The 57,671-nt window shown below is 49.3% G+C and carries 57 protein-coding genes and 2 pseudogenes (2 of these 59 only partly in view); 16 read left to right on the top strand and 43 right to left on the bottom strand.

What is annotated here, in order from left to right:
• Nucleotides 1–1,103, top strand: the 3' portion of a protein-coding gene (gene glgD / locus FGS84_RS01205; RefSeq protein WP_138305917.1) for a glucose-1-phosphate adenylyltransferase subunit GlgD. It extends 43 nt beyond the left edge of the window; the window shows 1,103 of its 1,146 coding nt (coding positions 44–1,146); its start codon lies beyond the left edge, outside the window; its stop codon occupies nt 1,101–1,103.
• Nucleotides 1,104–1,188: 85 nt separating this feature from the next.
• On the opposite strand, the gene FGS84_RS31340 is transcribed toward glgD, so the two are convergent.
• The 7 genes from FGS84_RS31340 to FGS84_RS01165 form a co-directional block, all read right to left on the bottom strand.
• On the bottom strand, nt 1,189–2,724 hold the full coding sequence (locus FGS84_RS31340) for a Cof-type HAD-IIB family hydrolase (RefSeq protein WP_243129800.1): 1,536 nt from the start codon (nt 2,722–2,724) through the stop codon (nt 1,189–1,191).
• A gap of 44 nt (nt 2,725–2,768) precedes the next feature.
• Nucleotides 2,769–3,467 (bottom strand): metallophosphoesterase, encoded by a 699-nt coding sequence (locus FGS84_RS01190; RefSeq protein ID WP_138305916.1) that lies wholly within the window; start codon nt 3,465–3,467, stop codon nt 2,769–2,771.
• Between the two features lie 68 nt (nt 3,468–3,535).
• Nucleotides 3,536–4,207, bottom strand: a complete 672-nt coding sequence (locus FGS84_RS01185) for a Crp/Fnr family transcriptional regulator (protein ID WP_138305915.1) — start codon at nt 4,205–4,207, stop codon at nt 3,536–3,538.
• Between the two features lie 63 nt (nt 4,208–4,270).
• The gene (locus FGS84_RS01180; protein WP_138305914.1) at nt 4,271–6,079 is read right to left on the bottom strand and encodes an aryl-sulfate sulfotransferase; all 1,809 of its coding nucleotides are present in this window, start codon (nt 6,077–6,079) and stop codon (nt 4,271–4,273) included.
• Nucleotides 6,080–6,132: 53 nt separating this feature from the next.
• On the bottom strand, nt 6,133–7,305 hold the full coding sequence (locus FGS84_RS01175; protein ID WP_138305913.1) for an FAD-dependent oxidoreductase: 1,173 nt from the start codon (nt 7,303–7,305) through the stop codon (nt 6,133–6,135).
• A gap of 97 nt (nt 7,306–7,402) precedes the next feature.
• A complete protein-coding gene (locus tag FGS84_RS01170; protein ID WP_138305912.1) occupies nt 7,403–7,846 on the bottom strand; it encodes a threonine/serine exporter family protein in 444 nt (147 codons plus the stop codon).
• Complete coding sequence (locus tag FGS84_RS01165) at nt 7,843–8,700, bottom strand: threonine/serine exporter family protein (protein ID WP_138305911.1); 858 nt, start codon at nt 8,698–8,700, stop codon at nt 7,843–7,845. Before FGS84_RS01165 ends, FGS84_RS01170 begins: the two co-directional genes overlap by 4 nt.
• A 231-nt stretch (nt 8,701–8,931) precedes the next feature.
• Between FGS84_RS01165 and FGS84_RS01160 the strand changes: the two genes are divergently transcribed.
• On the top strand, nt 8,932–9,279 hold the full coding sequence (locus tag FGS84_RS01160) for a hypothetical protein (protein ID WP_138305910.1): 348 nt from the start codon (nt 8,932–8,934) through the stop codon (nt 9,277–9,279).
• Between the two features lie 37 nt (nt 9,280–9,316).
• Here the strand turns inward: FGS84_RS01160 and FGS84_RS01155 are convergent, their stop codons facing one another.
• The 3 genes from FGS84_RS01155 to FGS84_RS01145 form a co-directional block, all read right to left on the bottom strand.
• Entirely contained in the window at nt 9,317–9,715 is a 399-nt protein-coding gene (locus FGS84_RS01155) for a DUF2500 domain-containing protein (RefSeq protein WP_138305909.1), read from the bottom strand.
• 133 nt (nt 9,716–9,848) lie between these two features.
• The gene (locus tag FGS84_RS01150) at nt 9,849–12,443 is read right to left on the bottom strand and encodes an EAL domain-containing protein (RefSeq protein WP_138305908.1); all 2,595 of its coding nucleotides are present in this window, start codon (nt 12,441–12,443) and stop codon (nt 9,849–9,851) included.
• Between the two features lie 14 nt (nt 12,444–12,457).
• Nucleotides 12,458–14,041 (bottom strand): diguanylate cyclase, encoded by a 1,584-nt coding sequence (locus tag FGS84_RS01145; RefSeq protein ID WP_138305907.1) that lies wholly within the window; start codon nt 14,039–14,041, stop codon nt 12,458–12,460.
• 263 nt (nt 14,042–14,304) lie between these two features.
• Here FGS84_RS01145 and FGS84_RS01140 point away from each other — a divergent pair, with 263 nt between their 5' ends.
• The 3 genes from FGS84_RS01140 (at nt 14,305) to FGS84_RS01130 (ending at nt 17,215) form a co-directional block, all read left to right on the top strand.
• Nucleotides 14,305–15,078, top strand: a complete 774-nt coding sequence (locus FGS84_RS01140; protein WP_138305906.1) for an acyl-CoA dehydratase activase — start codon at nt 14,305–14,307, stop codon at nt 15,076–15,078.
• A gap of 1 nt (nt 15,079) precedes the next feature.
• A complete protein-coding gene (locus FGS84_RS01135) occupies nt 15,080–16,228 on the top strand; it encodes a double-cubane-cluster-containing anaerobic reductase (RefSeq protein ID WP_138305905.1) in 1,149 nt (382 codons plus the stop codon).
• A 207-nt stretch (nt 16,229–16,435) separates the two neighbouring features.
• A complete protein-coding gene (locus tag FGS84_RS01130; RefSeq protein WP_138305904.1) occupies nt 16,436–17,215 on the top strand; it encodes a nitroreductase family protein in 780 nt (259 codons plus the stop codon).
• Nucleotides 17,216–17,230: 15 nt separating this feature from the next.
• Here the strand turns inward: FGS84_RS01130 and FGS84_RS01125 are convergent, their stop codons facing one another.
• From FGS84_RS01125 to FGS84_RS01115, 3 genes are all read right to left on the bottom strand, one after another.
• A complete protein-coding gene (locus FGS84_RS01125) occupies nt 17,231–18,043 on the bottom strand; it encodes a sugar phosphate isomerase/epimerase family protein (protein ID WP_138305903.1) in 813 nt (270 codons plus the stop codon).
• Nucleotides 18,044–18,190: 147 nt separating this feature from the next.
• Nucleotides 18,191–19,342, bottom strand: a complete 1,152-nt coding sequence (locus FGS84_RS01120) for a metallophosphoesterase (RefSeq protein ID WP_138305902.1) — start codon at nt 19,340–19,342, stop codon at nt 18,191–18,193.
• A 19-nt stretch (nt 19,343–19,361) separates the two neighbouring features.
• Nucleotides 19,362–20,267 carry a LysR family transcriptional regulator gene (locus FGS84_RS01115; RefSeq protein WP_138305901.1) on the bottom strand — a complete coding sequence of 302 codons (906 nt, stop codon included), beginning with the start codon at nt 20,265–20,267 and terminating at the stop codon, nt 19,362–19,364.
• Nucleotides 20,268–20,388: 121 nt separating this feature from the next.
• Here FGS84_RS01115 and FGS84_RS01110 point away from each other — a divergent pair, with 121 nt between their 5' ends.
• The gene (locus tag FGS84_RS01110; RefSeq protein ID WP_138305900.1) at nt 20,389–20,979 is read left to right on the top strand and encodes a LysE family transporter; all 591 of its coding nucleotides are present in this window, start codon (nt 20,389–20,391) and stop codon (nt 20,977–20,979) included.
• 169 nt (nt 20,980–21,148) lie between these two features.
• Here the strand turns inward: FGS84_RS01110 and FGS84_RS01105 are convergent, their stop codons facing one another.
• The gene (locus FGS84_RS01105) at nt 21,149–22,057 is read right to left on the bottom strand and encodes an AraC family transcriptional regulator (protein WP_138305899.1); all 909 of its coding nucleotides are present in this window, start codon (nt 22,055–22,057) and stop codon (nt 21,149–21,151) included.
• Nucleotides 22,058–22,184: 127 nt separating this feature from the next.
• On the opposite strand from FGS84_RS01105, the gene FGS84_RS01100 reads away from it, so the two are divergent.
• Nucleotides 22,185–22,613: a VOC family protein gene (locus FGS84_RS01100; protein ID WP_243129798.1), complete on the top strand. Its 429-nt coding sequence runs from the start codon at nt 22,185–22,187 to the stop codon at nt 22,611–22,613.
• Nucleotides 22,614–22,697: 84 nt separating this feature from the next.
• Here FGS84_RS01100 and FGS84_RS31930 read toward each other — a convergent pair whose 3' ends face one another.
• From FGS84_RS31930 to dapA, 22 genes and pseudogenes are all read right to left on the bottom strand, one after another.
• Nucleotides 22,698–22,904: a hypothetical protein gene (locus FGS84_RS31930; protein ID WP_347563757.1), complete on the bottom strand. Its 207-nt coding sequence runs from the start codon at nt 22,902–22,904 to the stop codon at nt 22,698–22,700.
• An 11-nt stretch (nt 22,905–22,915) separates the two neighbouring features.
• Nucleotides 22,916–23,791, bottom strand: coding sequence for a D-serine ammonia-lyase (gene dsdA / locus FGS84_RS01095; RefSeq protein ID WP_347563756.1), 876 nt, complete (start codon nt 23,789–23,791; stop codon nt 22,916–22,918).
• A gap of 52 nt (nt 23,792–23,843) precedes the next feature.
• A complete protein-coding gene (locus FGS84_RS01090) occupies nt 23,844–24,056 on the bottom strand; it encodes an alanine:cation symporter family protein (RefSeq protein ID WP_240305526.1) in 213 nt (70 codons plus the stop codon).
• Nucleotides 24,057–24,111: 55 nt separating this feature from the next.
• A pseudogene (locus FGS84_RS01085) lies at nt 24,112–24,648 on the bottom strand (MATE family efflux transporter); the annotation flags it as partial.
• 83 nt (nt 24,649–24,731) lie between these two features.
• Nucleotides 24,732–26,060: a lactate racemase domain-containing protein gene (locus FGS84_RS01080; RefSeq protein ID WP_138305898.1), complete on the bottom strand. Its 1,329-nt coding sequence runs from the start codon at nt 26,058–26,060 to the stop codon at nt 24,732–24,734.
• 132 nt (nt 26,061–26,192) lie between these two features.
• The gene (locus FGS84_RS01075) at nt 26,193–27,587 is read right to left on the bottom strand and encodes an FAD-linked oxidase C-terminal domain-containing protein (RefSeq protein WP_138306227.1); all 1,395 of its coding nucleotides are present in this window, start codon (nt 27,585–27,587) and stop codon (nt 26,193–26,195) included.
• Complete coding sequence (locus FGS84_RS01070) at nt 27,587–28,783, bottom strand: electron transfer flavoprotein subunit alpha/FixB family protein (RefSeq protein WP_138305897.1); 1,197 nt, start codon at nt 28,781–28,783, stop codon at nt 27,587–27,589. The genes FGS84_RS01075 and FGS84_RS01070 overlap by 1 nt, the downstream gene beginning before the upstream one ends.
• Nucleotides 28,784–28,807: 24 nt before the next feature.
• Entirely contained in the window at nt 28,808–29,596 is a 789-nt protein-coding gene (locus tag FGS84_RS01065) for an electron transfer flavoprotein subunit beta/FixA family protein (protein WP_138305896.1), read from the bottom strand.
• Between the two features lie 9 nt (nt 29,597–29,605).
• Nucleotides 29,606–30,073, bottom strand: a complete 468-nt coding sequence (locus tag FGS84_RS01060) for a hypothetical protein (RefSeq protein ID WP_138305895.1) — start codon at nt 30,071–30,073, stop codon at nt 29,606–29,608.
• Between the two features lie 13 nt (nt 30,074–30,086).
• Nucleotides 30,087–30,809: an FCD domain-containing protein gene (locus FGS84_RS01055; RefSeq protein ID WP_171042515.1), complete on the bottom strand. Its 723-nt coding sequence runs from the start codon at nt 30,807–30,809 to the stop codon at nt 30,087–30,089.
• Complete coding sequence (locus FGS84_RS01050) at nt 30,806–31,411, bottom strand: membrane protein (protein ID WP_227146174.1); 606 nt, start codon at nt 31,409–31,411, stop codon at nt 30,806–30,808. Before FGS84_RS01050 ends, FGS84_RS01055 begins: the two co-directional genes overlap by 4 nt.
• A 29-nt stretch (nt 31,412–31,440) precedes the next feature.
• Entirely contained in the window at nt 31,441–32,544 is a 1,104-nt protein-coding gene (locus tag FGS84_RS01045; RefSeq protein ID WP_138305892.1) for an iron-containing alcohol dehydrogenase family protein, read from the bottom strand.
• A gap of 18 nt (nt 32,545–32,562) precedes the next feature.
• Nucleotides 32,563–34,173: an FGGY-family carbohydrate kinase gene (locus FGS84_RS01040; protein ID WP_347563755.1), complete on the bottom strand. Its 1,611-nt coding sequence runs from the start codon at nt 34,171–34,173 to the stop codon at nt 32,563–32,565.
• Nucleotide 34,174: 1 nt separating this feature from the next.
• Entirely contained in the window at nt 34,175–35,971 is a 1,797-nt protein-coding gene (locus FGS84_RS01035) for an L-fucose isomerase (RefSeq protein ID WP_138305890.1), read from the bottom strand.
• Nucleotides 35,972–35,984: 13 nt separating this feature from the next.
• Nucleotides 35,985–36,935, bottom strand: coding sequence for a phosphoglycerate dehydrogenase (locus tag FGS84_RS01030; RefSeq protein ID WP_138305889.1), 951 nt, complete (start codon nt 36,933–36,935; stop codon nt 35,985–35,987).
• A complete protein-coding gene (locus FGS84_RS01025) occupies nt 36,932–37,726 on the bottom strand; it encodes an SDR family NAD(P)-dependent oxidoreductase (protein WP_171042514.1) in 795 nt (264 codons plus the stop codon). Before FGS84_RS01025 ends, FGS84_RS01030 begins: the two co-directional genes overlap by 4 nt.
• Nucleotides 37,727–37,737: 11 nt before the next feature.
• Entirely contained in the window at nt 37,738–38,448 is a 711-nt protein-coding gene (locus FGS84_RS01020) for an ABC transporter ATP-binding protein (protein ID WP_138305887.1), read from the bottom strand.
• Nucleotides 38,435–39,256: an ABC transporter ATP-binding protein gene (locus tag FGS84_RS01015; RefSeq protein ID WP_347563754.1), complete on the bottom strand. Its 822-nt coding sequence runs from the start codon at nt 39,254–39,256 to the stop codon at nt 38,435–38,437. Before FGS84_RS01015 ends, FGS84_RS01020 begins: the two co-directional genes overlap by 14 nt.
• On the bottom strand, nt 39,257–40,216 hold the full coding sequence (locus FGS84_RS01010; RefSeq protein WP_243129797.1) for a branched-chain amino acid ABC transporter permease: 960 nt from the start codon (nt 40,214–40,216) through the stop codon (nt 39,257–39,259). It lies immediately after the preceding gene.
• A gap of 29 nt (nt 40,217–40,245) precedes the next feature.
• Entirely contained in the window at nt 40,246–41,121 is an 876-nt protein-coding gene (locus FGS84_RS01005; protein WP_138305885.1) for a branched-chain amino acid ABC transporter permease, read from the bottom strand.
• Nucleotides 41,122–41,193: 72 nt separating this feature from the next.
• Nucleotides 41,194–42,435 (bottom strand): ABC transporter substrate-binding protein, encoded by a 1,242-nt coding sequence (locus tag FGS84_RS01000; protein ID WP_138305884.1) that lies wholly within the window; start codon nt 42,433–42,435, stop codon nt 41,194–41,196.
• Between the two features lie 32 nt (nt 42,436–42,467).
• Nucleotides 42,468–43,403, bottom strand: a complete 936-nt coding sequence (dapA, locus tag FGS84_RS00995) for a 4-hydroxy-tetrahydrodipicolinate synthase (RefSeq protein WP_138305883.1) — start codon at nt 43,401–43,403, stop codon at nt 42,468–42,470.
• Nucleotides 43,404–43,698: 295 nt separating this feature from the next.
• Between dapA and FGS84_RS00990 the strand changes: the two genes are divergently transcribed.
• On the top strand, nt 43,699–44,598 hold the full coding sequence (locus FGS84_RS00990; protein WP_138305882.1) for a dihydrodipicolinate synthase family protein: 900 nt from the start codon (nt 43,699–43,701) through the stop codon (nt 44,596–44,598).
• Nucleotides 44,599–44,711: 113 nt separating this feature from the next.
• Nucleotides 44,712–45,425 carry an FCD domain-containing protein gene (locus FGS84_RS00985; protein ID WP_138305881.1) on the top strand — a complete coding sequence of 238 codons (714 nt, stop codon included), beginning with the start codon at nt 44,712–44,714 and terminating at the stop codon, nt 45,423–45,425.
• Between the two features lie 200 nt (nt 45,426–45,625).
• Here the strand turns inward: FGS84_RS00985 and FGS84_RS00980 are convergent, their stop codons facing one another.
• Nucleotides 45,626–45,811 (bottom strand): hypothetical protein, encoded by a 186-nt coding sequence (locus FGS84_RS00980; RefSeq protein WP_138305880.1) that lies wholly within the window; start codon nt 45,809–45,811, stop codon nt 45,626–45,628.
• A gap of 194 nt (nt 45,812–46,005) precedes the next feature.
• Between FGS84_RS00980 and FGS84_RS00975 the strand changes: the two genes are divergently transcribed.
• Nucleotides 46,006–46,347, top strand: coding sequence for a sporulation initiation factor Spo0A C-terminal domain-containing protein (locus tag FGS84_RS00975; protein ID WP_138305879.1), 342 nt, complete (start codon nt 46,006–46,008; stop codon nt 46,345–46,347).
• Between the two features lie 36 nt (nt 46,348–46,383).
• Here the strand turns inward: FGS84_RS00975 and FGS84_RS31925 are convergent, their stop codons facing one another.
• Together FGS84_RS31925 and FGS84_RS00970 are read right to left on the bottom strand one after the other, a co-directional pair.
• A complete protein-coding gene (locus FGS84_RS31925; protein ID WP_347563753.1) occupies nt 46,384–46,545 on the bottom strand; it encodes a hypothetical protein in 162 nt (53 codons plus the stop codon).
• Between the two features lie 6 nt (nt 46,546–46,551).
• Complete coding sequence (locus tag FGS84_RS00970) at nt 46,552–47,106, bottom strand: hypothetical protein (RefSeq protein ID WP_347563752.1); 555 nt, start codon at nt 47,104–47,106, stop codon at nt 46,552–46,554.
• 39 nt (nt 47,107–47,145) lie between these two features.
• Here FGS84_RS00970 and FGS84_RS31335 point away from each other — a divergent pair.
• The 6 genes and pseudogenes from FGS84_RS31335 to yedF all read left to right on the top strand — a co-directional run.
• Nucleotides 47,146–47,208, top strand: a pseudogene (locus FGS84_RS31335) (hypothetical protein); the annotation flags it as partial.
• 33 nt (nt 47,209–47,241) lie between these two features.
• Complete coding sequence (locus tag FGS84_RS00965) at nt 47,242–47,955, top strand: GIY-YIG nuclease family protein (RefSeq protein ID WP_243129830.1); 714 nt, start codon at nt 47,242–47,244, stop codon at nt 47,953–47,955.
• Between the two features lie 670 nt (nt 47,956–48,625).
• Complete coding sequence (locus FGS84_RS31330; RefSeq protein WP_347563751.1) at nt 48,626–49,624, top strand: tyrosine-type recombinase/integrase; 999 nt, start codon at nt 48,626–48,628, stop codon at nt 49,622–49,624.
• Between the two features lie 422 nt (nt 49,625–50,046).
• Nucleotides 50,047–51,768 carry a Na/Pi cotransporter family protein gene (locus tag FGS84_RS00950; protein ID WP_138305876.1) on the top strand — a complete coding sequence of 574 codons (1,722 nt, stop codon included), beginning with the start codon at nt 50,047–50,049 and terminating at the stop codon, nt 51,766–51,768.
• Nucleotides 51,769–52,078: 310 nt separating this feature from the next.
• On the top strand, nt 52,079–53,203 hold the full coding sequence (locus FGS84_RS00945; protein WP_138305875.1) for a LacI family DNA-binding transcriptional regulator: 1,125 nt from the start codon (nt 52,079–52,081) through the stop codon (nt 53,201–53,203).
• 329 nt (nt 53,204–53,532) lie between these two features.
• Nucleotides 53,533–54,165: a sulfurtransferase-like selenium metabolism protein YedF gene (gene yedF, locus FGS84_RS00940; protein ID WP_138305874.1), complete on the top strand. Its 633-nt coding sequence runs from the start codon at nt 53,533–53,535 to the stop codon at nt 54,163–54,165.
• 201 nt (nt 54,166–54,366) lie between these two features.
• Here the strand turns inward: yedF and FGS84_RS00935 are convergent, their stop codons facing one another.
• The 4 genes from FGS84_RS00935 to FGS84_RS00920 form a co-directional block, all read right to left on the bottom strand.
• The gene (locus FGS84_RS00935; protein WP_347563750.1) at nt 54,367–55,341 is read right to left on the bottom strand and encodes a nucleoside hydrolase; all 975 of its coding nucleotides are present in this window, start codon (nt 55,339–55,341) and stop codon (nt 54,367–54,369) included.
• A 162-nt stretch (nt 55,342–55,503) separates the two neighbouring features.
• Nucleotides 55,504–56,544: an ABC transporter ATP-binding protein gene (locus FGS84_RS00930; protein ID WP_138305872.1), complete on the bottom strand. Its 1,041-nt coding sequence runs from the start codon at nt 56,542–56,544 to the stop codon at nt 55,504–55,506.
• Nucleotides 56,534–57,349 carry an ABC transporter permease subunit gene (locus FGS84_RS00925; protein WP_347563749.1) on the bottom strand — a complete coding sequence of 272 codons (816 nt, stop codon included), beginning with the start codon at nt 57,347–57,349 and terminating at the stop codon, nt 56,534–56,536. The genes FGS84_RS00930 and FGS84_RS00925 overlap by 11 nt, the downstream gene beginning before the upstream one ends.
• A 33-nt stretch (nt 57,350–57,382) precedes the next feature.
• Nucleotides 57,383–57,671 carry the final stretch of an ABC transporter permease subunit gene (locus FGS84_RS00920; protein WP_138305870.1) on the bottom strand. Its footprint extends 578 nt past the window's final position, so only the last 289 of its 867 coding nucleotides appear in the window; its start codon lies off the right edge, out of view; the stop codon is at nt 57,383–57,385.

Below are 57,671 nucleotides of genomic sequence, written 5' to 3'. Positions count from 1 at the left end.
ACAGCTATGATTCCCTGGTTCCCGACCTGGTCAGCGAGCGCCTGATGGCCTCCATCCCCTTTGCCAGCCGTTACCGTCTGGTGGATTTTATCCTTTCCAGCATGGTGAACTGCGGAATTGATAATATTTCCCTGATTGTCCGCAGGAATTACCACTCCCTGATGGACCACCTGGGTTCAGGCCGTGAATGGGACCTGACACGCAAAAACGGCGGACTTAACCTGGTCCCGCCCTTTGCCGAAAAGACAGTGAGCATCTACAACGGACGTGTGGAGGCCCTGGCCAGTATCCTGGATTTCCTAAAAGAACAAAAGGAAAAGTATGTTGTCATGGCCGATACAAATCTGGCCGTCAACTTTGATTTCAATGCATTGATTGAGGCACACATGGAAAGCGGCGCAGATGTCACCGTGGCCTACAGGAAGGAACCCCTTCCCGTTGGCTTCACCGGCCCCCAGGACATCGGAAAAAGCCTCTACTATACCCTGGCCATTGACAACGGCCGTGTAACCAAGATGTACATGAACTCCAAGGAACCAGGGGTACAGAATTTCTCCATGAATATCTATGTCATTGACCGGGAGCGTCTGATTGACCAGGTAAACACTGCCTATGTGCGCGGACAGGTATATTATGAACGGGATATCCTGGCTCCCCAGATAGGAAAGCTGAACGTACATGCATTCCGCTATGACGGGTATGTGGCCCGCATCAGCAGCATGAAGAGCTATTTTGATGAGAACATGAAGATGCTGGACGATGCCAATGTGGACGCTCTCTTCTCCGCCGGCAATCCCATCTACACCAAGATTCGCGACGACAACCCAGCCAGGTACATCAATGGGTCAAAGGCCAGCAACATCATGGCTGCCGACGGATGCATCATTGAGGGCGAAGTGGAGAACAGCATTCTGTTCCGCGGCGTCAGGATAGGCAGGGGCGCCAAGGTGAAAAACTGTGTGCTTATGCAGGATACGGTAGTGGAAGCAGGCGCCAGTGCAGAGTATGTTGTAACGGATAAGAACGTGACCATCACAGAGGGCAAGGAGATGAAGGGCACTGATACGTTCCCGGTATACGTGGCAAAGTATCAGGTTGTATAGGCAGCAGACGCAGGGATTAGAAAAGGATAAAAAGGAGGATGTCCGCCCAGAACAGACATCCTCCTTTCAGTTGTTTCTCCGGTGCTTAATCCCCGGCCGTCAGGACTTCCAGCAGCTCCTCCAGGTCCCTGACAATGCATACATGGCCAAAGGGTTCAAACTCCTGCAAAGCCGTTGTCCCGGTCAGTACCCCGGCAAAATCCACACCTGCCCTGGCTGCTGTCTTTGCATCAACCACACTGTCGCCTGTATACAGCACCTCTTCCCGTTCCATGCCCAGCTGTTCCATTGCGTAAAGCAGTCCCTCCGGGCTTGGCTTCTCAGCTTTTACATCCTCTGCCCCCACTATCATATCCACCAGGCCGGCCATCTGGAATTTATCCAGTATCTGGTCTATCCTGTAATGATATTTTGTGGTTACGATTCCAATCCTGCACCCCTGCTCCCGGAGCTTTTCCAGCACTGGCCTGACTGTTTCATAGATTCTTGTATTATCCACCATCACCTGGTCTGACTTCTCCTTAAAATATGTGCAGAACCGTTGCGCCTTCTCCCGGTCCCTGCTGCCCGTAAGGCAGGCAAATGTCTCCTTTAAGGACAGGCCGATGGTCTTTCTGATATCCTCCAGTCCCCTGGCCTCATACCCCAGTTTCTCCAGGCCATGGTTCACACTGGCCGCAATGCCCTCTGTGGAATCTCCCAGTGTATAATCAAAATCAAATATCACTGCCTTGTACTTCACTCTGTTCCTCCTTCCGGCCGTCAGCCCCCTGTTGTATTCCAGTATATAGTCAACTGCCTCCCGCAGGCCGTCCATTCCTACCGGACCTGTCACATAATCGGCTGCTTCCTTCAGCGCATCCTTGCCGTTTCCCATGGCTATGCCCAGCCCTGCCTCCTTTACCATGGACACATCATTGCTTCCATCTCCAATGGCCGCTGCCTCCTCCATGGCAATTCCGAATTCACCAATCATGGCCCGGATTCCCTCTGATTTACTTCCGCCCATGGGAATGATATCCGAAGCATTGCCGTCATGCCAGCGGATGAACTGACAGGATGGCAGCTCCTGCTTCAGCCTGCGCTCCTGTTCCGGACCAATGTATGGAACCATCTGATAGATTGTATGGTTTGCCGCCCGCCCCACATCCATAATCGGAGGAATCCTGGTGCCAATCCCTGCCTGGGCCTCTTTTACCATATCATCCGCCATGTTGATGTACATGTGCTCCGCTTCCATGAACATACAGGGAAATGGGTCCTCCTTCAACATCCTGAGTACTGCCTGCACATCCTGGGAAGGGACAGGACACCCATGGACCAGGCGGCTGCCGCAATAACAGTACTGCCCGTTCAGCGTCACATAGCCGTCAAATTCCAGTCCCTCCAGCAGATTCTCTTCCTCCATCTCCAGCTTATGCCTGCCGGTGGCTATAAACAGCATAATTCCGGCCCTCCTTGCCCTTTCCAGGGCAGACTTTGCGCTGTCCGGTATTCTCTGCGTGTCAAAGTCCCTCAGTGTGCCGTCTATATCAAGAAAAATGGCCCGAATAGGCGCCTTTCTTTCGCAGTTCCTCCCGTTATGCATACCGGGCTCCTTTTCCGTTTCTGTCTTTTTCATCTCTGCCTTTTCCGTTTCTATTTTTATGTTTCTGTATTACCTCATCACTGCAAAATCCGCTCCGGCCTGAATCTGAGATAATCCGACGAAACCAGTTTATACTCAATTCCCTCCACATCGCCCAGGAAGCTGTCCTGATACCTGTCCTCCCCGTGACAGTGGGAATACACCACCTGTTCTGCCCCGTACTCTCTGGCCATCTCAGTAAAACCGCTTTCCATCTCTCCTATGCTGGTGGGAGGATAATGCAGGAACATGATGAACTGGCTGAAGCCGCCAGCGGCCGCCAGCTCAAAAGAGATGCGGAGCCGTTCCAGCTCCCTCTTCACAAGCTTCTCAAAATGTTCCGGGGAATCTTTTCCCTCATAACAGTACCCCTTAGTCCCCACCAGTGCGTACTCCCTGTAGGTATAGTAATTATTCTGGAGAAACGCCAGGCGTCCCTGATACATCTCATTCAGGCGGCAGGTTTTCCCGGCGTCCCAGAACATGTCGTGATTTCCGCGCAGCAGGATTTTCTGTCCCGGAAGGGACTGGATGAATTCCAAATCCGCTTTGGCCTCCTCCAGATTCCGTCCCCATGAATGGTCGCCTGTGATGACCACCGTGTCCTCATCCTGAATCCTTCCCCTCCAGTTTTTCTCTATCTTCCTCACATGATTCTTCCATTCCCTTCCAAATACATCCATGGGTTTATTGGCAGTGAAGGATAAATGTAAATCTCCTATGGCATACAAACTCATATCCGCAGCTCCCGGTTCTTTTATCGTAATACAAATACAGCGGCATCCCCGCCTGAGGCGCAGCCCAATTAAATCAGCTCCTCCAGCATTTTCTTATCCCAGTCCTGCATTTCCCGTTCCCTTATCCGGAAATATCCTTCTTTCTCCATCAGCTTCAGTTCCTGGTTCAGGGAGGACCTGCTGACATGGAGCATATTTGCAAGCATCAGCTGGGAACCAGGCATGCGTATGGTTTCAGCGGGAGCAATGTCGTGCATTCCCACAATCCAGTAAGCAATCCGCTGGCGGATGGTCTGGTAATTGAGACAGTTGAGATAAAGCTGGTTCCTGAGTCCCCGCTGGGATACGTAGAGCAGAAGTGCATAGAGCAGCTGCCTGTCTTTCTCCAGCATTTCCTCCATGACCTGGACCGGCACCCACAACACATCAGACTTTTTTTCAGCCACCAGGGTATAGCTGTACTCCTTTTCTCCGGAAAAATACAGGAATTCCGGAAAAATGTCCCTTGCCTCAAAATAAGTATGGCACATTTCCACGTCTTTGCTGGTATGGTCCACTGCTTTCAGGATTCCATCCTCCACAATACCAAAGCTGGTAATCTTTGTGCCCTGGGGATGAATGCATTGGGAAGCCTCATAGGTCTTTCTTATAAAATAGGTTTTATATTCGCTGTTCCTCCTGCAAAGGTCTGCAAAGGGAACCCTGCAGGACTCAGCGGGAATTGAAAAATGTTCATACATATGCTGCCTCCAGAAATCATGAAAGAGGGGCTGCAAAAAACAGCTCCTCTTTTTTGATACAGTCTATGCCAGCGGCCGGTCCAGTATGTCACACAAATCATCGTAATCCTTTTCACCGTTAAACCGTAGGAGTTCCTCCCCGTTCCGGTATACGGCAACAACCGGTATGCCTCCGATGCGGTACGCCTCCACCAGGTCCTGGCTGGCGTCCACATCCACATAGCGGATTTCATACTGACCTTCATACTCTTCTTTCAGCGCTTCCTCCAAAACCGGATGCAGGGCTTTACAGTGGACGCACCGTTCTGCGCCGAAAAGCACCAGTACCGGTTTATCCTTTACATCCTGCACTTCTTTTCTCCAATTGTCAGAGGTAACAGGGCGGAAGAATTCAGTATCTACCTCAAATATTTTTTCTTTTTTAATGACATCTGCCTCATCGTCCGTGGCCACACAGAGTGCTATATCTTCATAATACGGCAAAGTCCCGGCAACATCAACCACTTTTTTTGCTCCGAAAGCACCGGCTCCCGGCACACGGAAGGTCACATTGTCCAGACGCGCCACCGGCGTCTCCACAGGCACCGGCTCCTGGGGCACATAGCTGTAGGGATACCGGTAGGCCCTGTATATCATATTATTCTTAGGCCCCTTTTCATTATGGGTATAATAGGGGGATATCCACTCCCATACGATTTCATGGTCCGGCGTCACCTCTATCAGCCTTCCGTCCGAGCCCTCTGTTACCAGGGTATTGCCGTTGGGCAGGCGCTGGGCGCTGCTGACATATGGGCTGTAAAACTTGCTGGCATCCACCGGAATCGCGTGTCCCAGCTCCTTGGGCGTCAGTTTCCATACCAGTTCCAGTGTCACCGGATTGAATTCCAGCACGCGGCTGTAATCCCTCAGCGCATTCTTTATGCCAATCGCAGATGAAGGGCCGGGCATTCCATAGCCGCCCCAGCCTCCGTTGTCAAATACCAGCAGGTTTCCTTCCCCCGGAAGTCCTCTGGGTATCATGTGGAAATGGTGCTGGCCGATAATCCACCCCAGCTTTTTAAGCTCCGGCGATGCGTTGAAGTCCGGTCCTATCTTCCACACGATTTTTCCTGTCTCTTTATCCAAAATAGCCAGGATATTGGCCTCCCGGCAGTCAAAGATAATGTTGTCCGGCTTAAAGCGCATGTCTCCCTGGTCATGCCATTTGTTAGGCCCCAGATAGCTCATGCAGTTCACATGGAGATAGTCTCCTACTCCGCCGTCGGCCTGGCGCATATTAGGGTCACGGAACAGCACGTTTTTGGCTGCCTCGTCAAATCCCAATTCATCGAAATGGTCACTGATAGACCATTTCCATAGTATCTTACCTTCCCAGTCCACCTCAATCATCACATCATCCAAAAGCCTTTTGTCGGAGATTTTGGGATTGCGGATGGTTTCATGGACCAGTATCAGGGTATTTCCCTCCAGGGGGCTGGCGTCCATGCCCGGCACATAGTATCCCACCGGGTTCCCCTCCCTCTGGTAGTCGTGATGCTGGCGGGCCATCCACCGGCGGTCCCTGCCCGGGTCGTCAATATACTCAAAGTGGTCAAACTCCCACACCACATTGCCGTCATAGTCAATTTCAATCAGATTGACCCCATCCTGCATACCGTAATCAGGATGCCTGTAACCGGACAGACCCATGACATATCCTCCGGGCAGCAGCTTTGGCGGCATGGCCTGCATGTTCCAGCGCCTGATTTCATTGCCGTTCATGTCAAACAGCAGTACGCCGTCATTAATCAGCGGAACAATGGTATAACCGTTCCAGCATTTTTCAGGGTCGTAAACAGTGACTCCATGAGGGAAAACAAGTGGTTGTCCCATAATCCATATCCTCCTTATCAAACAATAGACATCGTCCGCGCGCCGGATGCATCTCAGAACACATTCTTTACCTCCAGCAGCTTCCCGTTCCTGTAAAATGCTGCTGATACCGTCTGTTCCAGATTCAGGCTCCGGTACAGCAGGTCCTGCCTGGTGATATCCTGACGGTACACCTTCCACTGGCTGTTCAGACTCTGTTCCAGCTCCCCGGCTGTTTTTATATCCTCATTGCGGTAGGGATTATAAAACAGAAATGCCACCTCTCCCGACTCCGGGCTCAGAATGGAGCGAATCTGGTCCAGCTCCTTGATATACCGCTCTGAAGCCACGGCTGCAACCGCCCCGTTGGCAGCAGAGGTTATTACCTGCCTCAAAAATGTCTGGGTACAGTCCCCCACTGCGTAAAGTCCGGGAATTCCTGTCTCCATCTTCTCATTGACACGTATATATCCGGTTTTATCACAGGATACCAAATCCCTGACCATCTCGGTCTGGGGCACCATCCCCACAAAGAGAAAGAGTCCCTGGGCCTTTACCTCCCGTGTTTCGCTGTTTTCCACATTTTTCAGCACCAGAGACTCCACATGGTCCTTTCCTTTTATCTCCTCCACGGTGGAGCTCCATACAAAGCGGATTTTGGGATTTTTATATGCGTGTTCCGCGGCAGCCTCATTGCAGTCCAGATGGCCCTCCTCATGAATCACCACAATGGTGACGCTGGAGGCAAAGCCTGTCAGGTAATCCGCTTCCTCCACAGCCTGGTCGCCGGCTCCCAGCACATAGATATCCTTTCCTTTAAAAAACTCCGCGTCACAGGTGGCGCAGTAGGCTACGCCTCTGCCTGTGAATTCTTTCTCGCCTTTTATGTTCAGCTCCCTTGGCCTGGTTCCCAGGTCCAGAATCACGCTGCCGGCCTTAAAATCCCCGCGGCGCTTTGTCTCCACCACAAATACATCATCCTCTTTGCGGATTCCCGTCACCGTGGTCCGCTTCCAGTCCACCGTGGGAAAGGCGGCCCCATGCTCCCTGAACCGTTCCATAAGGTGCTGGCCGCTGTCTGATATGGTTCCCGGATAATTCCTTATCTCATATGTATCATTGATTCTTCCGCCGTAACTTCCCTTTTCCAAAAGCAGGGTCCTTCGCTCGGCCCGGCCCGCATAGATTGCTGCTGCCAGCCCTCCGGGTCCGCCTCCCACTATAATCAGGTCATAGGTTGAATCCATATTCACCGCTCCCTTCCGTCACACTGTCAAGTGCTGGTTAAAACATACCACTTCCGGAAGGGTTCCAAGTGTTGGAGCGCCAACATTCATGAGAATTTTATGGAATTTTAATGAATGCCTTGGCTATCTGCCGGAATATCCCCTGGGGCAGCTCAAACACAAACACAATGCCCAGCACAATGGCCACCGCTGCCTTCACGGCCTCATATCCTGTATACACAGCCAGCTTCAGCTGTTCTGTCACCAGGTAATAGACGGTCCAGTATATGCCAGCCCCCGGAACCAGGGGAAATATGCCTGATATGAGAAAAATAGTGACCGGACAGCGGTTTATTACCGCCGCTGCCCTGGACAGGAATATAACCACCACCGTGGCGGCAAAGGAAGCGCCTGCCCCGCTGCCATGTCCTGCGGCCAGCACATACACTGCCCATCCGGCGCCTCCGATGAGGCCGCACCGGATATAATATTTTCCAGGCACCCCGAACAGCAGTGAAAATGCAATGGTGCCCACCATGGCCGCACATACCTGTAATATCATAACAATGCACCTCCTGTCATCCACCCAATCAGTGAAAATCCAACGCCCACGCCAATGGCAATGCAGAAAAAAATCAGCAGTGCATCCATCATGCGCACGGAACCGGAAATGTAATCGCTGTCCGCTATTTCCCGGATTGCATTGGTAAACGGAACCCCGGGTATCAGGGGCATGATGGAGCCAATCACCATGTAGTTCAGATGCTGTCCGATTCCGGCCAGATGCATGGCGCTGCAGAGGATTGTCACCAGGGCTCCCCCGCTTATATTGCCCACAATCTTTGAAAGATGGGGCGCGCTGACATACAGCACATAGATATACAAAAGAATGCCGGCCATAAGCGCAGCCATGCTGTCCCACATACTGCCTCCGAACAGGCAGCAGAAGGCCGCGCTGCCGCATCCTGACGCCAGCACCTGCATGGCTTTGGGCTTGCCCGGCATATTCCTTATGCCCTCCAGCCTTTCAGCCGCTTCTTTGACCGTGTATCTGCCTGCTTCTATCTCCCTGGACAGCTGGTTCACAGCCGCCACCCGGTCCAGGTGGGTACCGCTCACCGGAATGTGCTCCACCTTGGCAAAATCAGGCTCCTTCCCGCTTCCCACAGTGACAAAAATGCCGTTGGTAAGCACAAAAGCATTGCCGGAACAGACGCCGTAATAACGGCATATCCGCTCTATGGTCTCCTCCACCCGGGATATTTCGGCCCCATTCTCCAGAAGCAGATGCCCTGCCTGGAGGGAAACCTCCATTACTTCCTTTTCCCGGACGGTTTCTTCATGGTTATTTTTTTCCTGTACTGCCTGCTCCTGTACTGCCTGCTCCTGCCTGTTTCTCTTATGTTCAACTCCCATGGTTTCATTTCCTCCTGATACAGAGCCAGTCCATTCTGTTATTTCCAGTTGTTTTTCTCATTTTATCATCCCATGGAAATGCTTACAACATGAAGTTCATATATCATGCCCAATATCATATGGGCTTCTTACCGCAGCAATCACGTACTTCCAATATTTAAATATTTCATTGAGGCGCAGCCGTATCAGGAGTATAATAATACAAAACAGATTCAGGTAAGGAAATCAGTCATGATAAAAGCAGAATTCGGAATCATAGACAAAATAGACATTACAAAAGATTATTCCGGATACGAGCCCGAAACATACGGATGTATCTGGATTTCAGATGATGAATATATAGACAGCTGGCAGCCGGCCCTTTCCGTGATGCAGACGTATTTCCACAACATGGACCGGCCCGCCACAGGCCTGGCCAGATGGGGCGTGACCTTAATCCCGCCCAAATCACTGCCCGCTTTCCAGGATATCGTGCTGTCGGACCCGCGTCTCAGCACGGATGAGAATCTTGTGCTTCTCGCAGACAAAATCCGTGAAGCCATCCGCGGCGGGAACTACATGATTCACTATGGCGTATAGCAGACAGGCCGGACCGTAAAACAAGAAGCGGCCGGACCTAAATCCTCTGCCGCTCAAATCCCAGATAGCGGGTTCCCTGGAAGCTCAGTTTTCCCCGGTCCCCCTCTGCCAGCATTCCATATTCCGTTCCGGTCATGGACAGCTCCATCCGGTCACCGCTCTCCACCTGGAATGTCACGTAATAGCTGGTGGATGTGGTGGAATGGAAACCGTGTGCTCCTGTGGCATCCCCTGCATTGGGATGGCTGTGGCGGCTGACATTGGTCCGCTTGGAGACCACGGAGGCTGTTACCGACAGCCTGGGAGATTGATTATTCTTATTCCACTGGCCCAGGCCCTTCACTGCTGTGACCACAAAGATTCCAATGATGGTTATGAACACCAGGGTAAACATGATTTCAAAACCGCCTCCCCAGAAAAAGGAATCCATGTACATAAACATCCACCTCTCTTTTCCGTTGTATACCCCCATATTACCACATATGCATGACGACAATGTTACATTTTACTTAATATAACCTAAATATTTCCATACGCAGGAAAGGGTTCCGGATTTGATTGGTGGAAAATCACCATTCCCCTTCTCCCCACAGACAGCATCCGCCTTTTTTTTCTGCCTTGGCGCGATACAGGGCCTGGTCCGCATACTCCAGTATGACCGGCAGGGGCTCTCTGGTGTCCCATATCACCACACCGGCAGAACAATAGGCCGGAATCTTATCGGCAAAGGGATATTCCCGAATGCTCCTGCATATGTCCTCCCCTTTTCTCACAGCGCTTTTCCCTGATTTCATCTGCTTCATGATAACCACAAATTCATCGCCGCCAAAACGGGATAATATATCGCTTTCCCGTGTCTGGTTCCTCAGAAGCTCAGCAAAGGCTGATATGGTCAGGTCACCTCTCACATGGCCGAATGTATCGTTGATATACTTTAAATTGTCTAAATCAAAGAGATACACAGCCAACGGCATGTCTTTACCGTCCAGAGCATCCACCGCTGCCTCCAGGCCCCTTCGGTTCAAAAGTCCGGTCAGATAATCCCTGCAGGCATCATTCTTAAGCATACGCTCCCGTTCCCTGGTGGCTGCTGACCGCATGGCCCTCATGGTACGCATTTCCAGTACGGCTCCTGTATGCGGCTTGTGCAGGAATTCATCCACCTCCATCCCCAGAGCCTGTTCCTCCATGCTTCCATCCCATGAAGTGGCAATAACGGGTATGTTCCACACCGCCCGCTCCCTCTGAAGCATCTCCAATATCTGAAATCCATCCGGTCCCGACAGGGTAAGGCTGATAATGGCTGCCCCAATCTTATTCTCATAGCTGGCAATGCAGGCAAGGGCCTTCTCTCCGTCCGCTGCCTCCACAATCTGATACTGGCCGTCAAATATCCTGCGCACTTCCCTGCAATAGGCCTGGTCTTCGTCTGCAACCAAAAGCACCGGCCGCTGTTTTTCAAAAAAGGCGGCTTCCTCCGGGGACGATTCCATGGCCGGCTGCTCCGGCTGTACCTTAATCAGCTTTTCAAACTCCCTGCAGGGCATGGGTTTGGCAAAATAATACCCCTGTACATAGTCGCAGCCGATTTCCCGCAGCTGTTCAAACTGTTCCCTGGTTTCCACGCCCTCCGCAACCACGCTCAGGTCCATCCACCGGGCCAGGCCCATGGTAAACCGCAGGATTCCCTGGCTTGCCTGCTTTTCCGTTTCATTCTGGATAAACTTCATATCCAGCTTCAGGATGTCAATGGGCATCTTATTGAGCATGTTCAGGGAGGAGTAGCCGCTGCCGAAATCATCCATCTCGATGATGAACCCCAGTTCCCGCAGTCTTCCTGCCACCTCAATGATTTGGGACGGATTTTCCGTATATGCGCTTTCCGTTATCTCCAGGTGAAGGCGGGCGGGCGGCAGGCCATATTTATGGACTGTCTCCCACAGGATTTCAGGAAGGTCCACGTTATAGATATCCGCCCTGGACACATTGACGGAAACAGGAATCCCAGGATATCCCAGGTCTTCCCACTTTCTCAGGACTGCACATGTCTGGTCCCACACATACTGGTCCAGCTGGGTAATGAAACCATTCTGTTCAAAAAGAGGTATAAACTGCCCCGGAGACTGAAGCCCCCATTCAGGGTGATTCCAGCGTATCAGGGATTCAGCCCCTGAAAGCAGTTCTTCCTTCACACTGTATTTGGGCTGAAGATAAATCTCAAACTGCCCCTCCCTCAGCGCGGACTCCATACACTCCGTTATGGCCTGTTCCCGCAGCAGCCTGCTGCGCAGCCGGTCATCATACATGGCAAAATATTTCCCATACTGCCCCTTTATACCGCAGGCAGCCAGCAGAGCCCTGTCACACATCTGGTCCACAGGAATGGTGCGGTCCTCAATGGAGTAGATTCCCCATTTTACCACCACATTCTTTGCATTGGGAAGAACATTGACCTGGGCCGTGGCCTCCATGAACATCTCATCCGTATACTTCCATCTGCGCTCCAGCAGTACAGCAAACTGGTCCCCGTTGAAATGGCCGCAAATCCCCCTGTCCCCTACCTGGGACTGATAGAATTCAGCCACCTCCCGCAGCAGCCTGTCACCGGCTGGAAGGCCAAATACATCGTTGACCAATTTAAAATTCTCAATATCAGAGCAGATAATATCATATTCCCGTTCCGGATGGCGGGCCAATTCCTCCTTCACCTTCTGGAAGAAAAATTCCTTGCTGTAGAGACCGGTCAGCCGGTCGTACTTTAACTGGTTGACCATGGCTGCATTTTCACGCAGGTTAATGATACTTGCCACTCTGTGCAGTATGATTTGGGGTTTGTAGGGTTTTGCTACAAAATCCGAAGCGCCATGGGAAAGGGCAGCCACCTCATCTGATTCGCTGTCGCTCTGGGTGGTCACAATGACCGGGATGGAAGAAAAAACCGGGTCTTCCTTCATGATTGAAAGAAATGTATATCCATCCATAACAGGCATGGTTATGTCCAGCAGAATCAGCGAAATCACATCCCCATGCTCCTTCAGGACAGAAAGGGCTTCCAGACCGTTTTCAGCCTCCATGACCTGATAGTCCGCAGACAATATTTCTCTCAGCAGCATCCGGTTAATTTCATTGTCTTCCACAATTAAAATTTGTTTTTGTGATATCATGTCCTTATCCCCTTTTATCTGTATACGCAATATCTGGACCTGCCTTCTTTCTTTGCCTGGTAAAGGGCCTGGTCACTGCGCTGGAGAAGCGCGTCTATGTCCATCTGGGAATCGCTGCTCTGGGCTATCCCTACGCTGGCTGACAGGGCAACGGTCTGCTCCGCTGCCTGGAACGCTGTACTCATTTCCTTCAAAAAAGCCTCTGCCTCCTGCTTCAGCTGGTCCATGCAGCATTTTCCCAGGCGGACCACCAGAAACTCATCCCCGCCCAGGCGGGCCACGAAGTCATCTTTAAAAAAATCCCTGAGCACATCCGCTGTGTGTACTAAAACCGCATCCCCCACCTTATGGCCGTATGTATCATTGACTTCCTTGAACCGGTCCAGGTCAATGTACATCAGGCTGACCGTCCTGCTGCCCCAGTTGTTATGGATATACTGGTAGAAGCATCTGCGGTTATAAAGTCCTGTCAGAAAATCTGTATTGGAGCTGTGACGGATTTGTTTCTCCAAATCCCGTTCCACCGTCACATCACGGAAAATACACAGCTTTCCCGCCACATGATTGAACACGTCATAGACAGAGTTTTCATGAATCTCCAGCATCTTACCGGTCCCATCCCCATGGGATACCCGCGCTTCCACATATCCTTCACTGTTGATGAAGCGCTGTTCCTCAAACGCACCTGCCAGCCACTCATCATAATCCTGTCCTATGACCTCTTCCCTGGGAAGCCTGAAGTATTCCTCAAATTTCCTGTTGGCATTGAGTATTTTCCCGTTATTATCCCACAGAAGAATGGCATAGGGCATGCTCTGCAGGAGAATCTCTATCTCAGCGCTCATGTTGACCAGGTCCGTCACATCATGGCCGATTCCCACTGTGCCCAGAACCGTAACCCCGTCCCTGTCCACGATGGGGGACTTATAGGTGCGCAGCTGGCGCATTCCGTGGGCCCCCTTTACCGATTCTGTAAACTGCAGTGTGCGGCGCGCCTTTATAACCGCATCCTCCGACTCCCTGCACGATGCCTCCCCGTTCTCATAGTCATCCGGCGAAACACCCCATATATAACAGTGCCTCTGTCCGGTCACATCCTCCCTGCTCTTTCCCACCACGGAGCAGAACGCCTTATTGACCTTAACATGAATCCCATCCAGCGTCTTGAACCATAGCATGTCCGGTATGCTGTCAATGGCCGTGTCCAGATAGGTCCGCGTCATATAGTAATCATAACGCAGCTTAATCTGTTCCATTATACGCATCAGACGTACCTTAATATAATTCCTGCCAGGAGGCGTCTCCCAGAACTCATCCGCTGCCTCAAGCTCCTCTGGCGGCAGTGTACCAATCCGCTGGCGGCTGCCGCAGAATATGAATACGGCGTCCTCTCCGCACTGGGAACGCAGCTTTGAGGGAAGCACCGGGTCATCCAGATTCCATATGACCAGCCGTCCCTCCCTCATGATTTCCTGATTTGCCTCAGGCAGCACCGTAATCTCATGTGTAAAATGTTCCAATGGTTCAAGAGAACGGACCAGCTCAGAGAGCATGTCCTCCTTACTGAAAATAGCTATCTTCATCCTGCATCGGTACATATGTTTCCCTCCCCCATGGAACATAAGCTCTGCTCAAATGTATATTTAATTAATTGTAGCATAAGCAAAATCTTTAATCAACAAAATTTGCCAAACAGCGGTTTAATGAGCGCCCCATGCAAAGACGGAGATTGGAATACAGCTGCTTTACCTATATATTTTTTCAATCCCAAATCAAGTTCCATTCAGAATATCAATTGGACTATTTTTTCCCGGTTACTTATACTCAAATAGGTATAAAAGCGAAAAATAAGGGAGTTTGTATGTTTAGTCTAGGAATTGATTCAGGCTCAACCATGACCAAGGGGGTCCTGTTCGACGGTAATGATGTGGTCGGATGCCACATGCTTCCCACCTCCATGCGTCCGGGAGAGATAGTAAGGGACATTTATGACCGGCTTTACACGGAAGACACCGGATTTGTGGTAAGCACCGGGTATGGCCGGAAACTTTTAAAAGAGGCAGATGCAAAAATCACGGAAATCACCTGCCATGGCGCAGGCGCTTCCTATCTGGCTCCCGGCTGCGACACGGTCATTGATATCGGCGGACAGGACTGTAAGGTCATTACACTGAACAGCCACGGCCAGGTAAATGACTTTTTAATGAATGACAAATGTGCGGCCGGCACCGGTCGGTTTATGGAGATGATAATGGCCAGGGTAGGAAGTGATATCTCACATCTGGACGAGTTCGTCCGCGGGTGCCGCCCGGTCCCCATCAACAGTATGTGCGCTGTCTTTGCGGAAAGCGAGATTGTAGGACTGATGGCCCAGGAGACCCCGCCGGGGGATATTGTCCTGGGATGCGTCCACTCTATCTGCCACAGGACCGCCATCTTTGCCCAGCGCCTGACCGGCGGACATCCTGACATCTTTTTCTCAGGAGGTCTGGCACAGTCCGGGGTCATGCGGTCCGTACTGGGAGAATATATGAAAACCTCCCGCATAACCACTCATCCACTCTCCCAATATACAGGCGCCGTCGGCGCTGCCGTCCTGGGATATGGGAAACTAAAGAAAAGGAGCAGAAGCTAACATGGAACTGAAAAAAGAATTGCCTGAGATATTTGAAGAGTTTGCAGATGCAAGGAAGAACTCATTTCTTGCCATAAAAGAATTAAAGGAGGAGGGCATACCTGTGGTAGGTGTATTCTGTACTTATCTTCCCAGGGAAATTCCCAATGCCATGGGCGCCTCCGTTGTGGGCCTCTGCTCTGTTACAGATGAGACCATACCCGATGCTGAAAAGGACCTGCCCAGAAACCTCTGTCCCCTCATCAAGTCCAGCTATGGCTTTGCCAAGACGGATAAATGTCCCTTCTTTTATTTTTCCGACCTGATTGTAGGCGAGACAACCTGCGACGGCAAAAAGAAGATGTACGAGATGCTGGCTGAGTTCAAGCCCGTCCATGTTATTGAGCTGCCCAACTGCCAGACAGAGGCTGGAATCGGTCTGTACCGCCAGGAACTGATACGGTTCAAGGAGGTGCTGGAAGAGAAATTCGGCACAGTCATTACAGAGAATGCCATCCGCAGCCAGATACATAACCGAAACCAGATTCTCGCGGCCCTGAACCGCCTCCAGTACGTCATGGCCCTGGACCCGGCTCCTGCCCTTGGACTGGATATTGTCAACATTGTCTACGGCACTGGATTTAAGATGAAAATCGACACCCTGGCAGAGGAGGTCAATGCCATTACGGATAAGATTGAGGCCGAATACGCCCAGGGAAAGAACATAGGCCGGAGAGCCAGAATCCTTGTGACCGGTTCCCCGTCCGGCGGCGCTGCCCTTAAGGTGGTGCGCGCCATTGAGGATAACGGCGGCGTGGTGGTCTGCTTTGAGAACTGCTCCGGCATGAAGCCCCTGGACCCCATCGACGAGGACAATCCTGACGTATACGATGCCCTGGCCAGGAAGTACCTGAACATCGGGTGTTCCTGTATGTCCCCCAACCCCAGGCGTATGGAACTGCTGGACAGGCTCATAGACGATTTCCATGTGGATGGAGTGGTAGATTTGGTGCTTCAGGCATGCCACACCTACAACGTGGAAACCTCCCTGGTCCGCAAGCTGGTGAAGGACAAAAAGGGGCTCCCCTATACCGTTGTGGAGACAGATTATTCCCAGGCCGACGTGGGACAGCTGAATACCAGGATGGCTGCTTTCATAGAGATGCTATAATTTGATAATAAAGGGACAGGCTCTTTTCCGGAGGCTGTCCCTTTTTCACTGCTGAAAGGCTTTCAGTCCATCGGCCACAGGCAATATTATCCAGGAACCGATATTGCAGTGTGGTTTTCACTGGGTTATAATATTTAGTATATTGTAATGTGGTATGTTTGCATATGGAACATAAAGAAACACAGAGAACCAAAGGAGGATATTCATATGGTAGAAATAAACAGAGACGCCTGCATCGGCTGCGGGCAGTGTATTGGGGATTGTATTGCAGAAAACCTGCATCTGAAGGAGGGGAAAGCAGAGGTATCCGGAGCCTGCATTCTCTGCGGCCACTGTGTTGCTGTCTGTCCATGCAGCGCCGTATCCATCCCGGAATATGATATGGAGGATGTGGAAGAACTGAGTCCCGCCCAAACCAGGCTGGATGCGGACCGGCTTCTTAAGGCGATTAAATTCCGCCGCAGCGTGCGTAATTTCAAGCAGACGCCGGTCTGCTCCAGGGACCTGGACATGCTGGTCCAGGCAGGACGGTACACCGCCACGGCCAAGAACATGCAGGACTGCCGCTTTATCTTTGTCCAGAAGGAACTGGAATACCTAAGGACCCTTATCTGGGATGGAATCGGCCGTATTCTGGACACCTCCCCGGAAGCAGCCCTGGCCTACCGCGGCTTTTATAATGCCCATATGGCTGATTCAACCCGGGATTATCTCTTTCGCAACGCGCCTGCTGTCCTGTTCATTGCATCTGAATCCAATATAGATGCCGGGCTGGCTGCCCAGAACATGGAGCTCATGGGTGTTTCACTGGGACTCGGTTTTCTGTATAACGGCTATCTCAGAAGAGCAGCTGAAATGAATCCCAGAGTTTTACAATGGCTGGGCGTGGGAGAAAAAAAAATAGAAGCCTGTGCCCTTTTGGGATATCCGGACATCACATATAAAAGGACGGCGCCCAGAAGAACGGCGGATGTGATTCTTCTGTAACCCCACAGTCTGCCTCTACAGCCGCTTCATAAACTCAATATCCTTCCTGGCGGCTGCCGGATTCATTTCCTCCCGGAGCAGATACATATCCGGTCTGTTTTCATGGAGCCATCGGCTGATTTCCTTATACTGCAGGATGCCTTCTCCCAGCTGTTCCGGCTGATATGCACGGTCCTTTCCCAGACTGTAGTCTTTAATATGCATTACATGGATATATGCTCCGATGCCCTCAAGCCACTGGCTCCAGTAAGTATCCTGGTCCGTGAATTCCGGGTATTCCAGCAGGTTGGAGGCGTCGAAAATCAGCCGCAGGTGCTCCGGGTCGTCCACCATCCGGATTACTTCAAGGGTTGTTTCCAGGTCCGTGAGAGGATGCCAGTATACCGGCTCAATGGCCAGTTTCATGTCAATGCGCTGCGCCTCCTCCATGACCCGTTTCAGGCTGTCCATCATATAGGGACGCCAGGCAGCCCTCTCACCCTTGTTCAAATGGGCATAAGCTGTCTCAGTTCCCACCACGCCGGCCCCCATTTCCTTTCCGTAATTCAGGCATGTCTTGATTGTCTTCACTGCATACTGCCTTGCTTCATCATCGGGATTCCCCAGGTCCATATAGCATCCCATCACAGGAATCTCCACCTGATTCTCCTCAAATGCCCTTCTGATACGTTCAATGTGGGACAGCCGGATATCCTGATAGCTGCCAATCTCCTTAAATGCCTTGGGAAGGGCCAGCTGCGCCCCGTCATAGCCTTCCCCATGCAGAAGGCATGCCAGCTCTTCGATACCGCGTTTACCGTAATCATGTGCGCGTACGCCTATTTTCATCTTTATATTCCTCTTTCTGTCTGTATTCAAGAATACCATTATCTATCATCATACAGGAATGCCCTATGAAAACAAGAACGTAATTCGTCAAAGAATAGGTCCTTATTTGTATCTTATTCTATATTTTCCCTGCTCCCGCCTGTATCCTTACGGTCCGGCGGGAAGCATGACCAGGATTTCCGCCACCTCATTATCCGTGGCAACCCGCTGGGGCGGTCCCCAGGTTCCTGCGCCTGAGGTAACGATGACCTGGGGCGAAGCATCCGATGCCCGGTAATATCCGTAATCCACATCAAATACAGCGTTGGTAATCAGATTAAAAGGAAACATTTGTCCCTGGTGTGTATGTCCGCAGAGAATCAAATCCGTCTCTTCCCCATAGTCCCGGATATTTCCCGGCTGATGGTCCATTACAATGACAGGCAGCTCCCCTGCCTTTGCAGGCATCGTGAGATTTTCCCGCTTATCCCCCTGCCCGCCAATGGGAAAGGAATCCCTCCTGCCCGCCAGCACAAAACGGCCGTCTATGACAACCGCCTCATCCTGCAGCACATGAACGCCTGCTTCTGAGAGGAATTCCAGCATGCGGCCATAGCTTGGACCTGCATCATGGTTTCCAAGGCAGGCGTAAACGCCGTAAACTGAATCCATTTTCAGAAACAATGCCTTAAGAGCTTCCGGGTCAGCCGGGACAGCGGCATCGCCGTCAAATATATCTCCGGCCATACAGACAATGTCCGGCTTTGTGGAATTTACCGCGTCAATGACCTTTTCAAGATGGTGTTCTCCTATGACATACCCCAGATGCAGGTCGCTAATCAGGGCAATCCGCAGCGGAGCCTTTTCTGCATTCCGGCCGCCTATCTGAACTTCGTAGGGTTTTATCTGTATTACCGCCCCATGGACAGTCCCATATACGGACAGGGCAGCTGAAAGAAACAGCGGTATGGTTCCCGCTGCAATGCCTGCCCGGAAGGACAGGGGCGGCGGAAGAATACGCATCACGCCTGCCAGGAACACCAGAAATCCCGCCAGATTAACGAACATCACCATGTAGACAATGAATCCAAGGAGATAGTGGTCAGCATAGAAAACAGGCGCAGGTATATGGCTATTTGGAATACGGCTGACAACAAACGCTCCCAAAATCCCGGTAACTGCCAGACCATAGACAATTCCATACCCCAGGGAACCCATGCCCGGAAAAAGCGGTCCAAGCCACTGGTACAATTTCCGCCCTGCATTGGCAAACAATCCAATTATGACCGCAAGCGCGGTAAACAGACTTATCAGTTTCATTCTTTACTCCATTTCAGGCCTAATCCCCTGTCCTTTCATGACAGTTCACTTCTTCACACAAATCCATGAACAGCCGCATCAATGGACTGACCCACTTGTTCTTATGGTATGCGCATACTGCCGAGAGAACCGGACGCTCCAAATCTGTCCTGACTATCTCCAGTTCTCCCCGTTCCAGTTCTTCCCTCACCGTAAATTCAGGCAGAAAGGAAATACCCACATCACTTTTTACCAGATTTTTAATGGTAGGGATGCTCCACAGCTCAATGGTATGGTCCAGGCGGATGGATTTCTCCCGTAAATACGATTCAAATATCTGGCGGAAAATGCAGTTGGGTTCATTGATGATAAATGGAACAGGAATCTCCTGGTCCGGTGTCAGAAAATCCGGATGGGACTGTTTAACCTGGGGCGAGGCAACTAAAACAACAGGATATTCTCCCATGGACCTGGTGCAAAGTCCTGTGCCAAAGCCTCCTACCGTTTCATAAAACACCCCCAAATCCAGAGTTCCCTTCAAAAGCTCATCCCTTATATCATAGCAGTTCATGGAGCGTATGAAAAGACGGGCCTTGGGCGCCTGACGGTGAAATTCCTTTAATATGGACGGAAGCTTGTAACACAGAAGCGTTTCTCCCACTCCCACTAAAAGCTCTCCCCGGCACGCCTCCAAATCCTGCTCAAAACAGTGCAGCTTTTTCACTGAATCCAGCACCTCGTCCACATAGGGAATCAGATGCTCTCCTGCCTTGGTCAGGACCATACGTCTGCCGATTTTTTCAAAGAGGCAGGAGGACAGCTCCTGTTCCAGCTGGCCAATCTGGAACGTAATGGTGGACTGGGTATAATTCAGCTTGTCAGCTGCTTTGGAAAAGCTCCCCTCTTCAATGATTGTCCGGAATGTGTTCAGGTATTTTAAATCCACAATAATTCCTTCTTCCTTGTATCGCTGTATACTTAAATACTTTTGAAGTATTACACTAAAACTTTTGATTTGATTGAATCATTATTTACGTGTATTATAACGAAAAAGGAGGAAATAAGCAATGTATTTTTCAATCATTATGACCTATCTGCCCTACTCCCTGGTCACTGCCTTTACCCCTGGTCCCAATAACATCGTTGCCCTCTGTGCGGTGAGCCGGAACGGATGGCGCAAAGGCAGACATGTTCTCCTGGGCATTGCAGCCGGTTTTCTGTGCGTAATGGTCCTCTGCGCCCTGTTCTGTTATGAACTGGCCAGGTATGTACCGGCCCTGGCCAAAATCCTTAAGTATGTGGGGGCCGCCTACATAGTCTGGCTGGCCATACATGTTGCCCGCAGCACATACGCAGAAACCGAAGACCACGGGATATCGTTCTGGAAAGGCGTTTTTCTGGAGTTTACAAATATCAAAATCATCCTGTACGCCATTACCATCTATACAGGCTATGTGCTTCCGTCCGGTGCGGGATTAGGTTCCCTGTTGTTTCATGCTGTCAGCATGACGTTCATTGGAATGGCAGGAGTCATGACCTGGGCCGGTGCAGGAAGCATTCTGCAGCGGTTCCTGAAACAGTATTGCCGCCCCTTTAATCTGGTTATGGCGCTGGTTTTGGTGTATTGTGCCGTGACCCTGGTATTGTCCGGCGCCTGATTTTTATGTTTGGCGGTGCGGAGGCCTCCGGGTCTGGCTTTTTACCTGGCGGTGCGGAGGCCTCCGGGTCTGGCTTTTTACCTGGCTGTGCGGAGGCCACCGGGCCTTCTCCCGCTTCAGCCTGTCCCTTGCGTCAGCAACTGATTCTCCCTCCCTGACCAGGTACCGTTCAATAAACCATTCCACGTTCTCTTTTCCTGTAATAAAGAGGCGTGTCCCCCATATACCTGGAAAATGTGTTGGAAAAATGGCTGCTGCCGGAAAACCCGGCTGCCAATGCAATTTCCAGGATACTCTTGTCCGTATGGGTCAGCAGATACTCTCCCATGCGTACCCGGTAGGAAATAAGATAATCCACAGGGGACTGCCCCAGTATTTCCTTAAAATCCCGGCAGCATTCGCTGGTGCTGACACTGGCTGCCTTTGCAATATCCTCCAGCCGGATTTTTCCGGCATACTCCTGGTGAATGAATTCCAGGCAGGAACGGACCCGCCTGTACTGGACATCGGAAAAAGCTGGCTGCCGCTTATTTCTTAAATCCAGATTCTCATACAGCGTAAGCCCCATCTTCTGCAGCAGAATCTGCAGGCGCCACAGATATCCCCTGGGCCGCCTGCAGTCACACTGATACATGTCATGGATGCAGGACAATGCATCCCCATGCCATGGACAGGTATTGTCAAACAGAAAGAAATCCCTCTCTGTTTCTGTAATAAGGGAAACATACTGCGTTTCCACCAGTCCCCCGGAAAGGCCGTGGAGCAGATAAGGGTCAGCCAGCACGGCGCAGTAAACGCTGCCGCGCTGCTGGTGATAGGGCGTGACCATGTGCAGCATATTAGGCGGCAGGAGCCCGCCCTGCCCGGCGCAGAGCACATAGGAACAGCCGCCTGTCTGAAACTCAATGTCACCCTTCAGCACATAAACCAGCTCCAATTCCTTATGCCAATGCCAGGGTATGACCCGGTTTGGATACAAATCCAAATCATCCAGGTACACCTCCATTGGAAAAGCAGGCGTGCCATGACAGGTAACTTCCTCCAGGTTACCGTTTACCTCCAGATAGTTTAGCTGCATGTCGAAACCTCCTTTCCCGGAAAGACAGGATTCTGTTATTTTCAGCCGTGATTTTATTACAAATATCTCTATAATTCCATTATAATGAAAAAAAGGACATATGCAAGGTATTTTGTTCAAAGGAGTGATGATGGAAATGAAATTGGCTTATATTACCATTCATACCATGGAACCGGAGATAATGAAAGATTTTTATGTGAAATATTTAGGAGCGGTCGTGGATGATGTACGTCCCTTTGACAGGCCCGTATACAGCCTGTCTTTTGATGGAGGAATAAAAATCAAACTCATACCGGAACAGCACGGCTCATTGGGAGTCCCATCCGCTGTATCGCCCGCCGTTCCATCCGTCATGCCATCCTTTCCGGAAACCCGGCCTTCTTATGCGGTGAGGCTCACCTTCAGGGTAGGAAGCAGGAAACGTGTCAACGAACTCACCGGCCAGCTGATACTGGAAGGCCACGAAGTAATATGTGAGCCTGGGTTTTACGGCATGGATTATTACAGCAGCAGCGTCTTTGACCCGGAAGGAAATGTGATTGAATTGGTGGCATAATACGCCCCCCTTCAGATTCATTCCAGGAAAGCAGGGGCGGATGACCGCTCGGCCATCCGCCCTGTTTTGTCCATGTCAGCCCCATTAAGCCTGTATCCATGTATTCAGATACTCTTCCACCATGTCCTGGGGAACCATGCTGCCGCCTGTTGCCCAGGCTATATGGGTGGCCTGTCCCAAGCAGTCACAGAGTCCCTTTTTCCTGACGTATCCTTCCATCTCATCCGGATGCAGGAATGCTGCAAAGGAGGCGCATGCAGACGGTTCTATGAATATATTCTCGGTTCTCATAAGCGCGCGCATCAGCTCATACAGTTTTCTGTCCTCAAATTCCTGACACTGACCCTGTCATGCTCGCCTGTGGCCATTCCCACCAGCATACAGCATGCCTGGATTTCCTGTTCCTCCAGCTGGCTTTTCAGGCGCTCTCCTGCGACTGCATAGCCCAGAAACAGGTTGACGGAATTCTCATCGTCCACAAAATAGCTCATGGGGTCCTGGCCGGAACGCTTTCTTCCCTCTTCCACAGCCGCGCAGTAGTCGGATTCATACTCCACAACCGTGACTCCCTTGCTTCTCAGCAAATCCTTTTTCCACTGTTTGGCGTCTGCCGACATGTGCACAATTACCTGAAAACCCAGTTTGGCACTCATGATGCCGATGCTGAGCCCCAGGTTGCCGGTAGACCCCACCTGAACCTTATACCGTGCAAAAAACTCCTTCATTTCACAGGAAGCCAGTTTCCGGTAATCCTCCTTTTCCGTGAGAAGCCCTGCCTCGAAAGCCAGGTCCTCCGCATGTTTTAACACCTCGTAGATACCTCCCCTGGCTTTTATGGAGCCGGATATGGGAAGGTGGCTGTCCATTTTTAAAAACAGCCTTCCGGAGATTCCCGCTCCCCGCTTCTGGTTCAGTTCCTGTCTCATGGCCCGGATTTCCCGAAGCTCCGATTCTATCATGCCATTCCGGCTGGCAGTCTCAGGGAAAACCTCCGCCAGATAAGGTGCAAAGCGGGCCAGCCTTACTGCCGCGTCTTCAATCTGCTCTCCGGATACTTTCTTTTCTCTCTGTCCGCTCTCCAGGCACTCCCTGTCATTTATCCACAGCACCTCTTTTCCGGCGGCAGCCTCCGCCGATGCAGGTATCCGGCTGATGTACGCCTCTATTTTTGAATCCATGATATCATTTCCTTCCTGTTCGTAAATGTATATAAAGTGTATATGTGCCCCGTTACCTATGATTCTCCCTAAAAAATTCCCTGGTCAGCCTCATGACCACCGGCGACAGCTTAAAAAGGGCCAGCACATTGGGAATGATTAAAAGCCCCAGCATGCAGTCCTGGATGGACCACACGATTCCTGCCGTGCTCAGGCTTCCTGCCAAAATCAATACAGGAAACAGCATGCGGTAAAACCAGTCCCCCTTCAGGCTTTTTATGTACATGAGACTCACATGTCCAAAATACCACTGGCTCATGATTATAGCACAAACCAAAAGCCGGATAAAGAGCCACCTGTGAAATCAAAAGCCTGACTCCATAATCAATGACTGCCGGATTCCCGTTAAACAGCATAATGAGCGGCCTGGCCATAAGTATATAGATTCCTGTCACCAGAACGGTGAGAATCAGGGATGTCCGCAGTGCAAAACGGACTGACTCATGGAACCGTTCTTCCTTATTGGCGCCAAAGGAGTAGGAGGCCACCGGCTGGTATCCCTGCATGAACCCCATAACCACATAGCAGCCAATCAGCACCAGGCGCTGCACCACGCCGTATGCGGCAATAATAAGGTCTGCGTCTGCCATGGGCTTTGCCGCTATATTGGTAAGGGATGTGGCAACCGCAAGACAAATCTGTATGACAGCCGTAGGGATTCCAATGAGTGTGACGGTTTTAACCAGTTCCCACTTCGGCCTAAAGTACTCCCTTTTTATTTTTATGATGGAGCGTCCGCTTATGTAGAACCATTCAAGGATGAAACATGTGACAAACTGTGAAACGGTTGTGGCAAGGGAAGCGCCCTCCACTCCCATCCCCAGCCCCCAGTCAAACATGAAAACAGGGTCCAGCACAACATTAAGGGCTGCCCCGGTCACCACGGCAGCTGACGATATTCTTACGGATATATGAATGATTCCTTGGTACAGCTGCACATTGTATCCTCAAACGTCACTTTCCCCGGTTCTCCTGTCACAGTCAGCCTCTCATCTTTTGCCGCCTCCAACAGCAATGGTTCCGATATCCAAAAACGGCTTAAGTCAGCCGTGTCTCTCAGCCATACAATCCGGCCGTTTTGGGCGGCATCGCGCCTTACGCATGTGTGCAGGCAGAAACGCAGGGCTAAATTATCGGTGGGCATGACAACAGGTGTTTTTGCACCGGCCGTATCACGGCATGTTATGGCATTTACATATACAGGGAACCTGTCTATTTTATCATACAAACGTTTTGTTATTACATCTGCATTTCCCATTCCTGCCGAATTTCCTGCCGACTTTTCTGTGATATCCAAAACAGCTATCTTTTCGGCATGAGGCACATCCGCTGCCAGAGTGCCCGACCTTCCGGTCACATTCGGGTCCATTCCGGCTCCGCTGATTTCCTTTCCCATCCGGCTGACTACCAGCACGTCAATCTTGTCAAACGGAATACGGACCATCAATGACTTGGCATAGTTCAGCAATTCCGGCTCCCGCTTTAAAATCCGGCCCGCAGGAACAGCCTCAATATAGGCAGTCTCATGGCGGGCATTTTCCACAATGCCAAGTCCCAAAAGGATTGGCGCTTTCCTTAAAATCACCTCTGCAAACCGGATTAGATTCTGTCCCATGCGGTCAAATCCCATTTTATGGCAGATGGATGCCCCCTTTTGTTTTCCCAGCCCAATTACCATCATTTTTACAATTCCGCTCTCCACCGCACCGCGAAAATCCGTATGGGCCTTTATCCGCCCCACCGGTATGATATAATCAGCCTCCATGGCACAGGCATCCAGCCACACATCAAAGCCATCTTCTGTTTTTCCCAGACATACCACCTCCATGGACGAGCGCAATTCTGCTCCTGTGGATTCCTCCGTAATACCATACCCTTCCAATATCGCCTTCTGACCATCCGCATCCGCACCCCCGTGGCTGCCCATTGCCGGTACCAGATAAGGGATAGCGCCTAAACGTTTTATCTCCTCCGAAACAGTGCGTAGGATTTCCACGATATGAGCAATTTCCCGGCTTCCGGCCGTTATCGCCACGGTCTGTCCTGCCTTTATGGTTCCGAATGCCGTGCTCCTCCGAAGCGCGGTCCGCACCGACTCTTCCACCTGTTCCAGAACAGGACACCCAACCCTGTATTCAACTTCTGCAAACCTTGGTATTTCCACCTCCGACAACAGGCGCTCAAAGGCAGCCCTTTCAAAACCCGGCTCAGCTTCTCCATATCTCTTCATATGTACCCCTGCCCTTCGTTTCTCCAGCTTCCAGACCAGTTTCACTCCATCTGCATGTTTCTCTTACGTAAAAGGCCCGGTACAAGACCCGGACCTTCTCATCAGATTATTTTCATTCACTTCAGATTATATTTATACAATTTTCTCCGGATTCAAAATCCCCTTTGGGTCAAAAACGCCTTTGATTCCTGCCATCAGCTGCAGCTGGTCCTCACCCAGCTGATTCTTCAGGTATTCCCTCTTTGCATAGCCAATTCCGTGCTCCCCGGACACAAGACCGCCATATTCTTCCGATTTTTTGTACATCCGTTCAAAGGCTTTCTGCTTTTTATCCCTCCACGTATCCTGGTCCATCTGGTCCCTGCAAAGATAGACATGGAGATTGCCGTCTCCAGCATGTCCAAAGCTGGGAATGCGCATCTCTAATTCCGCGGCGGTTTGATGGGTAAACTTGATAAAACCTGCCACATGGCTTCTGGGCACCACCACATCGCATTCATCCATCTCCGTGGTAGATGCCTTAATCGCCTCCAGAAAAGCGCCTCTTGCAGACCATACACTCTGTTTTCTCTCATCGGTGTCCACCAGGAACACATCCTTTGCACCGTTATCAAGACACAAATCAGCGGCCCGGCTGTAATTTTGCTCCACCTCTTCCCGGCTGTTTCCGTCAAATGTCAGTAAGATATAAGCGTCACTGGACGTATCGGGAAATTTCTTTCCCAGATAATCCTCTGCAAAAAGAATGGTTGCTTTTTCCATAAATTCAATGGCCACTGCCTGGACCTGGGACTCTATGATTTTAGGTACAATTTCAATTGCATCTGAAATAGAATGAAATGGAATCAGCAGGCTGACTGTTTTTTGCGGAAGCGGAAGAAGTTTTAAAACTGCCTTTGTGATAATTCCCAATGTTCCCTCTGAACCGATAATCAAATTCATCAGACTATAGCCGGAACTGTTTTTAACCACCTTGCCGCCCAGTTCCAGAACATTGCCCTGTGCCGTAACCACGGTTAACCCTCTCACATAATCCCTTGTCACTCCGTACTTTACTGCACGCATTCCGCCTGCATTGGTGCTGATATTGCCGCCGATGGTTGCCGACTTTTCTCCCGGATCCGGCGGATAGAACAGCCCCTGTTCTTCCACATAGGATGCCAGGTCCATTAAAAGGACGCCAGGTTCAACTGTAACAGTCAAATTCTCACGGTCCAGCTCCAATATATGATTCATTCCCGTGGTTTCAATCATGATGCCGCCCTGTGCAGCCACTGCTCCTCCAACCAAACCAGTGCCCGCGCCTCTCACTACCACCGGAATATCATGGCCAGAAGCATATCTCATGATTTTGGATATTTCCTCAGTGCTCATAACTTTTACCAGAATCTCAGGCATTGAAAATACATCCCCCAACTCATCGTGCCCGTAATCCTCACTGATTTCTTCTCCGGCCAGCACTCTCTCAGGCGGAAACATGGCCTTTATTTCATCTGTATATTCCTGATTTATCCGATTTCTGTCCATCATGCCCCCTCCTTCATCCAATTGACCAGCTCCGGCAGGATTTCATACCAATCGCCAACCAGGCCATAATTGGCTATGTCAAAAATCGGCGCCTTCTTATCTTTATTAATGGCTATGATACAGTCCGCCCCTTTCATCCCTGCGGCGAACTGTACTGCTCCTGAAATACCTATTGTAACAATCAGTTTAGGTTTTACCGTTCTCCCGCTAAGCCCTATCTGTTGTCTGGCGTCAAACCATCCATTTTCAATCAATGGCCTGGTGCCGGCCATCTGAGCCCCTATCCGGTCTGCGAAAGCTTTTACAAGCTCCACATCTGCCCTGGATTTAACGCCTCTTCCCACGGCCACGATGATTTCCGCATCTGATATATCTGCCTGCCGCGTTTTTTCTTCATTTGAAAGGACCTGGACCGAGGAATCAAAGAACCTCTCTTTTACCTCCATTTGCTCTATAGAACCGCCGGGGAACCGGTTTCTCTCTGCCTGTGAAAACACCTTATACCTGACGGTGCAGAACTGGGGACGATGCCTGGGCGTCACAATCTGAGCCATGATATTGCCGCCAAAGGCCGGTCTTATCTGTACCAAATCCGAATTATCCTTCATTTCCAGTACAGTACAGTCAGCTGTCAGCCCTGTCCTGAAACGTGCAGCCACCCTTGGCGCCAGTGACCTTCCTTCGCTGGTCGCTCCCACCAAAATGGATGAAGGTCTGACATTCTCTATGAAGTCAGAGAACACATTTGCATATGTCATTATATTAAAATCCGCCAGTCCTGGATGGTCGTACAGGAATACCCGTTCTATCCCATAATACTGCAGTTCCTCTGCCTTTTCTTTTACCCGGCTGCCTATAAGAAGGCAGTAGACCGGAGCCTGAATCACCGATGCCAGCTCTTTTGCTTTTCCAATTAACTCCAGGGTAACCGGATGAATTCTGTTTCCATCCATCTGAACATATACGGCAATTCCCTTCCATTCTTCCTTTTTAACCATTGGTTCTGCCGGCTCTTCTTCAACCCATTCCATCACACCGGCCGGGCCTTTTTTTACACACAGACGGCACATCCTGCATCCGGATGAAACAGATAGCTTTCCATCTTCTTCCGAAATCGCCCCAAATGGACAGAGCTCTTTCAGCTGCTCTGCTGCTTCCTTCGTCACCCTGCCCTGGTTCACTTTTAATTTTGCCATACTCCTCTCCTTCCCGTTCAATGATTACAGAAATTTTTTCTCCTGCAGAATCCCAGCCAAATATTGGGCCAGCTCCGGTCCCTTTCCTTCCATTATTACTTTATCTTCCGTTTTATCCGGCGGGAAAATCCGCTCCACCTGGGTGGGAGAACCATCCAGTCCATAATGTCCGGTGTCCTGGTCATTAAAATCCTTCAGCGACACTGTCTTAAGACATTCCACAGACAGGTCCAGCTTTCTTTTATAAGAAGGGAGTCTGGGCGTGTTGGCATCCTTCTCCACGGTCAGCAGGCATGGCATTGTCATGCGCTGTGTCTGTATTCTGTGCTCCAGGTTCATTCGTACGGTAATTCCGTTACCATCTGTCCCTGTTATAGCAAGTACGTTTGCTCCATGAGGAATCCCCATAAATTCAGCGATTTCCGGTCCCACCTGGGCCGTATCCCCATCCGTGGTCTGCTTTCCGCAAAGAATAACATCAAACGTTCCTGCCTTTTGTATTCCCTGACACAGGGTATAACTGGTCGCACACACATCTGCTCCCGCAAAACACCGGTCTGATACCAGCACCCCTGCCTCTGCGCCCATACAAACAGCCTCTTTCAGCGCGTCCATGGCCTGCATCGGCCCCATGGTAATCACAGTCACATGTCCCTTTTCTTTTTCTGCCAGCTCAAATCCCATTTCCAATGCAAAAAGGTCATATGGATTTAATTTTGATTCCACGCCATCTCTCTTCAGCACGCCTGTAACTGAGTCCACCTCAACATTGGCAGTTCCAGGAACCTGCTTGATACATACAAGAATTTCCATCGGTACACCTCAGCTTTTCAAAATACCATTTACAGATTCAGATACAGACACTCTGGGCGAATCCATTTTAGGAGATACCACCACAATTTTTACCGGCTCCGGCCCTTCAGCCACCGGAACAAAATGCAGTTTTCCGGCGTCTATAATCAATTGGGTCCCCTGCGGTATACGTACAATCTGTATGGATGCCTCATCGACTTTTCCTTCTGAATCAAAGTTTGCAAAAGGCATCAGAGCCGTACCCTGTACAAAGTAAAAAAACTCTTTGTCTTTATGATATTCCAATTCCCGGAATCCGGGGATTGCCGCCTGGCAGGACAGCACTCCTCCGCTGATTTGGGATGACTGGAAGCTTGCAATGAGAGGGGAGGCGGCCCACTGGAAATAGCTCTCCCTGTATGGCTCTGTTTCCTCCCTCAATATTGTCACTCCCTCTATTTCTGTATCCCTGATATCTGTAATTGCTATCTCCATCATAAACCTCTCCCTTTCAGTTTTTTTCCTGTATCAGTTTCATATCTGCCAAAGAATCCGCCAGATGCTCATTAATCTGTTCCTCTGCCGCAGCTTCATCTCCGCTCTCTATGGCCTCTATTATGGCACAGTGGGAACGGTAGGCCCTTTCGATATTTTCGTCCAGCATAAATACCTTATTTCTATAATCGGCAAGGCAGTCTGTAATGGTTTTTTCAATGCATACCAGCAGAGGGTTCTTACTTACCGATGTGATTTTCTGATGAAATTCTTCATCATACAGCGTCATAAGCACACCCCGGTTCTGTCTGGTATGTCCGCCGGACAGAAGTTCCTTTGTCTTGTCAGAAATCACCTTTAGATGTTCAATCCACTTTTTATCGCCCTTCTTCATCGCCATCCGGACTGCCATGAGTTCAACCGCGTTGCGGACTTCCATGTAATTCTCAATATTCTCACTGTTCTCCCTGAACCAATCTGCAATCTCGCTTCTCTCAACCTGCTGCTTTTCCTGCTTTCTGAAAAAGACGCCCTTTCCCCTTACGGACTCAGTTATCTTTAAGGCCTGCATCATCCGGTAAGCTTCCCTGACCGTTGACCTTCCGATTCCGCACATATTGCAGACTTCCTGTTCCGTGGGCATCCGGTCCCCCTCCTTCAGCTGATTTTCTTCAATATATTCTTTCAGCCTGTCAATGGTCTGGTCCACCATGGAAATCTTCTCTATCTTCATATTCATAGGCATTCTCCCTGATTCTCAATTTTGTTTACCGCCTTCAGGATGCATGCATGGAAGCCTCCGATTAACGGTCCCAGGCCAAATGTCAACAGTAATGTCCCGGCCCCTATTTCCCCGCCCAGACAGAACGCCATGGCCGCACATATCACATCCAATCCCAGTTTCACGGTTCCAAGCCCCATCCCTTTCCGGTGAAGCGCCACTACCAGGTCATCGGTGGGGCCGGGAGGAAGCTCTCCTTCCATATAGGCAGCCGCGCAGAACGCCACGATTATCATTCCGCCTGCAAACAGCAGATATGGGGGCAATGTTCCAATCCTGCTTTTCAGGCATATCTGCTGCCACAGGTCTGTAACAATCCCTAATAAAAAAGAGGTTATAAAAGTAGTAAACCGCGGCTTTCTTCGCCGGATTCCGGCGGTCAGCAAAATTACGCACACAGATGAAATGTAAATTCCGACGGAAACCGGCTGGCCCAGTACCCCGGCCAAAGCAAAATTCCAGGCATCATACCCGCCCGCCCCCAGACCAGACATGATTGTCATCACCACGCCCATGGGCATGAGCAGGATTCCAATCAGGTACAGGACCAGATTAACCAAACGGCTATGTCTTACTTGGATATCTCCCTTCATATTTCACAAACAGCCCTGATGGAGTCCATCAGCTTTTCCTGATTCTCCTCTGTATCCTCTACAAATGCCGTGCTGCGTAAATACGCAAATATCTTCTGTACATTCTCCTCTGTTTCCGGTATCCCGAGTTCCTTAAGGGTGACAGGCATTTCCATCCTTTTCATGAAATTCCGGAATTCCGGAATTTTCTCCGGTGTTCCATTATAGTACAGCTGAAGTATCAGCGAAGTGCCGACGATTTCTCCATGGAGATAGGACAATGACTCCCTGGTAAAGAACATTCTGGCGCAGTAATACATTTCATGGGCAAGGGCGGTCTGTCCGAATGCTTTTGAAACACCGCTGATAATACTGGTCAGCGCAAAATTAATAAACAGGAAATCATGAACCTCTTTTGTAAGCCGGTGCTCCCGAATATCATCATAAACCTTTAAACACGTCTCCTTAAGAATATCATAGGTATATTTTGATAAATGGTAGGCTGTGTATAATTCAATATTAAAATCATCAAATGGCATGGAGGCATGGCCATGCTGAACCTCAATGAACTTGGCCATGGCATCCAGAATCCCGGATGCAGCATATCTGGGCGGCTGATGAATCATAACTGTCTCGTCAATGATGACTGCCGACACTTCATAATCATGGTAAAAATTACCGCCCACTGTTCCGTAGGCTGCCCCATCCTCCGTATACATGACGCTCATTGGAGTGTAGGCAGCGCATGTGGCTGCCTGGGTCGGAATATTCACCACTGCAAGCTTAGCCATATGGGCAATGCTTTTTGACAGGTCCATAATCTTTCCGCCGCCAACGCCAACCACTACATCAAACCCGTTTTTTTTGCAATACTCAGCATAATGGTTGGCTGCCTCCCTGGTATTATAGCCGGGGTAAACCACAAACTCATGCGTGACACAGGCGTCGCACAGACTTCTCCTCAAAGGCTCCCTGACAATATCAAGGGCCGTAGGTCCGCCAATCACCAATGCATGGCGCCCAAACCTACCAATTTCACCTCCTGCCAGCTGCAGGGCATCCGGCTCCTGTATGTATCTTCCTGCGCCAAATTTAAATGCCACATCTAATTTTGTACCCATTTCTTTTAGCCTCCTTCTCTAAGCCCTTAGACATTTCACTGCGGCCCGTTCAATGCTAATACCTTCTCTGAATCGTTCCATAAATTGTCCGAATCCCAAACAGCCCTCTTCGTCCGGCACTTCCGTCAATGTCCCTGTCTCCCCAAATACATAGCTGTTCAGATATTCCGTCAGGCAGAGATTATGGTTATCCCTTCCAAAGGATGCCAGGATTGCCATGCCCCATGCTCCGCCCTCTCCTGCTGTCTCCATCACAGTTACCGGAACATTAAGCGCATCTGCCAGTATCTTCTGGCCAACACCTTCTGTTTTAAAAAAACCTCCGTGCCCCAGCAGCCTTGCCAGGCGGATATTCTCCCTTTGAACCAGAATATCCATTCCCATGCGCAGTGTGGCCATGGATGTATACAGCTGCAATCTCATGAAGTCCGAGAGGTGGAGCTCGCTGTCCGGAGTCCTGGTAAACAGCGGCCGTCCCTGGTCCAGTCCGGTAATGTGTTCTCCCGACAGATAGCAATATGACAGCAGGCCTTTGCAGGAGGGCTTACTCTCCATTGCCTTGCGAAAAAGCTTTCCGTATAGCTCACCGGCCGTCATCCTGCATCCGAACAGTTCGGCTGCTTCCCTGAACATATTTACCCATGCATTTAAATCCGACGTGCAGTTATTGCAGTGTACCATGGCTACCGGCTCCCCGTCAGGCGTTGTTACCAAATCCAGTTCCGGATAAACATCTGAAAGCGGATGTTCCAAAACCACCATGGAAAATATGGAGGTGCCTGCTGATACATTTCCGGTTCCCGGTTCAACACTGTTGGTAGCCACCATTCCTGTTCCGGCATCGCCTTCCGGCGGACATACAGGTATTCCTGGCTCCAAATCCCCATCCGGGTCCAAAAAAGCAGCTCCGTCTACTGTCAATGCTCCTGCCGGCCTTCCGGCTGCCAGCACCTCCGGCAGAATCTCCAGGACCTTCCACGGATATTTTTTATCTGCTGTCAGCTGGTCAAAGCACTCTGCCAGGTCCTTTCTGTAATTCTTTTGTTCCGTGTCTATGGGGAACATTCCAGATGCCTGCCCTACCCCAAGCACCTTTTTTCCTGTCAATTTCCAGTGAATATATCCATCTAATGTGGTCAGATAACGTATCCGGCCAACATGTTCTTCTCCGTTTAAGACTGCCTGATACAGATGTGCGATACTCCATCTTTGGGGGATTGGACAATGAAACAGCTCCGTCAGCTTCCGGGAAGCCTCTGCTGTCATGGTATTTCTCCAGGTCCTGAAGGGCACCAGAAGCTCATTGTTTTGGTCAAAGGCCATATAACCATGCATCATAGCGGAAAATCCCATGGAACCTATGGTATGCAGTGTTATATTGTATTTTCTCTTCACATCTTCTTTCAAGGACCGGAAGCAGGATTTAAGTCCTGCCTCCGCATCTTCCAGATGATAAGTCCATATTCCCTGTTCAAACCGGTTTTCCCAGTCATAGCTGCCCTGGGCAATCGGGCGGTTTTTTCCGTCTACCAGCACTGCCTTTATTCTGGTAGAACCGAATTCGATTCCCAGAGCCGTATTTCCCTGTTCTATCTCATTTCTTATCTGTTCCGTATCCATATGCTCCATCCTATCTGTACATTGGGCCGTAAGCCTGGCACGCCCTGTAATCCTGGGATTCCTTGTCCATTCCGAATGCATTCCAACATGCCGGACGGAATATTCTCTCCTCTTCCACGTTGTGCATGCACACCGGTATTCTCAGCATGGAGCAGAGCGTAATGACATCTGCGCCCACATGGCCATAGGTGATGGCCCCATGATTTGCGCCCCAGTGATTCATCACATCGTATGCACTTGTAAATACATCCCTTCCCGTCACCTTAGGTGCAAACCAGGTACAGGGCCATGTATAATCCGTTCTCTTCCAGAGCTGGTCAGATATGTCCTCCGGCAGATGCACACTCCATCCTTCCACCAGCTGGACCACAGGGCCCACGCCCTTTACCAGATTCAGACGTATCATGGTCATGGGCATCTCAGCCTTTGTCTCAAACCGCGAGGAATAGCCTCCGCCGCGGAAATAGCCCAAATCCGCCTCACACCATGTTGTGGCATTCAGACAATTTTCCACATCCGCCTGTGTCATATCCCACCATGGTTTAATGGCTGCTTTTCCTTCCTCATCCCGAGCTTCCCCGCAGGCATCCAGACAGCATGCGCCGGAATTTATCAGATGAATAAAGCCGCCGGCCGCCTCCGCTTTTCCTTCCAGGCAATAACCGGTTACCCGTTTTACCGCCTCCTTCGACCAGCAGGTTCTCACATCTGCAAACATCTGCGAACGATTGGTGAGAAGCTTAAGAAGCAGCATGCTTACGCCATTGAGCGTATCATTCTCCGTAGCCAGGATGTAAGGTTCTCTGGGACCGTTCCAATCAAAGGACGTGTTCAGGATTGCTTCCGGAAAATCCGTGTTCGGATAATGGTCCGTCCATTGTCTCTGTCCCTGGAAACCAGCTGCCAAGGCATTATGGCCCAGCGATTCCTCCTGGTATTCATCCGGAAATGTGTGATTGCCACTCATCAAATCCTTGATGATAAGGGCGCACTTCACTGTAAATTCCCAATTTTCATCTTTCTTTTCCCGGCTGTGTCTGGCAAATTCCGGGTTTTTGTCCAGCCCCTCCCTGCAGTTTGCCTTGGTCCAAAGCAGAGCCTTTTCGTACTCGCTGTGATTATAAATGCCCTTATCAATTCTTCTGAGAATTTCCACCTCGTCTACCGACTCCACCCTCATTCCCAGATATTCTTCAAAGAAATCAGGGTCAATACCGGAACCGGATATGCCCATACACATGGCGCCAATCTGCAGATATGATTTTCCACGCATGGATGCAGCTGCAATGGATGCTCTTGCAAAACGGAGCAGTTTTTCCTTTACATCTTCCGGTATCTCCGGGTCATCCGCTTCCTGAACATGTCTTCCGTATATGCCGAATGCCGGAAGCCCTTTTCTGGCATGGGCTGCCAATACGGAAGCCAGGTATACGGCGCCCGGGCGCTCTGTGGCATTCAGTCCCCACACGCCCTTGATTGTCATGGGGTCCATATCCATGGTCTCAGAACCATAGCACCAGCAGGGAGTCACTGAAAGGGTGATATCAACTCCCAGCTTTTTAAACTTATGTGCGCAGGCCGCTGCTTCAGCAACGCGTCCTATGGTGCTGTCCGCCAGCACTACCTGAACAGGCTGGCCGTTTAGATACCGTACATTCTGCTCATACAGTTTTTTGACTGCCTTTGCCATATTCATGGTCTGTTCCTCCAGGGACCCCCTTACATCCAGCAATCCCTGTCTCGCGTCAATGATGGGTCTGATTCCGATGATTGGATATTCTCCTATGTATCTGTTCGTATACTCCATTATGTACTCCTCCTTATACAATTCTGTTTTCCGGTTCCCGTCCCTCCAGAACATCCATGACTGCCCTTGCCGTAGTCATGGATGTTCTGTCATAATTTTCATAGGATTCCGCTGCCACATGAGGCGTTGCCACATATCCGGGACAATTAAAAAGTTCCTCGCTTCCTGTTACCGGTTCATGCTCGAACACATCTGAGGCAAAACCGCCTATCCTTCCGGAATCCAGCCCTCGCTTTACCGCCATTTCATCCACCACAGACCCTCTGGCTGTATTAATCAGTATGACACCCCTCTTCATCTTCCCAACGGCCGCATCATTGATTAAATGCCATGTGTCAGGAGCAGCCGGAAGATGGATGAGAATTATATCGCTCTCTCTTAAAACCTGGTCCTGCGGTACAATCACAACCCCTGATTTCCCGGCCGCCATCCTGTCAGCCGCCTTGTCACAGGCCATCATGAAACATCCAAAAGCCTTCAATTTCCCAGCCGTATTTTGTGCGATTCTGCCGAATCCCATCATACCAACCTTTAATCCCTTTAGCTCCCGATACATCATTCTCTTCCATCTGCCCCGGCGGATATCCTGGTTCAGCTGGGGTATCTGCCGTAACATACACAGCAGCAGGGCCACCGTGTGTTCCGCAACCGAATTAGAGTTAAGTCCCGGACAGTTTGTAACCATAATCCCCTGTTCCCTGGCTGCTTCCAAATCAATGTTATCCACTCCCACTCCGAATCTGGCAATCACCTTTAGCTTTCCGGCTGTCTCTAACAGAGTTCTTCTCCAGTTTTCCGCTCCGGTTATCACCCCGTCCACGTCCCTTACGAGAGGTATCAGCTCTGCTTCGGTCATTGGCCTGTTATAGGGATTCTCAATGATTTCGTATCCCCCTTTCTCCAGACTCAATTTACCGTTTCTGCAATATTGGGAGTAATTCGTTGCTGTTACCAGTATTTTCATATCAGCCTCTCCTTTGCATGCCAGGCCTGCCTGGTATTCTGTACGGCAAATTTCCCGCCTGTTACCTCCAAATCAAAACCGGTCATGTACCCTGCCTGGTCAGATGCCAGAAAAACAATGGGACCAGCCAAATCCTCCGCAGTGCCCAGGCGGCCCATAGATACATTCTGAACCAGCCTCTCTCCATTCTCTGCTATGTTGGATTTGCTTATTTCCGTATCAATCATGCCCGGCACCACACCCAAAACACGGATATGATACGGCGCCAGTTCAGCTGCCAGTGTTCTGGTAAGACTGGAAACCCCTGACTTTGCAGCCCCGTATATGGCGCCGCCTGCGCTGGGGATTTTTGCTGCAAAGCTGGATATATTGATAATCACGCCGCTTTCCTGCTTCATCATAATCGGAGCCACCAGGCCGATGCAGTTCCATACCGCCTTGAGGTCTGTATTCATGATGGCATCCCATTCGTCCTCCGTATACTCTAAAAATGGCTTATCTATGGCAATACCGGCATTGTTAATCCACACATCCACGGTGCCGAATCTCCGGCATACGGTTTCCATGAAACAGCGGACCCCCTCTTTGTCTGTTACGTCCAGGGCCTCTCCGTAAACATTATGATACCCCTGTCCCTCCATCTCCCGGCAAAAGCCTTCAACCTTTGCTTTTGTTCTTGCAAAGACAGCAACCGATGCACCTTCCTTTAAGAACTCCCTTGCAGCCTCTTTTCCGATTCCTCCTGCCCCGCCGGTAATTACGACTGTTTTTCCCTTCAGACCTAATCTCATCGCTGCCTCCATCATCCGCCCAGGTATGCCTTCTTGATTTCCGGACTGTCCAGAAGCACCGAGCTTTTTCCGTGGTTGACCACGTGTCCCACTTCCAATACATACGTTCTGTTGGAAATGCCCATGGCCATGAAGGCGTTTTGTTCCGCAATTACAATCGGAGTCTTCTTCATCTCATTGATTTGGATAATGGCCCTGAACATCTCGTCCACAATGACCGGAGCAAGTCCCAGGGAGGGTTCGTCAAACATAAGCAGCTTTGGATTGCTCATCATTCCCCTTCCGATAGCCAGCATCTGCTGCTCACCGCCGCTCATGGTTCCCGCCGCCTGTTTTGACCTTTCCTTCAGCCGTGGAAACAGGTCATACACCTCGGCCACATGGTCCGCCATCTCACCTTTTGAATACCGTTTGCTGAACGCTCCCATCTCCAGATTCTCCAGCACGGTCATCTGAGGAAACACCTCCCGTCCCTCAGGTACATATACAATCCCATCGTAAATGGATTTATGGGGCTTTTGGTTATGGATTGCCTTTCCGTTGTATTCAATGGAGCCCTGTCCGGTGCGGTTAATGCCTACAATGGTTTTCATCAAGGTGGTTTTTCCTGCTCCGTTTGCCCCTATTAGTGACACAATCTCATCATCGCCAACCTCAAAGGAAACGTTGAACAATGCCTCTACTTTTCCGTAATATACGTTTATATTATTAACTTTCAGCATGTGCCAACACCTCCTCCTTAATATGCATAATAGGCTTGTAGCGGTCCCCGAGATATGCCTTGATTACCTCATCATTATTCTGTATTTCATCCGGAGTTCCCTCCGCAATTTTCGCTCCGAAGTTCAGCACCGTAATATTGGTGCAAATATTCATAACCACGTCCATGTTGTGTTCAATCAGGAAAATGTCCACTCCCGAATCAAAGGTTTTGAGTATAATATCCACAAATTCCTTCCGCTCTGTGGGATTCAGGCCCGCGGCCGGCTCATCTAAAATAAGTGTCTCCGGTTTCAGCATCAAAGCCCGTCCAAACTCCGTCATTTTCTGCTTGCCATAAGGAAGATTCTTTACGTTCACATCCCTGATATCCCCAAGACCTATATATTCCAGCACTTCCTCTGCTCTCTCCCTGAGTATGTGCTCCTCTCTTCCAGCTTCCCTGAAACGATAAAGGAACTGCAGGATTCCTAATTTTGTCATCTGATGGCCGCCTACCATCAGATTCTCCATGACTGTCATGGACTGAAATAACTTAAGATTCTGAAAGGTGCGGCTTATGCCTAAGCGTGCTATCTGATACGGCTGCATAAGGGTGGTGCATGTATCTTTATAATATATCTCCCCGTCCGTAGGGGCGTATGTACCGGTAATCTGGTTCACTGTGGTGGTCTTTCCTGAACCGTTTGGTCCAATCAGGGCATGTATAGTTCTTTTTTTCATTTCCAGGGACAAATCATTCACAGCCACAAGGCCGGAGAACCTTTTTGTAATGTGATTCAGCTTTAAAATTGTATCGCCGTTCATCATCTATTCTCCCTCCTTTTTACACAGGCGCTTTACCAGACCAAATTTTCCAAATGGACCTGTATGTGTAAACAGGGAAACAATGCCATTGGGAAGGAAAATAGCAAATAACAGAGCAATCACACTGAACACCAGCCAGTAATAGCTTTCCATGAACCGCAGGAACTCCGGTAAAATCGTAATGACCGCTCCTCCAATTACATTTCCTCCAACCGTACCAATGCCTCCAATCATCATCATGGCAAGATAGTTGGCCGACAAATCCTGGACAAAGGTGGTTGGGTTGATATATCCCATCATATGTGTATACATGGCTCCCCCGAAACATCCCAGAATGGTGGCCAGGGTAAATGCAAGTATCTTCATCTGGGCAATATTGATGCCGCTGGCCTCAACCGCCTCCACATTATCCCGTATTGCCTTGAACGCCCGCCCCCATTTGGAGTGCACGATTCGGTATGCCATGATAGTAATGACTATTACAATGGCGAGATAAAAATAGTAGATTCTAAAAGATGTGTTTAGTTCAATTCCAAACAGGCGAATCCATGGTATATTTTGTACGCCCATGGTTCCCCCGGTCAGCCCTACCCAGTTGGTAAGAATAAGGCGGGTAATCTCACTGAAACCAATGGTAGTAAGGGAAAGATATACACCTTTCAGGCGCAGACTCGGATACCCCAGGCCCTTACCAACCAAAATGCCCATCACAATGGCAACAATAAATCCCACCACAATCGGCATGTGGAATTTCGCGCTGCACAGGGCGGCAGAGTACGCTCCCAGCGCCATGATTCCTGCTGTACCCATATTCATCTGTCCGGTCAGACCGGTTATAAAATTTAATCCGGTAACCACCACGATATTGACCAGCGTCTGGCACAGTACGATATGATGGTAGGTATTCTTATCAACAATCGGAATGAGGACCAAAAGGAAGATTCCAAAAAGAATCCCTGTCATTTTTGCGGATTTATTCATGTGCACCTCCATCATTTCTTTCTGTGCCCCAGAAGTCCTGTGGGCCTGATTAGCAGACATGCGATTAAAAGCACAAAAGCAACGCAGTCTTTATACAGTGTGGGAATCACAAGTGTACTCAGGTTCTCCAGAATTCCTATTACCACGCCTCCCAGAATCGCACCCGGCAAATACCCGAAGCCGCCGAACACGCCTGCCGCAAATCCCTTTAACCCTATCATGTTAGCTATGGTTAAATCCACGGTGAATAAAGGAATCACCATGATGCCTATTGCTGCACAGATTGCCGCGCTGAGAGCAATAGTTAAGTTAATATTTCTGGTGACGTTGATTCCCATCAGAGTGGCGGCCGTCTTGTTCTGCTGTACACATCTCATGGCCTTTCCTGTCTTCGTAAAATTAAAAAATAACTGTAAAAGGATTACGATTGCTATGGACACTACAATAACAGTGATGTTTGCCACTGTAATCACAATGTCCCCAAGCTTTACCGTTCCTTTTAAAAAACCAGGCACAGTAAAAGGAGTAGCTCCCCAGATGATTCTGGCCAGTTCATTGAGAATCCTTCCCAAAAACACCGTGCCCATAACGGCAAAAATTGGGGACGTCATATTACGAAGCGGATTGAATATACCGGTCGCCACCAGGACGCCGAATACAAACATGGTAAGAACAGTGGCCAGAACACCCACCACCGGATTTGTTCCCATCCTCATAAGGAATTGGGCTGCAAAGATATACGCGCCTAACATGATGAATTTATCATGGCTGAAATTCAGCAGGCCGGTAGAATTAAAAATCAATGTATACTCAATCGCCACCAGCGCATAAATAAATCCAAGAGCAAGCCCGCTCACAATAAGCTGGATAATAATGCTGTAAGTCATTTGGGACCTCCCATCTCTTAGTTTAAAATGGATGCAAACCATTTCCTGTCTGCATCCATTTTTCAACGACTGCTACTCCACCGTCACATAATCCACCATGCCCGGAATTTTATCTTTAATCTGCGCAATTACGCAGCCATGGACCATATTTCCCCCTTCATCGCAGGAAAACAGACCTTCCGGAAGCTTCATATCCTTTGTTTCCGCCAGAGCATCCCTGACAGCCTGAGGCTCGGTTGACCCGGCTCTTTCAATTGCGTCTGCCAGCACATAAGCCGCGCTATAGTATGTAGATGCATAAAGTTCGGGGGCATATCCATATTTTGCTTTGAAGTCCTCTACAAACTGCTTTACAGTATCGTCGTCATTGGTTGATACAAAGTCAGTGACCGCATACCATCCTTCCACATACTCTGGTTCCAGCAGATTTAACACCTGGTCCATAACAACACCTGCGGAGGCAATTACAGGTACATCCAGCCCCAGTTCATACAACTGCCTGGCGGTCAGTGCAACCTCAGCGTCGTCTGTCCAGGAGATAATACAGTCAACGCCTGCGCTCTTGAGCTGCATCATCTGCCCTGTCAAATCCTTATCACCTGCGTTATGTCCAACGGCCACATACTCAATGCCATCCGCTTCCAATATAGGAATGATAACATCCCTTCCGCCGGTTCCAAAGTCATTGTTATTGTAGGAAATTCCTATCTTCTTGGCCCCCAGCGTATCAACCGCATATCTTGCCGCCACTTGCCCGTTGATGGTATCAGAAGGTCTTACGCGGAAGAAGTAAGGATTATCCAGCGTCGCTAGTTTAGGGCTGGAACCGCCTGTCATAAACGGAATCCCGGCATTCTTATATAAGTCACTGGTGGCTGCCGCATTTCCGGAGGTATGGGGTCCAATTACCGCACACACATCCTCATTCAATAGCCTGGTTACCACATTTACGGCTGTTGTCTGCGTATTCTGGTCGTCCTCCGCTACATATACCAGTTTTTTACCCAGAACACCCCCATTGGCATTAATCTGTTCCAGAGCCAGGTCAATTCCCTCCTTCGTTCTCTGGCCTGCCAGCGGAAAGTTTCCTGTAATTGCGCAGCTGACGCCGAATTTGATTTCCCCATCCAATTCCTCTGACGCCTCTGTCTTCTCTGCCTCCGTTTTTTCACCCTCGGTCTTTTCTTCCTGTGACTGTTGTGAAGCAGCGGATGCAGGTGCGCTTGTTCCTCCTGCTGTTCCTCCCCCTGAGCATGCTGTTAACCCCATCATCATGACTGCTGCCAGACCTACTGCTAATCTTTTTTTCATCATGCCGAAATACCCTTCCTTTCATCCTTTGTTGGTTATCCGTTTATTTTAATTCCGATGGACTTCATGGTATCCACCAGAATTTTTTTCTCATCCTCAGTAATCGGCGCCAGCGGACCTCTGCACGGTCCAACAGGAATTCCTGTTACCATTTCAATAGCCGGTCTCATAATAGAATTGGGAAGAATTCTTCCGTTTTGTCCGCATGCCTTGCAGAATCTGTACAGCGGTACGAACAATTCCTTTGCCTTATTATGGTTCCCCTCTGCAAATGCTTTTAAAATAGTCCTGATTTCATGTCCGAAGATATGGGCACCGCCGCTGACCACGCCCATGGCTCCCTGCACTACCGTAGGAAGAAGCATGATATCATCTCCATTGAAGATTACAAATTCCGGGTTAATATCTTCGGTTGCCAATATAAAGTCTGTAATCTGAGTGGGGTTAATACCGGCTTCATCTTTGATTCCAATGATATTCCCGATTTTTGAAAGTTCCCTCACAGTGGAGGCATCCACGTTTACCCCTACAAAAATCGGAATATTGTAGAGGAGGATATTAATATTTACGCTATCGGCAACTGCCTTGTAGTGACGGTAAATACCCTCCTGAGTAGGCTTGTTATAATAAGGAGCAACCACCATACAAAGCTCGATTCCTAAATCCTCGGCTTTTTTTGTAAGGGCAATGGTTTCCTTTGTGGATGCGCATCCAGTGCCTGCTATAACAGGTTTTCTGCCGGCTGAAGCCTTAAGGGCTGTTTCCATCAGCCTGACTCTCTCATCAAATGTAAGCAGGGACGCCTCTCCCGTTGTCCCGGTCACGATTAAGGAATCACAGAGGTCATTTTGTATCAGATATTCGATTAAATCTTCGTAAGCCTTGTAATTCACCTCCTCATTGGCATCATACGGCGTTACCAGGGGGCATAAAATCTGTCCATACTTCTGCGTAAATTCATTTCTTGTCATTTGATGTTCTCCTTTGCTCTTTCAATATTGATTATAAATTTTATTTATTCTGCTGTTATCATGTTGTCTGATAACATGATAACTATTTTTTCAATATATGTCAATAGTTTTTAATATTTAAGTATATTTTTGTGCATATATTATATAATTACGACTGATTTTTAGAGTAAACAGAGATTTCCATGTTCTTCATTTTTTAGTATTGACATGTTGTCAGACAACATGATATGCTATATTCAATATAACTGCTTTCATATTGTCAGTTCAGCTTATTCGGAAAGGATGGTTCATTATAATGCGTCTGTTATATGGTGTAACGGTTCCACTGGTAACTCCTCTTACGAAAGAAAGAACCCTGGATATTTCAAGCCTGGAACATCTGACAGATTTCCTGATTGAAAAGGGTATCCATTGTCTCTATCCAGGCGGAACCACAGGTGAAATGATGCTTATGGGAATGGAGGACAGAAAGGTTCTTGCTGAAACAGTGGTTCGCCAGACCGCCGGACGGGCCGTTGTATATATACAAGCCGGTGCTGTTAACCAGGCTGATACCATAACGTTAGCTAAACATGCTGTTGATATAGGTGCTGATGGCATTGGTGTGGTTACTCCCGTCTTCTATAAACTGTCTGACCGGGAATTGGTCAGCTATTATCAATCCGTCTGCCGGAGTGTTCCTTCCGACTTCCCTGTCTATCTTTATGCCATACCTCAGTGTGCTGTCAATGACATCACCCCTGCTTTGGCAGAAGAGTTAGCTGAAACATGTCCGAATATAGCAGGCATCAAATACAGTTATCCCAATATGTCCCGCATACAGGAATTCATGACCATACGCAGCGGCAGCTTTTCAGTCTTGTGCGGTCCTGATGAACTGTTCTGCGCTGCGGTTCTGACCGGAGGCGCCGGTACTGTTTCCGGTAACGCCCAGGTGATTCCCGAACATTATGTTGCAATATGGAATGCCCTGGAACGGGGAGATATTCCAACTGCCGTTTCCCTGCAGCGAAAAACCAACCAATTGAACCAAATTTTAAGCAATGACCATAATATAGCCCGCTATAAAGCTGCCCTCAAATACCGCAAAATACTGTCCGATGCATCTACATATGCTCCGCTGGAGCCGTTATCCGAGGCAGAATCCCGGTCCATGTCAGATATGCTGGAGGAGCTGAAGTTTACAGAAATATAAATATGCCCCTCCATTTCGGCAATTGCACTTGTAAATTCTGATAAACGTTGATAAAATATAAACCAACCGGCAAGGGAATGACTGAAAGAATATAAACAAAGAAGGGGAATCGAATGAATAAACCTCTGAAAAGTATTGCACGGATATCTGTTGTGGACCAGGCAATTCAGAATCTTCAAAATTACATAACAGAAAACAGTCTGCAGCCAGGCGACAAACTGCCTACAGAAAAAGAAGTCTGTGAAATGATGGGAATCGGCCGCTCCACTGCCCGCGAAGCTTACCGAATGTTAAAAGCAATGGATTACGTAACTGCGATTCAGGGTAAGGGCATTTTTTTAAGTGACAAGTACAGAAAAAATGATTCAAACGAAATGGCGCTGGAATGGTTTCGTGAAAATGGCAGAAATATGATTGAATTCATGGAAGTGCGTATGGCCATAGAACCCATGGCAGTACGCCTGGCTATTCCAAGGGCAACTGATTCAGATATTGAGTCATTAGAAAAAACACATTTTCTTTTTCAACAGGCTCTCAAAGACAAAAATACAGTCAAGCTGCTCTCCTTTGATGAACTTTTTCACAATCAAATCATGGAATTTACAGATAACCAGCTGATGATTCGCATTAGCCAGAATATTACCGAATGTTTCCGCAGTTACCGCTCCAAAGCTTTTGCAGTGGATAAAATTATGGGAAACGCAGTTGCGCCGCATGCAAAAATCATAGACGCCTTCCATAAACGGGATACCCAGCTGGGTTATAATCTCATGATTGAACACCTGGAGATTTCTCTGGAAGATATACTGAAGTATTCCACGCCTTGAATATCTTCTCCGAATACTTGATTCGGTAGGATGACGTGTTTGGCCGGTATTAAGGTATTGTTAATATTACGGGGCCAAAAAGTAAGTTTTTACGTTGTTTTTTTGCATTTTTGTGACTTTACTGTGTCTAATAGAGTAATATATGCAGGTAGAAAACAGCATGAAGTTTGGCGGGTCCGACAATCGGCACCCGCCCATTTCTACTTCTCTTCTTTCTCCTTCTCATCCTGAATCCGTTTCCGGATGGTCTCAAGTTCATCCGGCTTCGGGTCCGGGATGGGTAAGGGGACGGTCATGCGTTTGACTGCTTCAGATTCTTTTAGCAGTTCTTCATCCGAGTACCTTTCTGCCGGTTCTGGCGGTTCATCGTTCCGCTTTCCATCCATCTTTATGCGCCTCCTTCCAAGGCCATTGTATGCCTTTCAAAACGGGGATTGTTCTGGTGAATAATACCATTTATGGTCCGTTTATTCGCATTTTACGACATCTTCTGTTGCTTTTTGTCGTCTATTTTCCACTTGATAATGCCCCTCCTTGCATATACCGTTAAATCAGTATCAAAAACCAAGGAGGAATCAGTATGAAATATGAAAGAGAAACCAGTGACCTGCTCCGGCGCTTAGGTGTAAACAACTCCTATGTGGGATTCGGTTACACAATTCACGGCATCATCAGTACTATCCATGACCCACACCTTCTAACCTACATTTCCAAAGGGCTCTATGTGGAGATAGCCGCTCACTACCAGACATCTATTAAATGTGTGGAACGGAATATCCGTACCATCATCAGTACCATTTGGCTGCACGGAAACAGAGAACTGCTGAATCAGGTCTTCGGTTTCGAGCTGGAACAGAAACCCCGGAATGAAGCCTTCATAGATGCGCTCTCTCACTACGTTGTGAAACACTATTACGATTAAGCAAGTCAGGGCGCTATTGCAGCGCCCTTCCGAAATCTACCACTCGAACACATATCGGCGATTGACCATGTCATACTCTTCGGCAATCCGGAGTACGCCCCTGGCATCCGTAATCATACATTTTCCCTCGTCAGAGCCCTTAACCGGGCAGAGCAGGAAGGCCTCGCCGGCGGGGTCCGTCTGGTAGCCGGTCAGCATGTAGCCCTAACTGTCAAACAGATACCACCCACAGGTACCGTCCGTGGCCTCCCGGAGCCAGTACCAACCGTTGGCCGCATAGCTGCTGTCTGCGAACTGATACCACCAGCGCTTTCCGTCTGCCGCCGGCTGGAAACCCTGGGTGTATGTCAGCGGGATTGGAGTATAATCGATGTCGCAGAGCTTCAATACCTTCTGCCAGGGTGTGGATGACACCCTTGATTTAATGGTACCATAATTGATGCCTTTGGCCTCAATGCAGTATCCATCACCTATGTATACCCCGATATGCCCTGGTTTCCAGAGTGCCCAGCCTATCATGGACTCGTCCATATGGTCAATGCCAACCCGTTGTGTGGCTGTGTCATGGTAGTTGTAGCTGCCGCGGATGCACCCGGTGTACCAGCTGATGAGGCCAGAGCAGTCCGTGCAGCGCTGGCCTATGTACCTGGCCACCTTAGCCTTATAAGTTGATGTGTATGTACCTGGGTTCTCCCGGGCCAATCGGTCCAGGATAGCCTGGGTGAGTACAAGAAAGAGATTAATGATAATACTAAGCAAATACTAAGATGCTTTAACTCTGAGTGTGATAATGCCCTATTGAATCTATCTGTCAAAAATATTGATTCTGTACGAAGCAAAATCACAAAATCCTTTGATTCATTAAATAAGATATTTGCAATTGATGGTATACAAATGACCCCAAAGCTTTTGGAGTATAAATTGGAAGAGCTTAATCTCGTACATACCTATGAACAAAAAAAGGAACAGGAACGCGAACAACAAAAAGCAATCAAGGAACAGATGGTTGAGGAAGAAAAAGTCCGGAGAGAAATAGAACGTCAAAAAGCCAAACTTGAAAAAGACCAGGCCCAATGCTCAAATGAAATTAATAAGTTAATAGGCTATATGCAAAAAACACAAAATGATGTTGAGAAGCAGCTTTATATAGATAAAATCAAAGAATTGGAAGATAAGTTAAAGCAATTAGAAGCAGATAAGGCCACTGTTCTTGAAAGAGAGGCTAATGCCCGCGCAGGTTATGTATACATAATCTCTAATATTGGCTCCTTTGGAGAAAATATATATAAAATCGGAATGACAAGAAGGGTGGAACCAATGGATAGGATTAAAGAACTAGGTAGTGCCTCTGTTCCATTTGAATTCGATGTACATGCAATGATTTTTTCTGATGATGCACCTGCATTAGAAACAGCACTTCATCAAACATTTGAAAAACAGAGTGTAAACCGAGTGAATTTGCGCAAGGAATTTTTCAGAGTTTCACTTGATGAAATAGAGGCTGTTGTTAAAGACAACTATAATAATACTGTAGTTTTTACTCGTATACCTGTTGCTAAGGAATATAATGAAACATTGGCAATATTAAATCAAGAACAGTCTGCTTAATAATAGCAAAAAGCCCCAGGACTACGAACTCCCACACTCCTGAGGCTTACCACCTTGAAAATATAATATATCTACCCGGGCAGCCGGGGGACGTGCTCCCATCCCGTTCTGAGTCTTGGAGAAAGGGATGGTGCCTTATGAGTACATACGAAGAATTGCAGTTGATTACATCAGTGGCGTTACTCATTGTTGCAATACTGACTTATACCCATAAAAAATAGCCGTCCTGCCCTAGCAAAGCTGACGACTATTTTTTAGTAAGATGTTCGCCGGAGCAGGTGAGGTGCATTCACCTTCCGGCTGTCTTGTTAAGTATAGTATATCAAATATACCGAATAAGTCAAATGTGAAAAGCGGCCCTGTTACCAGCAGGAACCGCCCTCACATAGTTTTCTCTTACCGGACCGTTCCGGAAGATATAATTAATTACCTTAAGCAAGTAAATTATATCATTCCTGAAGCGTCCTGGCAAGGGGCGTATTTTTTATACCCAAAATCGGTTGCGATATCGCAACAGGAAAGGACTGATATCATGCCAAGACGCAGAAAACACCCCCGGCTCCCCAACGGCTACGGCTCCATCCGCTACCTGGGCAAGAGCCGCAAAAACCCCTATGCCGTCCATCCGCCGGCAGACATTGACGGAAAGCGGCCTCCGGCCCTCTGCTATGTGGATGACTGGATAAAAGGGTTCATTGTCCTCACATCCTACAAGGCCGGTACCTATACTCCTGGTATGGAGGCCACACTGCTGCTCCCGGATGATACCAAGCAGCTCGACGAGCTGACAGGGAAACTCCTGGCAGATTACAACCGCGTCAAAGGAATCGAACCGGATGAGCCGGAAAAGACTTTCTCAGAGGTCTATGAAGCCTTCTATGCCGATAAATTTTCCGAAGGCAATAAATACTCCGCCTCAACCAAATATTCAATCAAGGCCGCGTACAAAAACTGTGTATCCCTCTATGATAAAATATTTAACTCCCTACGCGCAAAAGACCTGCAGGATAATCTGGATGCGTGTAATCTAAAATATGACAGCCTGGAACTTATTAGGAATCTGTACAGGCAGATGTATAAATACGCTGACAGTCAGGGATGGTGCGACAAGGACTATAGCCGGTATGTTAAAATCAAAAGGGATGACGATGATGAACATGGTGTGCCATTCTCAGATGCAGACCTGAAAATCTTGTGGGATAACAAAACACACGAAACTGCAGAGATGCTTCTCATCATGTGCTATTCCGGATGGCGTATATCAGAATACATTAGCCTTGAGGTAAATATGCAAAAAAAGTATTTTAAGGGCGGAATAAAAACGGAGGCCGGTAAAGGACGTATTGTACCAATTCATTCCGGTATTCTCCCTTTGGTTGAACACCGGATGAGCAAGTATGGAAAGCTTCTCCCGTGCAGCGACAAAGATTTCAGAAACCAAATGGATGAACTGCTAACCCAACTGGGAATCCCAGGTGACCCCAAACATACACCACATGACTGTCGGCACACGTGCTCTATGTTGTGTGAGATGTATGAGGTAAAAGAAAACGACCGAAAACGGATGATGGGGCACTCATTTAAAGAGGACATCACTAACAAGGTTTATGGTCACCGTGAGCTGGAAGACCTGCGCAAAGAGATTGAAAAGATTGAGATTAATTTGTGACTTTATTGTGACCAATAGCCCCCAATAACATGGTAGAACGCGGTAGGAAATGAAATTTTCAAAAACACCGAAAACCCGCATAAAACCTACCATTTTCACCCTATTTCTCATGCAAATCCTACCATTCTGAAAACCGTCTGGCATTAAAGTATTGTTAATATTCCGCCCATCCCGTTGACATTGCTCCCTTATCCTCATATAATTCCAACAGGACAGGATATTTTCATATACACCATTTTACACATACATCGGAAGGGAAATGACATACATATGGACGCCACCGTCTACGACGATGACCAAGTTTTTACCGTAATCATACTTCATATGTTCAAAAAGGCATGACCTGCATTCATACACACGGATGCGGGCAATGCCTTTTTCTTTTGGCATAATACTGCCAAACAAGTAAAGGAGGAATCATTGTGAGTATTCATTCGTTTTTCAGTCTGTTAGGAGGACTGGCATTATTTCTGTATGGCATGCAGATGATGAGCACCAATCTGGAGGCCGCGGCCGGCAGCCGCATGAAGCAGATACTGGAGCGTCTGACTGCCAACCGGTTTTTAGGTGTGTTGGTGGGAGCCGGAATCACTGCAATCATCCAGTCCTCATCCGCCACAACCGTCATGGTGGTGGGCTTTGTAAATTCCCAGCTCATGACACTGAAACAGGCTGTCTGGATTATCATGGGCGCCAATATTGGCACCACTGTAACCGGGCAGCTCATAGCCTTAGACATTGGTGCCATTGCACCGCTCATTGCATTTACAGGTGTTGCCCTGATTCTTTTTGTAAAACAGAAAAAAGTCCAGTTTGCCGGAGGTATTGTGGCTGGCCTGGGTATCCTTTTCCTTGGCATGGGAATGATGAGCGCCGCCATGATACCGCTGCGTGAATCCCCTCATTTTGTCAATCTGATGACAAAATTCTCCAATCCGCTTCTGGGGATACTGGCCGGAGCTGCCTTTACCGCTATCATCCAGTCTTCCTCTGCATCCGTCGGTATTCTCCAGGCCCTGGCTGTAAGCGGGTTAATCGGGCTGGACAGCGCGGTCTTTGTTCTGTTTGGACAAAATATCGGTACCTGTATCACGGCTGTCCTGGCGTCCATCGGAGCCAACCGCGATGCTAAACGGACCACCCTGATTCATTTGATATTTAACATCTTGGGTACAACGGTCTTTACCCTGGTCTGTCTGGCGTCTCCCTTTACCCACTGGATGGCCACCTTTACACCAGATAATCCCGCGGCGCAGATTGCCAATGTTCATACGCTGTTCAACATCGTTACCACTCTGCTTTTACTGCCCTTTGGCACACAGCTTGCCAGAATTTCCGAAAAACTTCTGCCCGACAAACCGCTGGAGACAACAGATGAGGAGCGCTGGTTTGAAGATTTGCTGGCTTCCGAACACGTACTTGGCGTATCTGTCATAGCAAGAAAACAGCTTAACGGGGACATCGCGCAGATGCTTGCACTGGCTGCTGCCAATGTTGAAGCCAGTTTCCTGGCTTTTGAACAAAAGAATGGGGAGGAATTGGAACAGCTTCAGCTGCGCGAAGAAGAAATTGACCTGTACAATGCCCAGTTATCCAGAAAGATTTCCAGGGTCCTTGCTGTGGAAAATTCCCCGTCCGAAGTGAAAGCGCTCAACCGCATGTTCTCCATCATTGGAAATGTGGAGCGCATTGGCGACCATGCAGTCAACATTGCAGGCTACGCACAGACCATGATGGAACGCAGGATGGAGCTGTCTTCCCAGGCATCTCTTGAGCTGACGGATATGAGAACCTCCTGCATGCGCGCCATACACCTGGTCTGCAGTGCCTACCGCATTGATTCAGGCTGCCTGCCGGAATATTCTTCCATGGCGGAACATGACTTCCGTCTGGAACAGCCTTCCATACCGGAACAGCCTTCCATGCCGGAACATGCCTCCCTCCTGGAGCAGGCCCTGCTTCTGGAACAAGACATTGACCGCCGGACTGCCCGATATCGTTCCAACCAAATCGAACGCATGAGAAACGGGCAATGCCATGTGGAAACATCCATCCTGTACTCAGAAATCCTGACCGATTATGAGCGCATCGGCGACCATGCATTCAACATTGCCCAGGCTCTTGACAAACTGGAGAACAACTGACCTGCGCTAAACCATAGAATATAAACCGCTGTCTTCCTATTGACAAATAAATTAAGGCTCTATATACTTAAATCAATCATTGTCACGAAGACACTGTTCTTCTCCAAGAGAAGCCCGCTTAAGAATCTGATACACATTTGAGGATTCGATACAAATACAGTAAAATCAAACTATAATAGATAAAACGCCTTGAAGACGCATGGGACTGTTGAAACAGTCTGTTTCTTCCGGCGTTTTTTATATTCCTGGAGGTTATTATGAATCAACCTGTGTCTTTGCTGGCATTTAGCCGCACCTGGAGGCAGTGTCCATGACGCTTAAGGAAATCGCTGCTGAAGCCGGGGTCTCCGTATCCACGGTTTCCCGCGTAATCAATCAAAACGGAAAGTGCCCCGCAGGCAAGGAGGTCCGGCAACGGATACTAGAAATCGCAAAGAGAACCGGCTATATTCCAAACGCCCATGCCCGGAGCTTAAAAATGCATTCCATCCGGGAGAATCAGACTCCCTGCCATTCCATTGCATGCCTGTTTACCCAGACAGCCGGCATTGGCAGTGAACAGTCCCGCTCTTTACTGATAAGAGGCATGGAGGAGGAATCCCGGTTACATGGTTACAGCCTGAAATACAGTCTGTCTTCCATTGCCGGCCTCTCTGCTTTGACATCCACTGCAGGCCTCCCTCCTTTGGCATCCACTGCCAGCCTCCCTCCCCTGGCATCCACTGCCAGCTGCCCTCCCCTGTTTTCCGACATGACGGCAGATTCCAACATGGACGGAATCGCCATCATTGGCAGCAGCCATACGGACGGGGTCCCAGAAGGGCAATATCTTTGCCGCCTTCCTGATTGGCCTGCCCTCCATTTCATCTACACAGGATTCCAATATCTGGAATCACCCATAGACCAGATTGTCTGCGACGGGCAGAAAGCTGCATCTGATGCAGTTGACAGCCTGGTCAAATCAGGCCATAAACGGATTGCCTACATCGGTGGCAGTGAATACAGCAGCCCTTTTCTTGGATACTGCGCTGCTCTGAAAAAGCATGGCCTTCCCTGTCATGAATCCCGTATCAGACATGTCCCTATTTCCATGGAAGGCGGGTACCTGGGTGCCGGGGAGCTGCTGAAATCCGGACTGGATGCAACGGCATGTTTCTGCTCCAATGATGTTATTGCTATCGGTGTCATGCGGGCAGTCAGGGAATCCGGGCTTTTTATTCCCGGGGATATCTCCGTCATCAGTATGGACGATATCAATGTGGGCAGATATCTGGACCCAATGCTGACCACGGTTCACTTTCCCTTAGCTGAAATGGGACGTATGACTGCAAAAATCCTGATTGACAGAATTGAAGGAGGCCATCACCTTCCCATGAAAATCGTCCTGCCCTGCCATGTGGTGGAACGCGAGAGCTGCGGCACTGCTCCTGCATAATATACGCGCAGATACACAACAGACGTAACGTCTTATCATTTCATCAGACTGTCCTGTCACAATCACACAGGCAGCCGGCTCGTCTATCAGTAGAACCGCAGCCGCATTTAGCCTGTTCAGGGCATCCGCCGCGGACCCCTTGCCTGTATCGATAATAAATATAGCAATGTGCTTATGTATAGAAAAAATAAATGCCAGCTGCCTAAAGGGGTAAAAGCGTTTGCATACCATCACAAACCTGCTATAATTAGAGGCATGTGATGATAATTTCAAAGCACACTTCCGGGGAACAGGAAGAATCAGATACATGCTTAAGGAGGATACGAAACATGAAATTAGATGAACGCGGAAAACAGTGCCCAAAGCCTGTCATTGACACTAAGAAAGCATTGGAATCCTGTAATCCAGGTGAGACAGTTGAGGTATTGGTGGACAACGAGATAGCGGTCCAGAACCTGAGCAAGATGGCAGCAAGCAAGGGCCTTGCAGCTGTTTCCGAGAAAATAAGCGATAATGAATTCGCTGTTAAAATTGTTGTAAGCGAAGGAGCAAACGCTGCTTCCGGCTCAGATGCTGCGGCTGATACCGATGATGAACCGATTGCCTGCCGGCCCGACAGCCGCAGGAAGGGTATGGTAGTGGTTCTTTCCTCCAACCTGATGGGACACGGAGATCCGGAATTGGGAAAGGCCCTGATGAAGGGTTTTGTCTACGCACTTACACAGCAGGATGCCCTGCCGGAAACCGTGCTTCTGTATAACAGCGGCGCCCACCTTTCCTGCGAAGGCTCCGATAACCTGGAGGATTTAAAATCCCTGGAATCCCAGGGAGTGGAGATTCTTACCTGCGGAACCTGCCTTAACTTCTATGGTTTGGGCGAGAAGCTACAGGTGGGAAGCGTCACCAATATGTATGAGATTGTAGAGCGTATGACAGCTGCCAAATGTTTGGTACGTCCTTAATTTCACGTTCATGCCAACTCAGCTAAACTTCGACGTACATTCAGGCAAAGGCCGCATTCAAGACAATGCGGCCCTTCTTATATGCCGGTATCAGTCACCTGCAGCATGCCACTTTTCTTTTTTCAGCGGATATCCACCCCGCCCCACAAAAAACACAGCCCCTGTCCCCCATTCCGGGAATCCCTCCTCTGGCTTTCATCCTTATTTCATACTCTTTCCGGTGCCGGTCAGTATCCCAGTAACACTCAGCCATGTCTCATAGATGTTGTCCTTAAACGCCCTCACATCCCCAATGACCGGCAGATTACAGGTGCATCTTTCTCCTGCCGTCCCTTCTGCCGGCCTGTCTGCCCTCCCTTCTGCCATCCGGTTTGGAACCACATCTGTATCCATCCTCAGATACCCGGTCTCCAAATCCTGCTCTGACAGCCGGAGGTGTTTCACTTCATCTGCAAACAGCTCCGGATGCATGAGATAGACAGCAGCCGTCACATCCCAGTTATAAAATCCCCGGATGCCGTAATCATCTTCATTGTATCCGAACCAGTAATCTGTTTTTTCCATGATATACGCTGCCGCCCTGTTTCCCTTATCCGAGAACCGTTCCCTGTATTCCTGTTTTGTAAATAAAGCTTTCAGACAATTATTGCCTGTCATCACGGAAACATTTCTTCCCTTTGTGAGTACGGTCCAAGACGCCGGAGGGTCACAGGAAAAATTAAGCTCATCCATTACCTTTTTTTCAAATACAAGAGGAGCCGTGATTCCGCCCATCAGGACAATCTCTTTTACCTTCTCAAAGAAATGCCGGTCCCTCTCATATGCGCCTCTCAGGTTTGTCAGGGAGCCGGTGGCGAGAACCGATAATTCCCCCGGATAGCGGTCCGCCATTTCCGCCAGGAAATCAGCTGCCTGGCTCTGGTAGTCTCCCCGTTTCTCCCCGCCTCTTTTTACAGGAATATCCTGGCGTCCCAGTTCTCCCAGCATCCGCAGATTCACTGCCTGTACCACATCCAGGCTGTTATTTCCATAGGTGGAAGTGACTCCCAGTAATTGGGCGTCCCTGCTTCCCAGCAAATACATCAGGGCCAGCCCGTCATCCACATCGCAGTCTTTTGTTCCAAAGGTATTGTCACAGTCAAATATGATTTTCTTCATCCTTTTCCTTTCATACATGTTTTTCCGTTACATGTCTCTCTGGGAACAGGCCCCCGGCTACATGTCTCTTCCGGTACCTTCCTCTTCCAGTACATGTCTCTCCCGCCGCATACCTCTCCCGCCGCATACCTTTCCCGCTGCACACCTCTCCCGCCGCATACCTTTCCCGCTGCATACCTTTCATGCCGTACCATGCCTGAACAGTACAACCCCATCTGGTTCCACGCGCAGTCCCGCCTTCATGCCTGCCTGGAATTTTGTCTGCAGTCCAATACCTTCCATCCTCTGGCACAGAATGTTCCCTCCGGGAGCAAATTTCCCGGGAACCCTTACCCGTATCTCTGTCATCTCCCCCATAAAGGTAACCTCCTCCACCTCAAACTCCCCGTCCTCCTGCAGCCGGACTGAATACGGGCGTATCATGGCATCATAGGTCCCGTCAGGCAAATCCGACCTTATCTCAAACAGATTACAGACAAACCTGCCTCCCACCACCTCTCCGGGAACATAATTCACCTTGCCAAAATATTCCGCCACTGTTTTTGTCTCCGGTTGATAAAACATCTGCTCAGGAGTACCGTACTGCAGGACCTTCCCGTGGCTCATCAGCGCAATGCGGTCAGACATGCGGAGGGCCTCTGCCTTGTCATGGGTGACCAGAATGGTGGTGATTTTCCATTCCTCATGCAGTTTCCTTACCAGCCGCGCCATCTCCGTCCGCAGCCTCTCGTCCAGACCTGAAAATGGTTCGTCCAGAAGAAGTACCCTGGGATTTGCTGCCAATGCCCTGGCCAATGCCACTCTCTGCATCTGTCCGCCCGACATCTCCTTCATTTTTCTCTTCTCAAATCCGGCAAGCTGCACTGCTTCCAGGAGTTCACCCACCCGCTCTCTCTGTTCTTTTTTCGGCACCTTTTTCAGTTCCATGGGAAAGGAAATATTTTTCTCCACCGTCATATGTGGAAACAGCCGTAAATCCTGGAACACGATTACCGTTCCCCGCTTCTCCGGCAGACAGTCCGTCACAGAGGTTCCCTGTATCCGTATATCCCCGCTCTCCTGCTCCAAAAGACCGGCAATGCATTTTAACAGGGTAGTCTTTCCGCATCCGGATTCCCCTAAAAGGGATACGAACTCCCCCTCCTTTATTTCCAGGTCAATTCCGTGCAGTATCACCTTTTTCTGAAGTGATACGGTCAGATTTTCTATGTTAAGACTCATAATATCCTCCAACCATCTGTCTTGTCCAATGCCCTGCAATCCGTTCAAATACAGCAAATACCATCAGGGTAATGCCCATGAACAGAATGCTGTAAATGCAGGCAATGTTCCGGCTGCCGCTCTGTAAATAAGGAACCATCACAACCGCAAAGGTCTTTATCCTGCCTCCTCCGAGAAGCAGCGTCAGAAAATACTGGCTGAAGGATACAATATAGGCCATACTGACTGCTGACAGTATCACCGGAACCAGCATTGGCAGGGTAGTCCTCCTAAATGCCTGGAAGGAGCTGGCTCCCAGCACCCTGGCCTGCTCTTCCAGTGCAATGCCGACTGCCTGGGTGCCGTCCATGATAAGGCGCACAGCATAGGGCAGGGAATAAATCAGGTGTGCCAGGATAACCCCCGTCACAGTATTATTAAGCCCCAACCGGATAAATGTAATCTGTATCCCCATGGCAAACACCGTAGTCGGAACCATCAGTGGAAGGACCACAAAAAAGGAAATCAAATTCCTGCCCCGGAACCGGTACAGGATAAGGGCCCTGGATGTCAATACCCCGGCAAAGGCCGATAAAAGGGCCACTACAGAAGAAATCATGATGCTGGACGTCATGAGGGAGGCCAGTTCTCCCTTTCTTCTGACAATTTCCATGACTGCCCGTTCCGAGAACACCTGCGGAAACAGCCCGGGCCAGGCCCATCGTTCTGTAAATACCCATATCACCAGACTGGCCGCGGGAATCAGGATGGCTGCACACAGCAGGGCCAGTATCATACCTGAAATAAACGCTTTTCTTTTCTTCATAACCTTTTGCTCCATCTCCTTCTGCTTCGCGGTTTACTGTTCCATTAACGCCTTCATGTTCTTCCGCATGATGAAATAATAAATCCAGGCGCTGAGCACGGAAAGTAGGATGATGATTCCATTAAGCGCCATGGCATAAGGCCGGTTTTTTAAATCCGGGTGAATATACTGCTGATATGCCAGCACCGGAAGAGCCCTAGGGGAGGTGGCACCCAGAAGAAAGGGAAGCTCATAGGCTCCCAGGGCAAATACAAATATAATCAGGAATCCGCTGATTACCGCATCCTTACACAGAGGCAGGGTGACCTTGCAAAATGCGGTC

This window comes from Clostridium sp. 1001271st1 H5 (assembly GCF_005845215.1).
Taxonomy (GTDB): Bacteria; Bacillota; Clostridia; order Lachnospirales; family Lachnospiraceae; genus Enterocloster.
This window is presented reverse-complemented; position numbering and strand designations above follow the sequence as displayed.

Excerpts from the sequence above, each read along its gene's own strand:
- FGS84_RS31340 (WP_243129800.1), bottom strand. The coding sequence starts at position 2,724 with ATGAAAAAGACAGAAACGGAAAAGGAGCCCGGTATGCATAACGGGAGG.
- FGS84_RS01190 (WP_138305916.1), bottom strand. The coding sequence starts at position 3,467 with ATGAGTTTGTATGCCATAGGAGATTTACATTTATCCTTCACTGCCAAT.
- FGS84_RS01185 (WP_138305915.1), bottom strand. The coding sequence starts at position 4,207 with ATGTATGAACATTTTTCAATTCCCGCTGAGTCCTGCAGGGTTCCCTTT.
- FGS84_RS01180 (WP_138305914.1), bottom strand. The coding sequence starts at position 6,079 with ATGGGACAACCACTTGTTTTCCCTCATGGAGTCACTGTTTACGACCCT.
- FGS84_RS01175 (WP_138305913.1), bottom strand. The coding sequence starts at position 7,305 with ATGGATTCAACCTATGACCTGATTATAGTGGGAGGCGGACCCGGAGGG.
- FGS84_RS01170 (WP_138305912.1), bottom strand. The coding sequence starts at position 7,846 with ATGATATTACAGGTATGTGCGGCCATGGTGGGCACCATTGCATTTTCA.
- FGS84_RS01165 (WP_138305911.1), bottom strand. The coding sequence starts at position 8,700 with ATGGGAGTTGAACATAAGAGAAACAGGCAGGAGCAGGCAGTACAGGAG.
- FGS84_RS01160 (WP_138305910.1), top strand. The coding sequence starts at position 8,932 with ATGATAAAAGCAGAATTCGGAATCATAGACAAAATAGACATTACAAAA.
- FGS84_RS01155 (WP_138305909.1), bottom strand. The coding sequence starts at position 9,715 with ATGTACATGGATTCCTTTTTCTGGGGAGGCGGTTTTGAAATCATGTTT.
- FGS84_RS01150 (WP_138305908.1), bottom strand. The coding sequence starts at position 12,443 with ATGATATCACAAAAACAAATTTTAATTGTGGAAGACAATGAAATTAAC.
- FGS84_RS01145 (WP_138305907.1), bottom strand. The coding sequence starts at position 14,041 with ATGTACCGATGCAGGATGAAGATAGCTATTTTCAGTAAGGAGGACATG.
- FGS84_RS01140 (WP_138305906.1), top strand. The coding sequence starts at position 14,305 with ATGTTTAGTCTAGGAATTGATTCAGGCTCAACCATGACCAAGGGGGTC.
- FGS84_RS01135 (WP_138305905.1), top strand. The coding sequence starts at position 15,080 with ATGGAACTGAAAAAAGAATTGCCTGAGATATTTGAAGAGTTTGCAGAT.
- FGS84_RS01130 (WP_138305904.1), top strand. The coding sequence starts at position 16,436 with ATGGTAGAAATAAACAGAGACGCCTGCATCGGCTGCGGGCAGTGTATT.
- FGS84_RS01125 (WP_138305903.1), bottom strand. The coding sequence starts at position 18,043 with ATGAAAATAGGCGTACGCGCACATGATTACGGTAAACGCGGTATCGAA.
- FGS84_RS01120 (WP_138305902.1), bottom strand. The coding sequence starts at position 19,342 with ATGAAACTGATAAGTCTGTTTACCGCGCTTGCGGTCATAATTGGATTG.
- FGS84_RS01110 (WP_138305900.1), top strand. The coding sequence starts at position 20,389 with ATGTATTTTTCAATCATTATGACCTATCTGCCCTACTCCCTGGTCACT.
- FGS84_RS01105 (WP_138305899.1), bottom strand. The coding sequence starts at position 22,057 with ATGCAGCTAAACTATCTGGAGGTAAACGGTAACCTGGAGGAAGTTACC.
- FGS84_RS01100 (WP_243129798.1), top strand. The coding sequence starts at position 22,185 with ATGATGGAAATGAAATTGGCTTATATTACCATTCATACCATGGAACCG.
- FGS84_RS31930 (WP_347563757.1), bottom strand. The coding sequence starts at position 22,904 with ATGAGAACCGAGAATATATTCATAGAACCGTCTGCATGCGCCTCCTTT.
- dsdA (WP_347563756.1), bottom strand. The coding sequence starts at position 23,791 with ATGGATTCAAAAATAGAGGCGTACATCAGCCGGATACCTGCATCGGCG.
- FGS84_RS01090 (WP_240305526.1), bottom strand. The coding sequence starts at position 24,056 with ATGTACATAAAAAGCCTGAAGGGGGACTGGTTTTACCGCATGCTGTTT.
- FGS84_RS01080 (WP_138305898.1), bottom strand. The coding sequence starts at position 26,060 with ATGAAGAGATATGGAGAAGCTGAGCCGGGTTTTGAAAGGGCTGCCTTT.
- FGS84_RS01075 (WP_138306227.1), bottom strand. The coding sequence starts at position 27,587 with ATGGACAGAAATCGGATAAATCAGGAATATACAGATGAAATAAAGGCC.
- FGS84_RS01070 (WP_138305897.1), bottom strand. The coding sequence starts at position 28,783 with ATGGCAAAATTAAAAGTGAACCAGGGCAGGGTGACGAAGGAAGCAGCA.
- FGS84_RS01065 (WP_138305896.1), bottom strand. The coding sequence starts at position 29,596 with ATGGAAATTCTTGTATGTATCAAGCAGGTTCCTGGAACTGCCAATGTT.
- FGS84_RS01060 (WP_138305895.1), bottom strand. The coding sequence starts at position 30,073 with ATGATGGAGATAGCAATTACAGATATCAGGGATACAGAAATAGAGGGA.
- FGS84_RS01055 (WP_171042515.1), bottom strand. The coding sequence starts at position 30,809 with ATGAATATGAAGATAGAGAAGATTTCCATGGTGGACCAGACCATTGAC.
- FGS84_RS01045 (WP_138305892.1), bottom strand. The coding sequence starts at position 32,544 with ATGGGTACAAAATTAGATGTGGCATTTAAATTTGGCGCAGGAAGATAC.
- FGS84_RS01040 (WP_347563755.1), bottom strand. The coding sequence starts at position 34,173 with ATGGAGCATATGGATACGGAACAGATAAGAAATGAGATAGAACAGGGA.
- FGS84_RS01035 (WP_138305890.1), bottom strand. The coding sequence starts at position 35,971 with ATGGAGTATACGAACAGATACATAGGAGAATATCCAATCATCGGAATC.
- FGS84_RS01030 (WP_138305889.1), bottom strand. The coding sequence starts at position 36,935 with ATGAAAATACTGGTAACAGCAACGAATTACTCCCAATATTGCAGAAAC.
- FGS84_RS01025 (WP_171042514.1), bottom strand. The coding sequence starts at position 37,726 with ATGAGATTAGGTCTGAAGGGAAAAACAGTCGTAATTACCGGCGGGGCA.
- FGS84_RS01020 (WP_138305887.1), bottom strand. The coding sequence starts at position 38,448 with ATGCTGAAAGTTAATAATATAAACGTATATTACGGAAAAGTAGAGGCA.
- FGS84_RS01015 (WP_347563754.1), bottom strand. The coding sequence starts at position 39,256 with ATGATGAACGGCGATACAATTTTAAAGCTGAATCACATTACAAAAAGG.
- FGS84_RS01010 (WP_243129797.1), bottom strand. The coding sequence starts at position 40,216 with ATGACAGGGATTCTTTTTGGAATCTTCCTTTTGGTCCTCATTCCGATT.
- FGS84_RS01005 (WP_138305885.1), bottom strand. The coding sequence starts at position 41,121 with ATGACTTACAGCATTATTATCCAGCTTATTGTGAGCGGGCTTGCTCTT.
- FGS84_RS01000 (WP_138305884.1), bottom strand. The coding sequence starts at position 42,435 with ATGATGAAAAAAAGATTAGCAGTAGGTCTGGCAGCAGTCATGATGATG.
- dapA (WP_138305883.1), bottom strand. The coding sequence starts at position 43,403 with ATGACAAGAAATGAATTTACGCAGAAGTATGGACAGATTTTATGCCCC.
- FGS84_RS00990 (WP_138305882.1), top strand. The coding sequence starts at position 43,699 with ATGCGTCTGTTATATGGTGTAACGGTTCCACTGGTAACTCCTCTTACG.
- FGS84_RS00985 (WP_138305881.1), top strand. The coding sequence starts at position 44,712 with ATGAATAAACCTCTGAAAAGTATTGCACGGATATCTGTTGTGGACCAG.
- FGS84_RS00980 (WP_138305880.1), bottom strand. The coding sequence starts at position 45,811 with ATGGATGGAAAGCGGAACGATGAACCGCCAGAACCGGCAGAAAGGTAC.
- FGS84_RS00975 (WP_138305879.1), top strand. The coding sequence starts at position 46,006 with ATGAAATATGAAAGAGAAACCAGTGACCTGCTCCGGCGCTTAGGTGTA.
- FGS84_RS31925 (WP_347563753.1), bottom strand. The coding sequence starts at position 46,545 with ATGCTGACCGGCTACCAGACGGACCCCGCCGGCGAGGCCTTCCTGCTC.
- FGS84_RS00965 (WP_243129830.1), top strand. The coding sequence starts at position 47,242 with ATGACCCCAAAGCTTTTGGAGTATAAATTGGAAGAGCTTAATCTCGTA.
- FGS84_RS00945 (WP_138305875.1), top strand. The coding sequence starts at position 52,079 with ATGACGCTTAAGGAAATCGCTGCTGAAGCCGGGGTCTCCGTATCCACG.
- yedF (WP_138305874.1), top strand. The coding sequence starts at position 53,533 with ATGAAATTAGATGAACGCGGAAAACAGTGCCCAAAGCCTGTCATTGAC.
- FGS84_RS00935 (WP_347563750.1), bottom strand. The coding sequence starts at position 55,341 with ATGTATGAAAGGAAAAGGATGAAGAAAATCATATTTGACTGTGACAAT.
- FGS84_RS00930 (WP_138305872.1), bottom strand. The coding sequence starts at position 56,544 with ATGAGTCTTAACATAGAAAATCTGACCGTATCACTTCAGAAAAAGGTG.
- FGS84_RS00925 (WP_347563749.1), bottom strand. The coding sequence starts at position 57,349 with ATGAAGAAAAGAAAAGCGTTTATTTCAGGTATGATACTGGCCCTGCTG.